The organism is Arsenophonus endosymbiont of Aleurodicus floccissimus (assembly GCF_900343025.1).
Lineage (GTDB): Bacteria > Pseudomonadota > Gammaproteobacteria > Enterobacterales > Enterobacteriaceae > Arsenophonus.
Genome location: NZ_OUND01000007.1, coordinates 1 through 48,873, shown reverse-complemented (window position 1 = coordinate 48,873; position 48,873 = coordinate 1). Strand labels below are relative to the sequence as shown.

74 protein-coding genes and 14 pseudogenes are annotated in these 48,873 nt (G+C 41.0%); 71 read left to right on the top strand and 17 right to left on the bottom strand.

The window, feature by feature from the left end; translation table 11 throughout:
- The first annotated feature begins 344 nt into the window (after positions 1–344).
- The 10 genes from ARADI_RS16220 (at position 345) to ARADI_RS16175 (ending at position 3,714) form a co-directional block, all read left to right on the top strand.
- Complete coding sequence (locus ARADI_RS16220; protein ID WP_182853327.1) at positions 345–554, top strand: hypothetical protein; 210 nt, start codon at positions 345–347, stop codon at positions 552–554.
- Complete coding sequence (locus ARADI_RS16215) at positions 521–994, top strand: TrbI/VirB10 family protein (RefSeq protein WP_182853311.1); 474 nt, start codon at positions 521–523, stop codon at positions 992–994. The genes ARADI_RS16220 and ARADI_RS16215 overlap by 34 nt, the downstream gene beginning before the upstream one ends.
- Positions 954–1,271: a hypothetical protein gene (locus ARADI_RS16210; protein ID WP_119712648.1), complete on the top strand. Its 318-nt coding sequence runs from the start codon at positions 954–956 to the stop codon at positions 1,269–1,271. Before ARADI_RS16215 ends, ARADI_RS16210 begins: the two co-directional genes overlap by 41 nt.
- Entirely contained in the window at positions 1,268–1,489 is a 222-nt protein-coding gene (locus tag ARADI_RS16205; protein ID WP_119712647.1) for a hypothetical protein, read from the top strand. The genes ARADI_RS16210 and ARADI_RS16205 overlap by 4 nt, the downstream gene beginning before the upstream one ends.
- Before the next feature lie 212 nt (positions 1,490–1,701).
- Positions 1,702–2,013 (top strand): hypothetical protein, encoded by a 312-nt coding sequence (locus ARADI_RS16200; RefSeq protein ID WP_119712646.1) that lies wholly within the window; start codon positions 1,702–1,704, stop codon positions 2,011–2,013.
- A complete protein-coding gene (locus ARADI_RS16195; protein WP_147392437.1) occupies positions 2,007–2,333 on the top strand; it encodes a hypothetical protein in 327 nt (108 codons plus the stop codon). The genes ARADI_RS16200 and ARADI_RS16195 overlap by 7 nt, the downstream gene beginning before the upstream one ends.
- 31 nt (positions 2,334–2,364) lie before the next feature.
- Positions 2,365–2,538 carry a TraV family lipoprotein gene (locus ARADI_RS21415; RefSeq protein ID WP_369407061.1) on the top strand — a complete coding sequence of 58 codons (174 nt, stop codon included), beginning with the start codon at positions 2,365–2,367 and terminating at the stop codon, positions 2,536–2,538.
- Positions 2,538–3,173, top strand: coding sequence for a TraC family protein (locus tag ARADI_RS16185; protein WP_119712699.1), 636 nt, complete (start codon positions 2,538–2,540; stop codon positions 3,171–3,173). Before ARADI_RS21415 ends, ARADI_RS16185 begins: the two co-directional genes overlap by 1 nt.
- A complete protein-coding gene (locus ARADI_RS16180; protein WP_119712698.1) occupies positions 3,166–3,417 on the top strand; it encodes a hypothetical protein in 252 nt (83 codons plus the stop codon). The genes ARADI_RS16185 and ARADI_RS16180 overlap by 8 nt, the downstream gene beginning before the upstream one ends.
- A gap of 6 nt (positions 3,418–3,423) precedes the next feature.
- Positions 3,424–3,714 (top strand): TraC family protein, encoded by a 291-nt coding sequence (locus tag ARADI_RS16175; RefSeq protein WP_500782805.1) that lies wholly within the window; start codon positions 3,424–3,426, stop codon positions 3,712–3,714.
- Positions 3,715–3,738: 24 nt separating this feature from the next.
- Here ARADI_RS16175 and ARADI_RS16170 read toward each other — a convergent pair whose 3' ends face one another.
- On the bottom strand, positions 3,739–3,930 hold the full coding sequence (locus ARADI_RS16170) for a hypothetical protein (protein ID WP_147392436.1): 192 nt from the start codon (positions 3,928–3,930) through the stop codon (positions 3,739–3,741).
- Between ARADI_RS16170 and ARADI_RS16165 the strand changes: the two genes are divergently transcribed.
- The 36 genes and pseudogenes from ARADI_RS16165 (at position 3,907) to ARADI_RS15995 (ending at position 24,027) form a co-directional block, all read left to right on the top strand.
- Complete coding sequence (locus ARADI_RS16165; protein ID WP_147392435.1) at positions 3,907–4,248, top strand: TraG/VirB4 family ATPase; 342 nt, start codon at positions 3,907–3,909, stop codon at positions 4,246–4,248. The genes ARADI_RS16170 and ARADI_RS16165 overlap by 24 nt on opposite strands.
- Positions 4,241–4,534 (top strand): hypothetical protein, encoded by a 294-nt coding sequence (locus tag ARADI_RS16160; RefSeq protein WP_119712640.1) that lies wholly within the window; start codon positions 4,241–4,243, stop codon positions 4,532–4,534. The genes ARADI_RS16165 and ARADI_RS16160 overlap by 8 nt, the downstream gene beginning before the upstream one ends.
- A 91-nt stretch (positions 4,535–4,625) precedes the next feature.
- Positions 4,626–4,805: a hypothetical protein gene (locus ARADI_RS16155; RefSeq protein WP_119712697.1), complete on the top strand. Its 180-nt coding sequence runs from the start codon at positions 4,626–4,628 to the stop codon at positions 4,803–4,805.
- A 54-nt stretch (positions 4,806–4,859) separates the two neighbouring features.
- Positions 4,860–5,111 carry a hypothetical protein gene (locus ARADI_RS16150; protein WP_119712696.1) on the top strand — a complete coding sequence of 84 codons (252 nt, stop codon included), beginning with the start codon at positions 4,860–4,862 and terminating at the stop codon, positions 5,109–5,111.
- A 227-nt stretch (positions 5,112–5,338) separates the two neighbouring features.
- Entirely contained in the window at positions 5,339–5,518 is a 180-nt protein-coding gene (locus ARADI_RS16145) for a hypothetical protein (protein WP_119712695.1), read from the top strand.
- Positions 5,519–5,568: 50 nt separating this feature from the next.
- Entirely contained in the window at positions 5,569–6,222 is a 654-nt protein-coding gene (locus tag ARADI_RS16140) for a hypothetical protein (RefSeq protein WP_147392443.1), read from the top strand.
- Positions 6,223–6,226: 4 nt separating this feature from the next.
- Positions 6,227–6,553: a TrbI F-type domain-containing protein gene (locus tag ARADI_RS16135; RefSeq protein ID WP_119712693.1), complete on the top strand. Its 327-nt coding sequence runs from the start codon at positions 6,227–6,229 to the stop codon at positions 6,551–6,553.
- Positions 6,546–7,169 carry a type-F conjugative transfer system protein TraW gene (gene traW / locus ARADI_RS16130; protein WP_119712692.1) on the top strand — a complete coding sequence of 208 codons (624 nt, stop codon included), beginning with the start codon at positions 6,546–6,548 and terminating at the stop codon, positions 7,167–7,169. The genes ARADI_RS16135 and traW overlap by 8 nt, the downstream gene beginning before the upstream one ends.
- A gap of 110 nt (positions 7,170–7,279) precedes the next feature.
- Positions 7,280–7,471: a hypothetical protein gene (locus tag ARADI_RS16125; protein WP_119712691.1), complete on the top strand. Its 192-nt coding sequence runs from the start codon at positions 7,280–7,282 to the stop codon at positions 7,469–7,471.
- A gap of 49 nt (positions 7,472–7,520) precedes the next feature.
- Positions 7,521–8,216 carry a thioredoxin domain-containing protein gene (locus ARADI_RS16120; RefSeq protein ID WP_119712690.1) on the top strand — a complete coding sequence of 232 codons (696 nt, stop codon included), beginning with the start codon at positions 7,521–7,523 and terminating at the stop codon, positions 8,214–8,216.
- Positions 8,217–8,224: 8 nt separating this feature from the next.
- Positions 8,225–9,226, top strand: a pseudogene (gene traU, locus ARADI_RS16115) (conjugal transfer pilus assembly protein TraU).
- Positions 9,227–9,236: 10 nt separating this feature from the next.
- Positions 9,237–9,659: a TrbC family F-type conjugative pilus assembly protein gene (locus tag ARADI_RS16110; RefSeq protein ID WP_119712689.1), complete on the top strand. Its 423-nt coding sequence runs from the start codon at positions 9,237–9,239 to the stop codon at positions 9,657–9,659.
- Positions 9,660–10,205: 546 nt separating this feature from the next.
- Positions 10,206–10,577 (top strand): hypothetical protein, encoded by a 372-nt coding sequence (locus ARADI_RS16105; protein WP_147392442.1) that lies wholly within the window; start codon positions 10,206–10,208, stop codon positions 10,575–10,577.
- A gap of 45 nt (positions 10,578–10,622) precedes the next feature.
- Positions 10,623–11,126 (top strand): annotated as a pseudogene (gene traN / locus ARADI_RS19135) (conjugal transfer protein TraN); the annotation flags it as partial.
- A 171-nt stretch (positions 11,127–11,297) separates the two neighbouring features.
- On the top strand, positions 11,298–11,441 hold the full coding sequence (locus ARADI_RS19130) for a hypothetical protein (protein WP_238149558.1): 144 nt from the start codon (positions 11,298–11,300) through the stop codon (positions 11,439–11,441).
- A gap of 230 nt (positions 11,442–11,671) precedes the next feature.
- Positions 11,672–11,929, top strand: a complete 258-nt coding sequence (locus ARADI_RS16095) for a hypothetical protein (RefSeq protein ID WP_182853326.1) — start codon at positions 11,672–11,674, stop codon at positions 11,927–11,929.
- Entirely contained in the window at positions 11,904–12,401 is a 498-nt protein-coding gene (locus ARADI_RS16090) for a conjugal transfer protein TraG N-terminal domain-containing protein (protein ID WP_238149557.1), read from the top strand. Before ARADI_RS16095 ends, ARADI_RS16090 begins: the two co-directional genes overlap by 26 nt.
- Positions 12,402–12,539: 138 nt before the next feature.
- Positions 12,540–12,836, top strand: coding sequence for a hypothetical protein (locus ARADI_RS16085; protein WP_119712685.1), 297 nt, complete (start codon positions 12,540–12,542; stop codon positions 12,834–12,836).
- 16 nt (positions 12,837–12,852) lie between these two features.
- Positions 12,853–13,029 carry a hypothetical protein gene (locus ARADI_RS16080; protein WP_182853325.1) on the top strand — a complete coding sequence of 59 codons (177 nt, stop codon included), beginning with the start codon at positions 12,853–12,855 and terminating at the stop codon, positions 13,027–13,029.
- Positions 13,030–13,032: 3 nt separating this feature from the next.
- Positions 13,033–13,320 carry a hypothetical protein gene (locus ARADI_RS16075; protein WP_119712684.1) on the top strand — a complete coding sequence of 96 codons (288 nt, stop codon included), beginning with the start codon at positions 13,033–13,035 and terminating at the stop codon, positions 13,318–13,320.
- A gap of 147 nt (positions 13,321–13,467) precedes the next feature.
- Positions 13,468–13,734, top strand: coding sequence for a hypothetical protein (locus tag ARADI_RS16070; protein WP_119712683.1), 267 nt, complete (start codon positions 13,468–13,470; stop codon positions 13,732–13,734).
- Positions 13,731–14,411, top strand: a complete 681-nt coding sequence (locus ARADI_RS16065; protein ID WP_119712682.1) for a hypothetical protein — start codon at positions 13,731–13,733, stop codon at positions 14,409–14,411. Before ARADI_RS16070 ends, ARADI_RS16065 begins: the two co-directional genes overlap by 4 nt.
- A gap of 90 nt (positions 14,412–14,501) precedes the next feature.
- Positions 14,502–15,242: a complement resistance protein TraT gene (gene traT / locus ARADI_RS16060; protein ID WP_119712681.1), complete on the top strand. Its 741-nt coding sequence runs from the start codon at positions 14,502–14,504 to the stop codon at positions 15,240–15,242.
- A gap of 82 nt (positions 15,243–15,324) precedes the next feature.
- Positions 15,325–15,468, top strand: a complete 144-nt coding sequence (locus ARADI_RS16055; protein ID WP_182853324.1) for a hypothetical protein — start codon at positions 15,325–15,327, stop codon at positions 15,466–15,468.
- A 15-nt stretch (positions 15,469–15,483) separates the two neighbouring features.
- Positions 15,484–15,633, top strand: coding sequence for a hypothetical protein (locus ARADI_RS16050; RefSeq protein ID WP_182853323.1), 150 nt, complete (start codon positions 15,484–15,486; stop codon positions 15,631–15,633).
- Positions 15,634–16,722 (top strand): annotated as a pseudogene (locus tag ARADI_RS19125) (type IV secretion system DNA-binding domain-containing protein).
- A 95-nt stretch (positions 16,723–16,817) separates the two neighbouring features.
- On the top strand, positions 16,818–17,186 hold the full coding sequence (locus tag ARADI_RS20145) for a type IV secretion system DNA-binding domain-containing protein (RefSeq protein WP_182853322.1): 369 nt from the start codon (positions 16,818–16,820) through the stop codon (positions 17,184–17,186).
- 24 nt (positions 17,187–17,210) lie between these two features.
- The gene (locus ARADI_RS16030; protein ID WP_119712677.1) at positions 17,211–17,444 is read left to right on the top strand and encodes a hypothetical protein; all 234 of its coding nucleotides are present in this window, start codon (positions 17,211–17,213) and stop codon (positions 17,442–17,444) included.
- Between the two features lie 319 nt (positions 17,445–17,763).
- Positions 17,764–19,467, top strand: coding sequence for a MobF family relaxase (gene mobF / locus ARADI_RS16025; RefSeq protein WP_119712676.1), 1,704 nt, complete (start codon positions 17,764–17,766; stop codon positions 19,465–19,467).
- A gap of 141 nt (positions 19,468–19,608) precedes the next feature.
- Positions 19,609–19,842 (top strand): annotated as a pseudogene (locus ARADI_RS19120) (hypothetical protein); the annotation flags it as partial.
- 129 nt (positions 19,843–19,971) lie between these two features.
- Entirely contained in the window at positions 19,972–21,462 is a 1,491-nt protein-coding gene (locus ARADI_RS16020; protein WP_369407063.1) for an AAA family ATPase, read from the top strand.
- A gap of 26 nt (positions 21,463–21,488) precedes the next feature.
- Entirely contained in the window at positions 21,489–21,692 is a 204-nt protein-coding gene (locus ARADI_RS16015) for a hypothetical protein (protein WP_119712674.1), read from the top strand.
- 110 nt (positions 21,693–21,802) lie between these two features.
- Positions 21,803–22,405, top strand: coding sequence for a conjugative transfer relaxase/helicase TraI domain-containing protein (locus ARADI_RS16010; protein ID WP_119712673.1), 603 nt, complete (start codon positions 21,803–21,805; stop codon positions 22,403–22,405).
- On the top strand, positions 22,402–22,662 hold the full coding sequence (locus ARADI_RS16005) for a hypothetical protein (protein ID WP_119712672.1): 261 nt from the start codon (positions 22,402–22,404) through the stop codon (positions 22,660–22,662). The genes ARADI_RS16010 and ARADI_RS16005 overlap by 4 nt, the downstream gene beginning before the upstream one ends.
- Before the next feature lie 89 nt (positions 22,663–22,751).
- Positions 22,752–23,414, top strand: a complete 663-nt coding sequence (locus ARADI_RS16000; protein WP_119712671.1) for a DUF2076 domain-containing protein — start codon at positions 22,752–22,754, stop codon at positions 23,412–23,414.
- A gap of 124 nt (positions 23,415–23,538) precedes the next feature.
- A complete protein-coding gene (locus ARADI_RS15995; protein WP_119712670.1) occupies positions 23,539–24,027 on the top strand; it encodes an Hsp20 family protein in 489 nt (162 codons plus the stop codon).
- Positions 24,028–24,075: 48 nt separating this feature from the next.
- Here ARADI_RS15995 and ARADI_RS22185 read toward each other — a convergent pair.
- Positions 24,076–24,400: pseudogene (locus ARADI_RS22185) on the bottom strand (relaxosome protein TraM).
- Positions 24,401–25,579: 1,179 nt separating this feature from the next.
- Between ARADI_RS22185 and ARADI_RS15980 the strand changes: the two are divergent.
- Complete coding sequence (locus tag ARADI_RS15980) at positions 25,580–25,855, top strand: DUF4282 domain-containing protein (protein WP_119712669.1); 276 nt, start codon at positions 25,580–25,582, stop codon at positions 25,853–25,855.
- Positions 25,856–25,898: 43 nt separating this feature from the next.
- Here the strand turns inward: ARADI_RS15980 and ARADI_RS15975 are convergent.
- Positions 25,899–26,607, bottom strand: a pseudogene (locus tag ARADI_RS15975) (DNA methyltransferase).
- On the opposite strand from ARADI_RS15975, the gene ARADI_RS15970 reads away from it, so the two are divergent.
- Positions 26,590–26,742 (top strand): hypothetical protein, encoded by a 153-nt coding sequence (locus ARADI_RS15970; protein WP_182853320.1) that lies wholly within the window; start codon positions 26,590–26,592, stop codon positions 26,740–26,742. The pseudogene ARADI_RS15975 and the gene ARADI_RS15970 overlap by 18 nt on opposite strands.
- Before the next feature lie 161 nt (positions 26,743–26,903).
- Here ARADI_RS15970 and ARADI_RS15965 read toward each other — a convergent pair whose 3' ends face one another.
- From ARADI_RS15965 to ARADI_RS15950, 5 genes and pseudogenes are all read right to left on the bottom strand, one after another.
- Positions 26,904–27,149, bottom strand: coding sequence for a hypothetical protein (locus tag ARADI_RS15965; protein WP_119712668.1), 246 nt, complete (start codon positions 27,147–27,149; stop codon positions 26,904–26,906).
- 100 nt (positions 27,150–27,249) lie between these two features.
- A complete protein-coding gene (locus ARADI_RS20135) occupies positions 27,250–27,831 on the bottom strand; it encodes an Rpn family recombination-promoting nuclease/putative transposase (protein WP_255420762.1) in 582 nt (193 codons plus the stop codon).
- A pseudogene (locus ARADI_RS20130) lies at positions 27,779–28,204 on the bottom strand (Rpn family recombination-promoting nuclease/putative transposase). Before ARADI_RS20130 ends, ARADI_RS20135 begins: the two are co-directional and overlap by 53 nt.
- Before the next feature lie 225 nt (positions 28,205–28,429).
- Positions 28,430–28,609 carry a hypothetical protein gene (locus ARADI_RS15955; protein WP_147392441.1) on the bottom strand — a complete coding sequence of 60 codons (180 nt, stop codon included), beginning with the start codon at positions 28,607–28,609 and terminating at the stop codon, positions 28,430–28,432.
- 166 nt (positions 28,610–28,775) lie between these two features.
- Positions 28,776–29,090, bottom strand: a complete 315-nt coding sequence (locus ARADI_RS15950) for a hypothetical protein (protein WP_119712666.1) — start codon at positions 29,088–29,090, stop codon at positions 28,776–28,778.
- Between the two features lie 418 nt (positions 29,091–29,508).
- On the opposite strand from ARADI_RS15950, the pseudogene ARADI_RS21410 reads away from it, so the two are divergent.
- A pseudogene (locus ARADI_RS21410) lies at positions 29,509–29,625 on the top strand (transposase family protein); the annotation flags it as partial.
- A gap of 99 nt (positions 29,626–29,724) precedes the next feature.
- On the opposite strand, the pseudogene ARADI_RS15940 reads toward ARADI_RS21410, so the two are convergent.
- The 3 genes and pseudogenes from ARADI_RS15940 to ARADI_RS15930 form a co-directional block, all read right to left on the bottom strand.
- Positions 29,725–29,997: pseudogene (locus ARADI_RS15940) on the bottom strand (UvrD-helicase domain-containing protein); the annotation flags it as partial.
- A gap of 24 nt (positions 29,998–30,021) precedes the next feature.
- Positions 30,022–30,210 carry a hypothetical protein gene (locus ARADI_RS15935; protein ID WP_147392440.1) on the bottom strand — a complete coding sequence of 63 codons (189 nt, stop codon included), beginning with the start codon at positions 30,208–30,210 and terminating at the stop codon, positions 30,022–30,024.
- Positions 30,211–31,202: 992 nt separating this feature from the next.
- Positions 31,203–31,448, bottom strand: a complete 246-nt coding sequence (locus ARADI_RS15930; protein ID WP_119712663.1) for an HU family DNA-binding protein — start codon at positions 31,446–31,448, stop codon at positions 31,203–31,205.
- 1,082 nt (positions 31,449–32,530) lie between these two features.
- Between ARADI_RS15930 and trfA the strand changes: the two genes are divergently transcribed.
- The 3 genes from trfA (at position 32,531) to ARADI_RS15915 (ending at position 34,508) form a co-directional block, all read left to right on the top strand.
- Positions 32,531–33,388, top strand: a complete 858-nt coding sequence (gene trfA / locus ARADI_RS15925) for a plasmid replication initiator TrfA (protein ID WP_119712662.1) — start codon at positions 32,531–32,533, stop codon at positions 33,386–33,388.
- 206 nt (positions 33,389–33,594) lie between these two features.
- Positions 33,595–34,215, top strand: a complete 621-nt coding sequence (locus ARADI_RS15920; protein WP_182853318.1) for a helix-turn-helix transcriptional regulator — start codon at positions 33,595–33,597, stop codon at positions 34,213–34,215.
- A complete protein-coding gene (locus ARADI_RS15915; RefSeq protein ID WP_119712660.1) occupies positions 34,212–34,508 on the top strand; it encodes a hypothetical protein in 297 nt (98 codons plus the stop codon). The genes ARADI_RS15920 and ARADI_RS15915 overlap by 4 nt, the downstream gene beginning before the upstream one ends.
- On the opposite strand, the pseudogene ARADI_RS15910 reads toward ARADI_RS15915, so the two are convergent.
- From ARADI_RS15910 to ARADI_RS15900, 3 genes and pseudogenes are all read right to left on the bottom strand, one after another.
- Positions 34,461–35,757 (bottom strand): annotated as a pseudogene (locus ARADI_RS15910) (cytosine permease). The gene ARADI_RS15915 and the pseudogene ARADI_RS15910 overlap by 48 nt on opposite strands.
- Before the next feature lie 331 nt (positions 35,758–36,088).
- Positions 36,089–36,523 carry a hypothetical protein gene (locus ARADI_RS19115; RefSeq protein ID WP_238149556.1) on the bottom strand — a complete coding sequence of 145 codons (435 nt, stop codon included), beginning with the start codon at positions 36,521–36,523 and terminating at the stop codon, positions 36,089–36,091.
- A 3-nt stretch (positions 36,524–36,526) separates the two neighbouring features.
- Positions 36,527–36,939, bottom strand: a pseudogene (locus ARADI_RS15900) (GNAT family N-acetyltransferase).
- 254 nt (positions 36,940–37,193) lie between these two features.
- Here ARADI_RS15900 and istA point away from each other — a divergent pair.
- A pseudogene (gene istA / locus ARADI_RS15895) lies at positions 37,194–38,698 on the top strand (IS21 family transposase).
- Between the two features lie 50 nt (positions 38,699–38,748).
- The gene (gene istB, locus ARADI_RS15890) at positions 38,749–39,453 is read left to right on the top strand and encodes an IS21-like element helper ATPase IstB (protein WP_119712659.1); all 705 of its coding nucleotides are present in this window, start codon (positions 38,749–38,751) and stop codon (positions 39,451–39,453) included.
- Here the strand turns inward: istB and tnpC are convergent.
- Together tnpC and tnpB are read right to left on the bottom strand one after the other, a co-directional pair.
- A pseudogene (tnpC, locus tag ARADI_RS21980) lies at positions 39,450–41,038 on the bottom strand (IS66 family transposase). The gene istB and the pseudogene tnpC sit on opposite strands and share 4 nt — an antisense overlap.
- A gap of 147 nt (positions 41,039–41,185) precedes the next feature.
- The gene (gene tnpB / locus ARADI_RS15870) at positions 41,186–41,503 is read right to left on the bottom strand and encodes an IS66 family insertion sequence element accessory protein TnpB (protein ID WP_147392439.1); all 318 of its coding nucleotides are present in this window, start codon (positions 41,501–41,503) and stop codon (positions 41,186–41,188) included.
- Between tnpB and ARADI_RS15865 the strand changes: the two genes are divergently transcribed.
- The 15 genes and pseudogenes from ARADI_RS15865 to ARADI_RS15790 all read left to right on the top strand — a co-directional run bounded on the left by ARADI_RS15865 (position 41,503) and on the right by ARADI_RS15790 (position 47,999).
- Positions 41,503–41,721, top strand: a complete 219-nt coding sequence (locus ARADI_RS15865) for a hypothetical protein (protein WP_119712655.1) — start codon at positions 41,503–41,505, stop codon at positions 41,719–41,721. The two genes, tnpB and ARADI_RS15865, sit on opposite strands and share 1 nt — an antisense overlap.
- Before the next feature lie 571 nt (positions 41,722–42,292).
- Complete coding sequence (locus ARADI_RS15855; protein ID WP_119712654.1) at positions 42,293–42,634, top strand: hypothetical protein; 342 nt, start codon at positions 42,293–42,295, stop codon at positions 42,632–42,634.
- Positions 42,634–42,813, top strand: coding sequence for a type IV conjugative transfer system protein TraL (locus tag ARADI_RS15850; protein WP_119712653.1), 180 nt, complete (start codon positions 42,634–42,636; stop codon positions 42,811–42,813). Before ARADI_RS15855 ends, ARADI_RS15850 begins: the two co-directional genes overlap by 1 nt.
- A 114-nt stretch (positions 42,814–42,927) precedes the next feature.
- Positions 42,928–43,080, top strand: coding sequence for a hypothetical protein (locus ARADI_RS15845; RefSeq protein WP_182853315.1), 153 nt, complete (start codon positions 42,928–42,930; stop codon positions 43,078–43,080).
- Positions 43,046–43,510, top strand: a complete 465-nt coding sequence (locus ARADI_RS15840) for a TraE/TraK family type IV conjugative transfer system protein (RefSeq protein WP_147392438.1) — start codon at positions 43,046–43,048, stop codon at positions 43,508–43,510. Before ARADI_RS15845 ends, ARADI_RS15840 begins: the two co-directional genes overlap by 35 nt.
- A 46-nt stretch (positions 43,511–43,556) precedes the next feature.
- Positions 43,557–43,883 (top strand): TraK domain-containing protein, encoded by a 327-nt coding sequence (locus tag ARADI_RS21975; RefSeq protein WP_439647142.1) that lies wholly within the window; start codon positions 43,557–43,559, stop codon positions 43,881–43,883.
- A 36-nt stretch (positions 43,884–43,919) separates the two neighbouring features.
- Positions 43,920–44,234: a hypothetical protein gene (locus ARADI_RS21970; protein WP_439647144.1), complete on the top strand. Its 315-nt coding sequence runs from the start codon at positions 43,920–43,922 to the stop codon at positions 44,232–44,234.
- The gene (locus tag ARADI_RS15825; RefSeq protein WP_182853312.1) at positions 44,231–44,386 is read left to right on the top strand and encodes a hypothetical protein; all 156 of its coding nucleotides are present in this window, start codon (positions 44,231–44,233) and stop codon (positions 44,384–44,386) included. Before ARADI_RS21970 ends, ARADI_RS15825 begins: the two co-directional genes overlap by 4 nt.
- Before the next feature lie 369 nt (positions 44,387–44,755).
- On the top strand, positions 44,756–45,280 hold the full coding sequence (locus tag ARADI_RS15820; protein WP_119712649.1) for a TrbI/VirB10 family protein: 525 nt from the start codon (positions 44,756–44,758) through the stop codon (positions 45,278–45,280).
- Positions 45,240–45,557: a hypothetical protein gene (locus ARADI_RS15815; protein ID WP_119712648.1), complete on the top strand. Its 318-nt coding sequence runs from the start codon at positions 45,240–45,242 to the stop codon at positions 45,555–45,557. Before ARADI_RS15820 ends, ARADI_RS15815 begins: the two co-directional genes overlap by 41 nt.
- Positions 45,554–45,775 (top strand): hypothetical protein, encoded by a 222-nt coding sequence (locus tag ARADI_RS15810; RefSeq protein ID WP_119712647.1) that lies wholly within the window; start codon positions 45,554–45,556, stop codon positions 45,773–45,775. Before ARADI_RS15815 ends, ARADI_RS15810 begins: the two co-directional genes overlap by 4 nt.
- A gap of 212 nt (positions 45,776–45,987) precedes the next feature.
- Positions 45,988–46,299, top strand: coding sequence for a hypothetical protein (locus ARADI_RS15805; RefSeq protein WP_119712646.1), 312 nt, complete (start codon positions 45,988–45,990; stop codon positions 46,297–46,299).
- Positions 46,293–46,619 (top strand): hypothetical protein, encoded by a 327-nt coding sequence (locus tag ARADI_RS15800; protein ID WP_147392437.1) that lies wholly within the window; start codon positions 46,293–46,295, stop codon positions 46,617–46,619. The genes ARADI_RS15805 and ARADI_RS15800 overlap by 7 nt, the downstream gene beginning before the upstream one ends.
- Positions 46,620–46,650: 31 nt before the next feature.
- Positions 46,651–46,824: a TraV family lipoprotein gene (locus tag ARADI_RS21400; protein ID WP_369407061.1), complete on the top strand. Its 174-nt coding sequence runs from the start codon at positions 46,651–46,653 to the stop codon at positions 46,822–46,824.
- Positions 46,824–47,999, top strand: a pseudogene (locus ARADI_RS15790) (TraC family protein). The gene ARADI_RS21400 and the pseudogene ARADI_RS15790 overlap by 1 nt, the downstream one beginning before the upstream one ends.
- Positions 48,000–48,023: 24 nt before the next feature.
- Here the strand turns inward: ARADI_RS15790 and ARADI_RS15780 are convergent.
- Positions 48,024–48,215 carry a hypothetical protein gene (locus tag ARADI_RS15780; protein WP_147392436.1) on the bottom strand — a complete coding sequence of 64 codons (192 nt, stop codon included), beginning with the start codon at positions 48,213–48,215 and terminating at the stop codon, positions 48,024–48,026.
- On the opposite strand from ARADI_RS15780, the gene ARADI_RS15775 reads away from it, so the two are divergent.
- Positions 48,192–48,533, top strand: coding sequence for a TraG/VirB4 family ATPase (locus ARADI_RS15775; protein ID WP_147392435.1), 342 nt, complete (start codon positions 48,192–48,194; stop codon positions 48,531–48,533). The genes ARADI_RS15780 and ARADI_RS15775 overlap by 24 nt on opposite strands.
- Complete coding sequence (locus ARADI_RS15770; protein ID WP_119712640.1) at positions 48,526–48,819, top strand: hypothetical protein; 294 nt, start codon at positions 48,526–48,528, stop codon at positions 48,817–48,819. Before ARADI_RS15775 ends, ARADI_RS15770 begins: the two co-directional genes overlap by 8 nt.
- Positions 48,820–48,873: the final 54 nt, after the last annotated feature.

The window sequence follows — 48,873 nt, the reverse complement described above, 5'->3', positions numbered from 1 at the left end:
CTGGGTGTGGTGGCGATTTTTACGCTACTTTGGTGGATAAACAGGCAAGCCTCAAGGGTTGAACTAACCGCTGCTGACCCGCACTGCGCAATCAGGTAACTCTACCACTCAGGAGCCGGATTTAACCGGTGCAATTACCAATAATACCTTTGATAACAAGGTGCAAGGTAATGTAGTCACGGATGCGCAGCTAAGCGAAAAAGCGAATCGGCAGACAATGGACGTACTGCTAAAAGAAATTCCAGGGTATCAAGCGCGATTTTGATGCGATTAAAAACGAAAATAGCCAGTTAAAGGCCAATGTCGGTCAACTTCAAGCTGAAATTCAGAATAATAAAAAAGCGATGGAGGGGGAGAGCAGTCCAACACCAGGAGCAAGTCAAGTGAATCATCCCCCTCAAATCGCTATCCTGCCATCAAAAGGTCAGTTGGAAAGTACCCGCTTTACTTCTCCAAAAAAAGAAAACAATGCTTCATCGGGCTTTTATGTACCCCCCCGGGGACGTTTTCAACCGCCATTGTGCTGGAAGGGACGGATGCCAATGCGTCTGTAAAAGGCGAAACCAAAAAAGTCGCCATGCAGTTTAAATTAACCGAACTTGCTCATCTGCCGGGCAACCAAAAGCTCGACAGGTTAACACACTGCTTTGTCACTGCATCGGCCTGGGGAGAAATTTCCAGCGAACGGGCAGAAGTGAGGTTAGAGCGCCTGTCGTGTGTCATTAACAACAAACATATTGACCAGGTGGTTGAAGGGCATGTGGGCTTTTATGGCAAAAACGGCATTAAAGGCATACCGGTGATGCGAAATGGTGCCATGCTCGGGCTGGCCTTTAGCGCAGGCGCATTAGGGGGTTTTGGTAACGCCTTCTCGCAAATTGGCAATACCACCGTTGGCATGGGCGCAACCCATCAGGCCCCTACCCAGGAAATCGCCAGACAGGCGCTCGGTAGTGGGGCGTCGACCGCAGCCAATAAACTGGCATTACATTGAACGTGCCGAGCAATATCATCCGGTTACCCAGATTGGGGCAGACAATCGCGTCGAAGTCGTTTTTCAAAAAGGGTTTAAGGCGGAATTTATTGAAGACCTGGCAGCGAAAAAGGCCGGTGAACTACCCATCCAAATGGTTAAAAACGTCAGCAACAGCGTAAAAACCAACCTTCCGCCGGAGTTGCTCAATCAGTTAGGCAGTGCAACTTCAATGGATTTATCCGATTTTATCACACCAACAAAACCACTGTCAAATAACGGCAGTGCGAAACCATGAACACGTTAGCCATAAAAATCATCGTCGCCATTAATCATGGCGTTGAACACACGTTACAACTGATTAAAAACGGCTTTTTTTACTTACCGGTTATCTTTTTCTGGTTAACGATTGCCTTCTTTTATGTTGGGTCTTTATCAACGGATGATGGCTTTAAATTTAGAGATGAAAGCTATCGATTGAAAGATAAGCGGCGCTTAGGAGCAATAACCGAATAAAGCAGTGGATCAATTTTAATTGATCGTATTTAGATAAAAAGTGGATCAGTTTTCGGTGATCGTTGACATTTACGACTTATCATCCGTCTTTTCTGTCGAAATTAACCCAGGTGAAACCAGTCAAAGAGGAATAAATCCATGAATACGTTAGCGTAGAGACCCATCATTAAACGCCCACCCCTTAATGTGGTGAGAACAAAAAGCGTCGCCTTTTGCCAGTTGAGCCGAATGCGTCAATCGTTAAAAAAACCGCCCTGCATGGCTTGCAACTGATAATGAATGTCAGCCTTTATTTCTCCGTGACGTTTGTCTGGCTCACGCTTGCTTTTGCATTAAGCGGAAATTTGTCAATAAGTTATCCGTTTGAACCGGAAGCAATATACTTAACTATTGATAAAGCCATTGACCTGTTCACTCCCGTTTTTCGTCTGTCACTCGCCATCACACTGATGCTTTGTATGTTGCGACTGGCTCTCGGGATTTTTCAAAAAAAACCTAACAAGAAGACGTCAACATCATGTTGAGGTATCGCGTATGGCTTATCAGTAGCGTAATATTGCTCTCCGGTTGCGCGGGGATAAATAGTGAGGTTGAATTTGGTAAACCGGCCAAAGATTCCGGTTACTGGATGAGTGAGGCGGATGCGATGACCGATACCGCCAGCCACTCAACGGCGCAATATAAAGGGGAGGTCGTCAAGTCCGCTACAGGATTGAATCTATCGGCTTACCGCTTTATTCAGTTAAGCAATTTGGAACCCGCGGTGACGGTGTTAACCGAGCGACCGCAGAATAGAAACAACCCATTACCATTACCGGCTAAAAATCTGTCTTACGCTGGTTAACGAATCAATCAACTACGCCTTCCAATATGGCGTGTCTTGCAAGCCCTTTGTCTGGGGTGAAATCAGTGCGCCATCACGGCAAGTGGAGCGCATTACGCGCGCCTGGATTGCACCTTATGTGTCACCGGATGAGGTCGTCCATGCCGGTGAAGTGGTTTATTTCCTGACGACACCGGCTAGCTGGGCAAATGTGGAGAAGGTGTGATGCTAAAACACGTCAATCCACTGAAAATCATTGAACTGGTGGCCAATGCTTTAATAGAAAAAGACACCACCCGTGAAACGATGAAAAAGCTCGAGTCGATGGATTATCCGCATTTACACGACTTATTACCCTATCGGGATTATGACAGCGACCATCAACTTTTCATTCACCAGCACTCACAGGGATTTTTACTGGAAGCGCAGCCCTTAATAGGCGAAAATGAAAAGCTGGTCGAATCATTAGAAGAACTGGTTAAGAACAATTTACCGCGCGATATTCTGCTGCAGGTGATTTTGCTGTCCAGTCAAACGGTGTATGAGAAATTAACCACCGGATTGCGTGATTTTAGCTGGCAAGGCAATCGTGCCGATGAATGCAATCAAATTACGCAGGGTTTTTATCTGGATGCTGCGCGTAATCAGTTTGCTAATCCGCAAAATCTGCCGTTGACGCTGAGAGATTATCATCTGTATTTTGCCTTCTGCCAGCCATGCAAGCGAGTCACTGAAAGTGAAATCATTAAAGTGCGTGAAATTCGGCGTAATCTATTAAGTGCGCTCAATGCGTCCGATATCCACGCTGACAATGCGTCAATCACCCGCTTTTTTTTTGCAGATGATGCGGAAAATGATTAACCAGGATACGGAAAGATTAAAACCGTATTCATCAGAGTGGATAGAAGACAAAGACATTAATCAGCAGATTGTGCAGAACAACACCCGCTACTGGTTTAAGTCTGGGTATGTGGAAATCACTGGCCGAAATGAAGAAGACAAACCGTTTTCCACCCGTGCCATTCATTTTAATCTCGACAGTAATCCCAGAGAGCACTATCTCTGGCAAAAAGGCAACATCATTTCTAATTTACTCAATCCGTAAAACGGCATCCGTTGCCCATTTGTGATGAGCTTTATTATTCAAACCGAAGACCAGTCGCGTAGTCAGGCTGACGCCAATAAGCAGTTTCTGGATTTAGAACGTAAAGTCGCCTCCTCTTACGCCAAATATATCGCATCAACCAAACGCCAGCACGCGGAATGGAAACACTTGCGCGAAGGCTTGCTGTTCACCGCGACGTCATTGTCCGGTTATTACTTCGGCGTCACCCTCTTTTGTTGTGATGATGAAGAAGTGGCTAAAGAAGCTGAGCGCACCAAAAAAGTGTTTGCCATGTAGGGGCTTAATATGGTGAGAGCAGATTTAATGCAGATGCGGAACTTCTTGGGTCACCTGCCCTTTGCGGTAGGCGATAACTCGAAGCTCTGGAAAGACTTTTAAAAAATCGGTGTGATTCAGCGGGCGGAATCTTTTCAGGCGGTCAATCTCATGCCAATTATCGCCGATAACAAACTCAGTCAGGTAGGGATTGTGTTCCCGAGTTACCGCCATCAACTGGCGTTTCTGGATATTTTTGATGGCAGTTTGCCAAATACTAATTTCAACTGGTTTGCATCCGGTACCGCAGGGGCGGGGAAATCGGTGCTGGCACAAACGATTGCCAGACAGGTGCTAGACAGTGACGGGTATTTGTCCATCTTTGATATAGGCGATAGTTACAAAACCTTTTGCCAGAGTGTCGGTGGCACTTACATTAACGGGGAAACCTTGCGCTTTAATCCGTTTACCAATATCACCGATATCACCTTGAGCGCTGAGCGCATTCGTGACCAGTTGTGCATTCTGGCCAGTCCCAAATGGATTGATGGATGAAGTGCATGAATCGTTGATACTGGACGCTATCACCGAATCCTGGCCTGACAAAAAACAAGATATGCGCATTGATGATGTCATTAATTATCTAAAAAAACATCGCGGTAAAATTAAGGCCGCTAGCCGTATCACCGGTCGCATTGATGAAATTCTGGTATTGTTGAATAAATATACTACCAAAGGAATATACGGCAAATACTTTAACAGCAGTGATCCAACCTTAAAGTCTGATATGCGCTTTGTGGTCACTGAGCTGGGTGGCTTAAAAGCGAATCGTGTTTGTTAATGGTGGTGTTATTTACGCTCATGCTCTGGTCAGAAAACCTGATGTACAACATGCCGCGTAGCTTACGCAAGATGAACATCATTGATGAAGGTTGGAAACTGCTGGATGCCGAAAGCCACAAAGTCAGGGCTTTATTGAGGAAGGTTACTGTACCGCCCGTAAACATAATGGTTCATTTGGTACCTTAACCCAAGGTATCCATGATAAAAACCTGAGTACCGCGTCACTAGCATGTTATGACAATAGCAGCTTTAAATTCACCATGATGTAAGACGTAAAAGCGTTTACCACCTTCCATAAAGAAGAGCCTGCGATTTTTAACGAGATGGAGTGGGCGTTAATTCAAAAATTCCCCCCTGCCAGTCTTGCCGGATTTAGTGCCGTGCATTTAAGCGTTGGCGGTTATAGCAGCTTTCATCGATTGATGCTCGACCCGTTAAGCAATGAACTGTTTTCCTCCCGCGGTGATGACTTTACCTATCGGGAAAAACGCCTGAAAGAAGGCGCGAACATCAATGACATTATTTTTGAAATGGCGCAACAGAAAGACCCTGCGTTATTGGCTAAATTGAAGTAGGTGAAACTGTGAGAGGGGAGGAGGGGGGATTGGACATCATAATCATCACTGCGTTGATAATCATTGCATTGTTGTGTGTGTTTCTCAAGTCACATCCGCAGTCAAGGTAGCGATGGATAATTTACAGGATACTAATCGTTGCGCTCACCACTGAATTTTTCATGATTTCAACAAGTATTCGGGATATTACCCAAACATGCCATGGGATAGGGCTTTAGGAAACAACTGTGGGGTTCTATGCCGGAACCGCCGAAATTTTCGTGACGCATAATTTTGGCGTTCGGCGGCCTGTACGTATGACCGCCGTTAACCTGACAGCAGCTAAGCCCGCCATTCAAGTACGAAAAATAGCTGGCCGCAACGTCTCATATAACGGGACGAATAAATTCTCATTGATGGCACCATAATCGTACACGTCAGCACATTGAAATATGATCAAAAAGCCGCCTGATTCCTGATGCCGGAAATTTCGGCGGTTCCGGCGTACAACCCCAACTGTAATCACCTTAACCGATTAATTTTTTTGGAGAACCCAAAAATGAAAAGAATAATCTCATTACTCACAGGATTAACGAAAACGCATGCAATAAGTAAAGCGATCAACTTCACTTTCGCTTCGTTTTTCATTCTGTTGGTGTCTTGTTTTTATACCCTTGGGGTAGGGGCAGGCGGGATATCGTTCAACGCCGTCACCCAACTAATAAAACAAAACCCTAACCTTGAAATCCTGGCGCTTTTTTGGGGGATGACCCAGACACTCTGGATTTTAGGGATTTTTTGTTTGGGTTTGGCAATCGTTGAGTATTTCAGCCAAAAAACAACCCAACCTCGATGGGTCAACGCAGTGTTAAAGCCAAACACCTATTTAAAGTGGATGGTAGAAATGCTGTATTGGTCAGCAATAATTTTGCTGATGGTGGGATTCACTGCTCACAATCTCGGACTGGATGTCAGTCAAATTCAGCTGTTCGCCGTTAACGCGAATCTGCCGGCGCCGCTGATATTTTTTCTTTCTTTAGGTCATGCGGCATTAGTGTCTTCAGGTTTGCTTGCCCTATTAGGCGTAATGGATAACTTGCCTGCACTGAAAAAGCCCGTCAAAAAGGCCTAGTCGCATGAAAACGACTTCCATCATAAAATTTATTGCGAGTAGCCTGTTAATTGCGCTGCTGTTTATTTCCGCACAATACTGGCTTTTTCCGCCGCCAAACATTGTCACTTTTGATATGAAGAAGACCACTGATCGCTTTTTGGTACAGGTTAGTAAACTGGACTTAATGGAGGCGCAAAAAGACCAACTCATTGCAAAATACAACAACACTCTGAAGGCTGTTTTAGAAAAAGAAGCTAAAGGTAACACGTTAATATTGGTGAGCGGGGCAGTGGATAAAACAGCTGATATCCAGCAACAAATTGTAGAGGCGATGAAAAATCATGAATAAGTGGCTGCCTTGTGTCGGAATTTTGATGAGTTTTAGTGCGGTCAGTCTAGCCTCTGAAATCGGCACGTTTGGTGATGTATGGGGGATAGCCGAACAAAATCTCCTTACCGTGATAGAGAAGCAGGTTGAAAGTGCCTTTTTAGGCAATGAGGAGAAAATTCACTATGAATGGCGTGAACGGGGAACAAAAAATGCCGAACGACCTGAGCCTGTTCACCGACTCACCAAAGCGTTAAAAAATACCACCCGGACGTTTGATCCCAGTTTCACCGTCACTAAAGATATTCGTGACCACAATGGCATCGTCTTTGCGCGCAAAGGACAGAAGGTAAGCCCCTTTGATATCACGCCGTTTAATGAAACGCTTTATTTTATTGATGGCGATGATGAAAAGCAGCTTGTCTGGGCCGCTGCGCAAAAAACCACGACCGCCATCCATAAAATCATTTTGGTGAACGAGAATATAAAAACAACGGCGGAGACCTTAAATCAGCGGATCTACTTTGACCAGGGTGGCGTTTTAGTTAACCGGTTTGGCATTGAGAAATTACCCAGCGTGGTCGATAAAATGCCAAATGAATCATTATTACGCATAACTGAGGTGGCGGTAAAATGAGTTAGTTTGAAGATTTAGACGTTAATCCCGAAAAACCCGATCATCACCGTATTTATCTTTATCCTCACAGCGGGACGCTTGAGCAGAAAATATGGAAAGAGCTGAGAGTGATGATGAATGTCGGTATTCCTGATATGCGTATTTGTTTATGCCATTACCCAGACCCAGAAATTGAACATTTTGACGTTTTAATTGAATTCAGTCATCAAGTAGCCTCTGAATTTTCGCCTGACGACGAAGTTTACGTCTTTAATGAAACAAAACTGATGCCGACATTGGTGATGAATTATTTAATCGGCTGATGAGCTTAAGAAAAGGCACCGAAATCAGAATACAAAAACAGGAGATTTTATGAAAAGCCGTATCACAGTGGGTTTATTATTGAGCGCATTACTGTTGCCGGCTGCGGTATTAGCCGAAATAACACATTGTACGCCAAAATATACCGAGGGCGACACGATTATTGCATTAGGTTGTAAAGTGCTGATCGCGGAAGAGATCCAAAAAAGCGCCATTGAAGATATCAGTACGAATTATGGTGGCATGCATCCGGTCATTAATGCAAAAGGAAGCGTCACGCTTGTCGCGGTTTACGATTATGCGTGTGCCGACTGTAAAAAAATGGCACCGAAGTTGTTAACGCTGGCAAAAAACCACCCCGATATTCGCGTGATATTTCGAAATACACAAGGTGAATTACCGAATGCCCAATTAGCGTCTCAGGCTGAAATAAAAGTCTGGATATTGCAGGGAGAGAAGGCATTTATGCACTATTTTAGCCAGCTGTTTAAGGGGCAATCCGTAAAAGAAGCAATGTTTGGCGTAGGGACTGCGTTTGCTGGCACGAAAGATGAGCTTTTGGGTTGGGATGTCACCAGCGACAAGATAGCCAGGCAAACCAAATACTTTTTGGAAGTGTTAAATATAAAAACCACACTCGCTTTCATTGTCACTGCCACTAAAAATCCAGACGTGAACAACACCGCGATGTTAACCGGTGTGGTCGATGAAAAAACGGTATTAGCCGCCGTCCAAAAAGCGAAGTGAGGCGCATAATGAAAACGCGACGCTTGCACTTATTGCTCGCTTTTTTGCTGCTTAACCCGATGCTAGCAAAAGCATCATTGTGTGAGGGTCGTTGGGTCAATCCTATTACCGATATCTGCTAGCGCTATCTGTTTCCAATCAGCCTTGGTGATATTAGTTTAAATAGCAGTAGCCTGCCGGATACGCGCAATCCTTCCTCGCCGATTCAGCTATGTCCTGCGTCACCGCCGTTATTTCAGCGCCCAGGGATTGCGATAGGTTTCTGGGAGCCGTTTGCCATGACCGGTGTTACCCGCGCGCCGATTGTACATGGTCAATATGGGTCAATATAGGCGGTTTCACCATTCCGATTGGGCAGATTAGCATAGGAAAAGGCACCAAAGTCGCCAATGAAAACCCAGGCTGGATGTACTACGTTCACTGGTATAAATATCCCTTGATTAGCTGGCTCAATATCTTGACCACCATTGGCTGTATGCAAGGCGGTGAATATGACATTGGCTATCTCTCTGAGCTTGACCCGATGTAGATGGACGACAATCTGGCGCTTTTTACCAATCCAGAGGCGCTACTTTTTGGCAACGGCATTGCCTATTTAGCCTGTGCCGCCGATGCGATTGCCAGTGAAGCCCGCTTACCACTGGATGCGCTCTTTTGGTGCGCTGGTTCACATGGCTCAATGTATCCATTCACAGGGACGATTTATTCCGAAAGCAGTGGCATTAATAGTGCGTTATTACTCACCGAGCGCATGAATTTTAAATTACATCGCCAGGGCATGATTTGGGGCACGATAGGGGAAAATAAAGCCGTATGTCAGGAATACCCGACCGTGATTATACCAAAAAGCCGTTATCGCTATCAGATGGTCAATCCGGTGCCGGATGCTAGTCAGTGTCATCCCACCAGTCGCAGTGTGATTAGCTGGCAAACCGGTAAAGAAATGCCCAATACCAAAAAAAAACTACGGCTATCTGGTGTGGAAAAAACGCAACTGTGTGCTGCTTTAGGAGAATAACGATGCCAAAAATCGCATTATTTTCACTTTTGATATTAATCACTTCAATCGCCACACAGGCAGAGGAAGGGATACCGTTAGAAGGTATTACACAAGAAACTGCCTATTTTTTATCCTCCAGCATCCCCGAAAAAACGTTAGTGCCACTATTAAAATCGGCACAGGCAAAAGGAATTACGGTATATTTTAATGGCCTGATTGACAACAGTATGGAAAAAACCGCACGCTACTTACTCAATCTGATTGAAAAATATCAGGTAGCAGGCATCCGGGTTGATCCGCTGCGCTTTGACTATTATGGTATTATCCAGGCGCCTGCGCTGGTTAAACGTTGTGGTAAGGATTTTGATATCGTGTATGGCTCAATGGCGCTGGATGAAGGATTAACGCAGATTAATCGTCATGGAGCGTGCCGCAATGAATAAACACTGACCGTGCCGCTCTTTATGTTTGCGATATCGGCTTTTACCAACGATATGGATAGTGCCCGCGAAAGAAGGTTATGACCTTGCCGAATAAACACAAAAGCAAGCAGAGTCTACCCTTAAGGATTTTTAGCCACAAAAGGAACTAACCAATTTTACCGCTAACCCGAATGAGGCCGATTTTTATCAAGATTCATCGAAAATAGGTAATGCTGCCAATCAGTCCCTTAATGAAAGTGAATTAGGCAAACTCGCCCGTGAAACCTATATCAACAATCCCAAGGATAAAATCGACTGGCAATCGAATATGGTGAAAAACAGCCAGACGATATAGGAAAATGCAGAAGGCATCACCGCAGTCAGCACAGTAAAAAAATTAGCCAGTCAAGCTTTAAAGGGCATGTTTGCGAGCGGGGAAAAACCATTGTCAGTACCTGTGCCAATACGGCCAGCGTTGAATGGACAAGTGAAACGCAAAGCAGAACTATCCCACGGGAATATCAATTGCAAAATTTACCGTTCCATAAGGAAGGGAGTCGGATTGTGGTGGTTATCACGCCGGATAGTGAGGGGACGATAGAAAAAGTAACTTATGCTCACCCAGGTTGCCATCGTTGCTATGGCGGTGTGGAAGTTTCAGGGCTTGGTGGTGATTTCTTTTATTGGATCGGCTCAAGACAGACGCTGAGTGGAGAACTGAATATAACTGACCGAAAATTTAGTCAAAGTCGACCCATCCGATTCTCACACAACGATCGAGACAGTGCGAAAAGATATCGCTTTAATAGCCCCGCCAAATTAACGTTGCACTTTACCGTAAAAGTCAATGAAGCAATCTGGCATCCAAAAGTCGTTTGGACAGCGAACTGCCTCGTGGATAAAGCGAATGCCGTCAAAGCCAAAGCCTGGTGCAGTTAAAAAGGAGAAACTCGTTATGTCGTTAAAGATGGTAAACGTTATCCTGTCACACTCCCTTACTGGCAACAATCCGAACAGTGGGTCGTCTCTGAAAACGATGATAATACTTGTGGTCGTTGGGAAAAAGACCCCAATTGCAGTGAAGGGTCGCGCCAGTGTTTGCAGAAAATCGGCAATTTATGCGTTAAAGAATCGGTGAAGTTCCAGTGTCAGCAAACCACTCATGGAGAAGGTTTTCTTTGTGGCGGTAAATTCTACTGCTCAGACGGCAAATGTGCCGCTATTGCCGCCGGTAAAAACAATGATTTTGGTGAAGCGGTATCGCAATTAACCGCACTAGCCAAAGCCGGTAAAGACATCGGTGTGGATGGCCAAAATATCAGTACGTTTACCGGTAAACCGATGGCGTGCCGTAAAACGGCGATTGGCTTTAGTAATTGTTGTAAAAGTACAGGTTGGGGGCAAGATATTGGCCTTGCCAGTTGTGACAGTGAAGAAAAAGCCATTGGTAAAGCCAAAGAGAAAGGCTTGGTGGTCGATGTGGGTTGAATTTTGCGCCGAAGACGTGTTAGGGGTGTGCTTGCGAAAAAACACAGCTATTGTATGTTTGATAGTAGTAAGCTCGCGCAGATTGTCTAATCACAAGGTCGGGGTGGTCAGCTTGGTGTAAGATTTGGTAGTGCGAAGCATCCTGATTGTCGCGGACTGACGATTGATGAGTTGCAACGGGTAAGATTTGATACGCTCGATTTCACTAAGTTTTATGATGAGCTTAATAGCAAAACAACATTACCGGATAGCAAAAAGCTCACTGAGAAAATCAGCCAGCAGATTAAGAATGAATTACAGGGGCGGCAACCATGAAGCACCTTTTGTTAAGTAGCTTGCTGTTATCGGCGGTAGTTACAGCAAAGCCCGACGATGGCTATCACTATTCCCCTGCGGTCGGCTGGCACTGGTATAACGAGCCTGAACCACAGTAGGAATCGCTGGAAGCTCAGTCATCACGGCAAAAACCGCCCTCAGCGGTGGAAACCATGCAAAAAATCAAAGCGCTGCTTAATCTAGATACCACTGGAACCGGCAGAACGCTGATGTTTTATGCGTGTAAACTCTTTCCAGGACGACACGATGCCTCGGTGGTATTACCGCATATGCTGGAAGGGAGCTATAACTACTTCGTGAAAGCAAGCCAATCTGCAGCCGATATCTTAAAACAGAACATCATGATAGCGGGCTTAAGAAAAGGTTTTAACGCCTATGCCGCGGCCATGAATGACCCTGCAGGGGTTAAATCTCATTACCACGGAACAATCGCTAGCCAAAATGCGTTTATCCCATCAGGCCAGTGAAACATTACTACAACTCAATATGGTGTTGATGCTGTTGTGTATTTCGCTCTTCCCGATTATGGCATTAGCGCTTTTTGTAAGAAAAATAACGTACAAGGTGATAATTAATTATCTGAACATCATGGGTAATCTAATGTTATGGCCGGTGATGTTTGCCATATTTAATCACATTTATAATTTTATGATGGCCATGACCTTTAGTGGGGAAAATGTCGCCTTCTCGAATCTGGACAGATTGACTCAAACAGGGAGTACCACCGCAGGGATCGCGGGCTGGATGATGATGTCGATTCCGTTTTTGAGTTTTAAACTCTTCACCTCACTGGGTCAACAGATTGCCAGTGCCGGCTCCTATCTAGGTAATGCCCTGGCAGGGGAAACGACCGCCGATGCATCAGCGGTAGCCAGTGGCAATTACAACATGGCCAATATATGCAGGTCGAGAATATCAATGGCTTTAAGACCGATTTAAACCGCAGTTACAAAGCCGGACTCTCCAGCCAGCAAATCGATAACGGGGCGATGATTAGTACCACCCAAAGTGGTCAGCATATTGTCGATACCACTCCATCCATCTCGAAACTGCCGTTTAATCTGGACAACCAGTTCGATGCTCGATACCAGCTTTAGCAAAGCGTTAAGGAGTCAATACCAAGAAAGTGAAAGTTACCATCAGGGCTTAAAAAGCTCAATTCAGGACACCTACAATATCTCAACGGCGCTAAGTAACCAGTTTAACAAACAAGGGTCATTTGAAAGTGGGTTAACAGGTGAACAACATCAGGCAATAGAAGATATTCAGCGACAATCACAACAGGCGAGATCTTCATTATCATCAAATAGCAGTACAGCGAGAGAAGATAGAACTTCAACGGATAGTACCGATGTTGCCGGTTTTGGATTTTGAACAAAAGGGAGCCTGAGTGTTAGCAAGGGATCATCAAACGCAAAAGCGAGTGCGGGAATTAGATGCCAACGCAAGGTACAATCATGAATGGCGAGACACTAATACAGACTCCGCTTCAAAAAGCAATAAAACCAGCGATGATATACAAACAGCGAAAGAGTTTTCATCAAGTCAGTCAGCGACAGTAATCTGAAATATGACCGATAATGATGTTAGCAGGATCTCCAATGCAGAAACGCGATCTTTAGTCAGAGATTTAAGAGCATCGCTCCAAAATACTAGCGAAAACTTTGCCGGATTCACTGCTAGCCAAACTAAAGAGCAGCGCATATCGGAGCAAGCCAATGTAACCGAAACGGAACGCCTAAGCGCTTCCCATCGCCTGGAGCAGGATTTTACCCAGTTTGCTTATTCGCGTTTAGGTGAAGCCGAGGCAAGTCATGTGTTAACGGATTCTGGGTGGCGCAATGTGAAGCGCTGTTAAGCGAGTTTAGTGATCGGATAGCCGATGATATTCGGTATAATCACTTTGTCAATCAAACGGTAGTAGCCAGTCATTACCAAGGTAAGCAGGTACCTTCATGATGCCAGCCAATATAATCCAACTGGTTTTAATCAAAATGCGGCACAAGTGGAAAAACAAGCTAATAAAGGCCAGATTCGGCAACACCAGACCATTGTTAACCCTGAAACAAGTGAAAGCAATAAAGTTAGTCTACTTGAATCCGCCGAAGCCAATACCAGCGAATACGCGAAAACAATACAGGCAGAAAAAACCGATTTTGGGCACAACGTCGAACCCACTCAGGAGAAAATAATCGCCAATGAGAAGGCGATAAATAAGGAAAAATCCGCTAATCTTAAAAGGTACGAGGATAAAGGAGGAAAATTACAATGAGATTTATTGCATTTATCATCACAATAATCATCCTCGAAACACTGTTTTTGTTTTACTTTAAGCAAACCTCATCGATGATCGCCATGAGCGTCATTAACCTGGGTGCTTTATTTTGTTTTTTTTTAAAAAATTGGCGTGAAAGTGAGAAAGTATTCAAATACCCTCTGTTAGGTGGCTTTTTTATCGGAAATATTTTAATTCTTTCAAGAGAATTTTTAGAGATATCGCCAAAAAATGATGGATATGTGTTTTCCAAAGTTATCTATGGTGGGATAATACTATCCGCAATCATTTCATTATTTATTGCTGGAGCAATTCTTTTTTCTTACGCCCCTCAAGATTGGCAACGAAATGGATATTCACATCATTCCTCCCATCAGTTTTCTCCCGTTAATAATCAAAATTTAAATGATGATAGTTCTGAAACTTATTATACGTATTCTGATGACGATAGTTTCAGCAGCAGAATAGAAACAAATCCGGCAACAGGATTATTAAGTTGTGGGGGAATAGACTCAGCTGGAAATATGTATAGCACAAGTAGCCATGAATTTTCATCTTTTTCGTCATCCTTTGATGACACATATAGCAGTTCTTCTAGTTTTGACAATGATTTCAGCACGACAAGTGGATTTGATCATAATAACCATTTCTCAGGGAGTCATCGTGATATTTAGCCCTCAAAAATAACCATTTTTTATCACCTTTTACTTGAACAGAATGCTGTTCAAGTAATCCCTTATACCTTTAACATGGAGTTTTAAAAAATGACACACCCTTTCAAGCGTTTATTGCTGGTTAGCTTAATATCGACATCTGTGGCTATAACAGGCTGTAGTGCAGTCAGTACGGCAGTAAAAAAACGCAACCTTGAAGTAAAAACCCAAATGAGCGAAACCATCTGGTTAGATCCGGCTTTACAGAAAACCGTTTACCTACAAATCAAAAATACATCCGATAAAGAGATGTCAGATTTAGCCAGTTTAATTCGAAAAGCGGTTGAGGCCAAAGGCTATACCGTGGTGAATAATCCTAATGCCGCCTACTACTGGATACAGGCCAATGTTTTAAAAGCCGATAAGATGGATTTAAGAGATACCCAACGATTTTTATCGCAAGGTTATGAAGGCGCTGACATCGGCGCAGTGGTGGGCGCAACTGCCATGGCTTATAACGTCGATTCTACCGGCGGCGCATTAGGCGTGGGATTAGCCGCAGGTCTGATTGGCGCAGCCGCTGATGCAATGGTGGAAGATGTGAATTACACCATGATCACCGATTTGCAGATTAGCGCATTAAGCAAAAACAATAATTTGACCGTAAATGATACCGCACGCCTGAAACAAGGTACCTCCGGTTCTCAATTGCAGACCAGCACCAAAACCACCAACCGCCATAAATACCAGACGCGGATTGTGTCCAATGCCAACAAAGTCAACCTGAAATTTGAAGAAGCAAAACCGGAACTGGAAAACCAGTTAGCCAAAAGTATCGCCAATATTCTTTAATTTCTCTCAAAATAATAAGTCCAGTTAACTTAATGCTTTTTCGATAACTAATTGGGCTTCCTATTGCTAGGGAAAAGTAATCATGAGTCTTGATGCCAGAAACATGACCCAGGGCGGTCAGATAATTAAATACATGGTGGCGATGTTTATGCAGATAGCCAATATCGTGGCGTTCTGGGTAATTATTGCCACGGTGTTGGTCTTTTTTGCCACCATCACCTGGTAGATCCCCGTCGAGAAGATGATACACAGGTTAGCTTACTGGGCAATGGATACACTGTTGATACCGCTACAGGAGGCGATTGGTACTATTGAAGGCGGAACCTTCACCTTTCACTGGTTAAACCACAGAACCAATCAGGTTATTGAATTTGAAAAAACCGCCCGATAAGTGCGCCTCGACCGGTATTTTATTCATTGCTATGTCTTATTGAAAGAAGCGGCTTTTTGGGCATGGGGGGTCGCCTCCTTTACCTTTGTTGGTCTGATTGTTGCGGTGTTTTGGTGGTTAGGTAAAAAAGGCGCCCAGCAGCGGAAAAATGAGATTATCGGCGGTCGCTATCTGGCAGGGTCAGTAAAAGAGATTAACCGATTCTTAAAAGCCAAAGGTAAGCTCTCATCGCTTAAAATTGGCGATTTACACCTAGTTGAAAACAACGAACAACAAAATATTGGACTGCATGGCATCATGGGAACAGGGAAAAGCACCGTCATTAATGACCTGTTAACGCAGGTAAGAAAACAGCGGAAAAGAGCTATTATCTATGATAAAGGCAATAACTTTATCCCGCTTTTTTATCGCTAAGGGAAAGATATTATCTGAAATCTAATGGATGCGCGTTGCCAGAACTGGGATTTATAGCGTGAGTGCCAAGACCGCTCCGATTTTGAAACCTTTATGCTGCCGTTATTCCCCGATGTCAAAAGCGGTGACCCATTCTGGCTGATGTCCGCTCGTCTTTTGTTTGTCGCCACCGCAGAGCATATGCGCTCACATCCTGACCGCTCGATTAAAAAATTATTACAGCGGTTATTGTCCATTTCTTTGGCTGAATTGTATGATTTTGTGCAGGGCACCGATGCCGCTAATCCGGTCGATGGCAGTATAGAAAAAACCGAGATGAACATTCGTACCGTGTTAAGTGCTTATGTCAAAGCCTTGCGCTACTGTCAGGGATTGGGAAAAGAAGGTAAGCCGCCTTTCTCCATTCGGGAATGGGTGCAAAATGCCGATGAAGATACCTGGATTTTCATCTCCAGTGATGGTCGCTTACATACTGCCTTAAAGCCGTTAATCAGCACCTGGCTCAATATCTCCATGCAATCGGTACTGGCGTTAACACCGAGTAGAGAAAGTCGTATCTGGACAGTGTTAGATGAGTTGCCAAGTCTTCATAAGCTGCCGGTCATTAGCGATTATCTCTTCGAGGCACGTAAATTTGGTGGGGCAACCCTCATCGGTATTCAAAACTTCTCGTAACTGGAAGCGAACTATGGCGATCATGACGCTCGCAATATCTGGGATTTGGCGAATACCAGCCTCTATTTCCATGCCCCCAGTGGCAGTGTGTCGGAGTGGGTACAAAAGAACTGGGCGAAACCCGTTTACTGAAATTTCGTGACCAGTATAGCTATGGGGTGGATACTATTCGTGATGGCGTGAACTTTTCCAAAGAAGATACCCGTGAAAAAATTGTCAGCTTCTCTGATATTCAGAATCTGGATGATTTGGAGTGCTTTGTCTCGCTCCGCGGGAATGTGCTGATTGTCAAACTCACGCTAGAACATAGGCAATATGAAACGATTGCCGCAGGGAAAATTGAGCACGATGTGTCAGCGGTTTTTGATAATCAGATTGAGCAGGAACTGAATAAATCGGGGATTGAAAATAAGCTCGATAAGCTGGTAACAGGTCGGCGCAATCAATCAGATAAAAGCAATTAAAACCAGACCAACAACCCTCAAACGATGGAAATAACACCTCCTGAACCTTTTCATTATGTTGAACCGGTTAATTATTATGGCACCGCAGAAACCGGCAAACCGGTATTAGAAGCAGAAGAGAATAACTTGGATAACCCAACACAGGAGACAAACAATAACCTAAAACATGAAAAAAGTGTCACCAATCATGCAAAAATGATCCACTTTGCCAATTTAAGCGACACCATCCTCAAAAAAATGTTCAGAGGAACCTACTAAAATCCAACATGAAAGATGACTCAAAGTACACTCATATTGAACCTGCCACATCAGTAATATCCTTCAACCAAAAACCGGCTTAGCAGTGGGCTGACGCGGTTTTATGCGCCATGTCAGTAATATGAGGTTCGCTTCACTCACGTATCGGCGAAATGAAACATATGAGAACTTTATAAGTATTTTTTTCACCTTCCATGCCTACGGCACAAAAACCATAAAGAGAATTGTGTGGATCAACTTTGATTGATCGTATTTAGCTAAAAACTGGATCAGTTTTCAGTGATCGTTGACAAAAAACACAGAAAAGGATATTTAGCTTATGCTGTTGGTCAAAAATCTCACCAGTCGGGGCGCTTCCGCCAGTGCCCACTATTATGAGGAAAAGGATAACTATTACTTTGTCGGTGAAGAAAGGACGCAATGGTTTGGTAAAGGCGCTGAACGATTAGGATTAACCGGCACGGTGGATAGAAATACCTTTGAACAGATGCTGGAAGGGAAATTACCGGATGGCTCGCAGTTAACCTGTAATAAAATGGGGAAAAATCAGCATCGACCAGACTATGATTTAACCTTTTCCGCGCCCAAAAGTGTCTCGGTATTAGCCCTGGTTGAAGGTAATACTGCGGTGCTTGATGTACATAAAAAGGCGGTGGCATCAGCCCTCGAAGAGATTGAAAATATAAGCTCAACCCGCACAATAACAAAAGGGATCACGCAAACGGAAATGACCGGCAATACAATTGCTGCCCTTTTCCTTCATCGCTCTAACCGGAATCTCGACCCTAATTTACATACCCATGTCTTATTAATCAATGTTACCTGGTCAGATAAGAAAGGCTGGAAAATACTGTCATCGGATAAAATCAACCGCAATGGATTTAACGAAATTATCCGCGATTTACAGATTACCTTTGGGTCTATTTATCGACAGCACCTAAAAGAAAGTTTGCAAAAGCAGGGATTTTCTTTTGTTTCAACAGGGAAAAATGGCTTATGGGAAATAGAAGGCGTGCCAACCGAACCTTTTTCCTTCAGGCGCAAAGAGGTTGTCGAGGCGTTAGGCGAAACCGCTTCCGCCAAACAAAAGAGTGCCGCCGTGTTAGCCACCCGTAAGGCCAAAACCTTTACCAATGTTGAGACACTCCATAAAGAATGGCAAGCGGTGCTCGCAAAAACCGATTATTCAGCGGATAACGTGAAAAAAGCAGAAACCGTCAACCCATCTGCGCCTGTAGTTAACCTTAAAGAGGTCATTTCACAATCCATTAAGGTACTATCAGATAAAACCACCCGATTTTCCTATGATGCATTATTAACCCATGTCATTAATCGCATCCCTTGCCAGCCGAAAGTATTGGAAACCTTAAGAAAAGAAATTAACCAGGCGATTAAACAAGGGAATCTCGTACCATTTAATTCAGAAAGCACGCTGTTAACCACAGAGAACCATCTTAAGCAGGAAAATACGGTCAGCACGTTAATTCATCAGTTGCGGTACAGTAAACATGAGTTGACAACAACACAAGAAAGCGCATTAGCCAAAAATATCACGCTAAACAATGTCCGGTTTAATCTGGTTAATCTTAAAAGCGGGTTTACCCATGAAATTCAGGTTATCGAGGAAATTCATTCCCTTACCAAAGAAAATAAGTTAAACACCGTGATTATTACACCGAATAAAAAAATTAGTGATAAATTACAAGAGTATGCCAATAAGAAAGTAAAAACCATCAGCATTGATGACTATTTAAATGACACCCAGAAAAATAACAATAAACGGCAATTAATCGGGATTTACCAGTCTAAACATCTCCCCCTTAATAAAGTTGCGGCATTACTTAGTCGTTTATATGCCGAGGGCGACACGATTATTGCATTAGATAGCGCTAGCCGTAAAAATAAGGGACTGACCGGTGAAATAGCCCGCGCACTCGGCGCCGAACCGATTAACGAGTTTGAATCGAATGCCGACAAACATCTTTATTTTATCCCTGACCAGGACAAAACGAGCAGAATATAGACCGTCGCTAATCATTTTGCTAACTTTTATGCTTTAAATAAGAATGTCATCATTCAGGCAGGAAATAACCCAACAAAAGAAGCGATAACAGCCAAAACCCGTGATATTTTAATCGAAAAAGGATTACTGTCTGAAAATAAAATGGTAGTGGCCACCAAAGAATCGATATTTTTAGATGCAGCTAACCGTAATCAGCGTAATACCTATAACATCGGCATGATACTTGAGCGCACCACAGAAAATGAACGGTAGCAGTATCAGATAACACGCATTAGCAAACAAAATAATAAACTCCTGTTACAAGACCAATTCGGCAACACCTCTGCGCTTTCAATTAATAAAATAGATAACCATTACCGTCTCTTTAAGGTGCAAGAGATAGAACTGCGAGAAGGTGATAGAGTCAAATCAACCAGTGTGTTTGGCCAAAATATCCAGGCGGGCAAAACCTTTACCATTACCGAGCTAAAAAAAGGCAATTTTTTATTTGCCGATAAAATCATTATGGAAGATGAGCACGGTAAAAAAGCGTCATTCACCCCAAAAGCCGATAGTAAACTGGAATACCACTATTATGAAGCGTTTGGAAATAGTCTTGATAAAACGCAAACAGTGATTGCGGTGTTTAACGAAAAAGAAGTGAATAATTCGACTATCAACCAGATAAGACGCAGCGGGAAGAATATTATTGACATCACTGGTTTGGATAGCGAAAGTATCCAAAAAAAGTTACAGCAAAGTGAAATTAGCACCACCGTGCTATCGGATATCCAGCAAGGTGATGAATCCTTCATAAAAGCCGCCAGTGTCGCAAAACATAATGTCACCCCTGATATCCAAAAACAGCTAAACATCGTGATTGACCGGCGGACAAAATCAAGTATGGTTTTTAATAGTCTGGATGTGATTACCGATGCAGCAAAATCCAGTAATTTTACGTTTAATGATTGCATAAGTGCTTTTAAACAACGCCTAAAAAAAGGCGAAGTGAAATGCTCGGATGAAACAACGCACGAGCTTTATGGGCGCTTTATTCGCAAAGAAGATTTTGATAACGAGGTGAAAATCCTCACGCAGATTTTACAGGGCAAAAACAGTCAATTGCCGTTAATACAAAATAAAGAAAAACTGCATTTTACCGGATTAACCCAAGGCCAACAAAAAGCCGCCGAACTCGTCTTAACCTCAAAAGACCAGACTATAATGATACAAGGCTATACGGGTGTTGGTAAAACCACCCAGTTTAAAACGGTAGCACAAGCACTTAACGATAATCGACCCGATGTGAATATCGTCTGGCTCGCACCCACCCATAAAGCCGTCAATAAATTACAGGCAGCGGGAATAAAATCACAAACCATTACCAGTTTCCTGATGGAAAAGCACCAGAACAATCTCAAAACATCGTATAAAAATACCTTGTTTGTGATTGATGAAAGCTCGATGATTGGCAATAAGACCCTGGCAGAATTACTGGTTAACATCACGGATAATGGAGGGAGAGTCGTCCTCTCAGGCGATACAAAACAGCTAAAAGCCTTCGAACGAGGCGCTCCTTTTGCCCTCGCCTGGCAACGAAGTGCCGCCGATAAAGTGGTGATGGATGAAATCGTCAGACAAATCTCCGAATTAAAACCCGCCATTGAAGCAATCATTGCTGGAAACACACAAAAATCACTGGATATTATTTATCAGGTTTCCCCTGACTGGGTAGCAAGGAATAATGGTGCTTTTATCTCCGAAAGCGCAATCATGAAGGGGGATTCATCAGGTAAACCACAGGAAAACGACAATCAAATGATAAAAATGGTGATTGATGACTATGTGGGTAGAACGAAAGAAGCGCGTGATAACACGGTGATTATCACCCCGTTAAATGCCGATCGAAATCAGTTAAATAAAAACATTCATGCGGTGATGCAAAGTCAACAGATGCTGGGTAAATCAGCCCGTATTCCTGTTTTACAACGCATCAACCATCAGGAAGCGGTTTAAAAGATAGCCAGTTTTGGCAAAACCAGTTGGGGCACATCGCAAAAATCAATCAATACTATTTTGAGATAACGGAGATTTCAAAAGAAGGCATTGTGAGCCTGGTAAATCGGGAAAATAATCAGGAGAAATATTTGTCACCGCTTGAAGTTAATCCTGCCTTCGTCGCGCTCTTTGAAGACAAAACCATTGAAGTCTCAGAAGGTGAAAATCCGCCTCACCACAACCGATAAAGACCGCAATATTACCAATAACGACAGGGGCATAATAAAGCGGATTGAGGACGATAAGCTCTATATTAAGTTAAACGGCAAGCTCATCACGTATCAACCATAGAAAGAATATGCCGACAGACATCTGGATTACACCTACGCCATCACAAGTTATGCTTCACAAGGCGCTTCATCCCTATGTCATCGTCTATGAGGGGGCGCGTACCCTCGCTGCAATGGATAATACCTATGTGGAATTATCCCGAGCAAAAGCCCACGTTCAGCTTTATTTGCGGGATGGGGATGCCTGGATGAAAAACCTTACAAAAAATTCAGGCGACAGAGTAACCGCGCATGACATCCTGAATAAACAGGAAGATCAACTGGCTAGAAATAAAATCAGAATTTGGGATAACAGCAAAGAAATTAGCAATACCAAATTAGCGCAAAAAATCGACCCGACACTACTTGAAATAGCCAGATTTTCCCATCATAACCACCCAGAATTATTATTGCGCGTCATTAACGAACACGGAATTCAACGAGGAAATTTTCACATTCAGGCTGACGTTTATACAGGAAAAACAGACATCGAAGAAGCCACTTACAAAGGTGCATCAGATGGTATCTATATTGTTTTAAACAAAGGCAATGATGAGAATAGCATCAATCTTTATTCGTTGTCACAATTTGATGAAGCCTTAAAAAAGGTACCAAAGACCATTCGATTGTGATTGAACTCGATAATACCAATATCCCTATAAATGAAGTCACTGAAAGTTTACCGCAAGATAGAGAAATAAAAAAAATTAATGAGAAGCAGGACATAACACTAGAATCGGCACTACTGCATGATGATCAGAAAATACCCGATCTTCAACTCGCAGAAGAATCTCCGACACGGGAAAAGGAAAATGAGGAAATTAATATCTCATATCATCATGAAGAAGAACAAAAACAAAAAATCAAAGAAAAAGAGTATGGAGATTAAAATGATGGCGCCGAATAATAGAAAATCACATTGAGTAATCATAATAAATTCAATAAAATAATTGCTCTTCAACCAAGAGGAAGCATAATATGCAAGCCGAAGAAAAACAGCTTATCGAAGATTTATTTCAACGCTTGAAGCAAGCAGAGACACCCTTTAATTCTCTCGATTCAGAGGCGAATAGTTTGATTCAAACTTTGATTAAGCAACAACCCGAATCCCCTTATTTTATGGCGCAATCTATTATCATCCAAGAAGCGGCACTAAAAAGGCTTACCCAACAAATCAAACAATTACAAAATGAAGTCATTCAACTAAAAAAGAAGGGAGCGGAAATACAGTTAAGGAAAGGCGGTTTTCTGAGCGGCTTGATAGAAAAAATCAATCCTAGTCAACCCGTTACACCCGTAACAGAAAAACCACAACAGCAAACGCCTCAATATCAACAACCAACTAACATTTCAGGTGGTAGTAGTGGTTTTTTATCTGGGGCGCTAAAAACAGCAGCAGGAGTAGCCGGTGGTGTAATGATAGGTAATATATTAACTAACATGTTTAATCATTCAACACCCAATGAAATTATAAATATTATTCAAGATCCGCCTGATTCAGCCAGTAACAATCATTCAACGATGAATGATAATTTCCAGCCTACCAATTTTGACACATTTAATCAAAATACAAGATTGACTAATAACGATTATTCGAATGATGACTATTCCGACGATATCAGTGATGATGATTTTATTTAAATGACAATATGTAATTATTTAATCTAAGACTATTTTTTCAAAAAAAAATTATTAGGCACTTGAAAATAAAGAAACGAGTTCTTATTTAAAAAATAAAGTTAATAAGCACAAAAAGGAGGACAATATGACTTATCGTTCTTTTTCTCTTATTCCTATGCTCAGTGATAACCTGTTATCGGATAGATTTTCTCAAATGGATAAATTATTCAGCCGAATAACTGGTGAAAAACCTTTGTCAGATATTCCGGCTTACAATTTACAGAAAAAAGATAAAGAAAATCTAGAACTGACAGTAACGGTTCCTGGTTATAAGCAACACGAGTTAGATATATCGGTACTGAATAATAAGCTGACCATCAGCGGAAAATGTGAAACGGAGAAAGAAGAAGAGAGTAATGATAGCAAAACTGAGAAATGGCTACATAAAGGTATTGAGAAAAAAGGCTTTTCGATGAGTTTCGACCTTGACCATCGAATAAAAATACAACATGCCAACCTAGTCGATGGATTACTAACATTGATCTTTAATTACGAAATACCGGAAGAACAAAAACCACAAAAAATCGCTATTGGTCAAAAGTCTCAACCAGAAGTAATTGAGCACAAAAAATAACTTTATTAAGCCCCTAATTTCAGGGGCTTTTAAATAAAAAACGTTATTTTATTTTTGTCTGAAAAAATGACTAACTTTATAATCAACTTCATTTATTTTTTCTTTCACAGTTTGATAACCAAACGCTTTAATCATATTGTCGTCAATATCCTGAGGACGCTTATGCGCAAACTCAAACATGGAGTCTAACTTTAATTCTGATTTAAGAACAGCATCAGCGATTAAAGCGAGCTTTTCATCTAAACTGATATCCTTATTGTCAACTTGTTCATTTTTTTAAAACTCTGACACCTATTTTTAGTATTTCCAATGCAACTGCCGTCCGGTTTGCAGTAGATTTATTTTCACCATTTTTTAATTTTTCATCGACCATTTCATCGAAAAAATCGATAATGCTAAAAGGAATTTTCAACAGAACAGGATGATTTTTTTTTGCCTTTCATTTCAAGCCTCAAAAAAAATGAATTAAATTCACACGTAATCTTGCATTATATAATTAAGTTATAGCCACTTTAATATTAAGTAATAACTATTTATTGTTATATTGTTTGCTCTATATCAAACTTTAAAACTATTTTAATTAAAAACTTTATAGAAATTTAATATAAACTTTATTTTAATATTTTTTATTAAATAATAATAGTTTATTAAAAAATAGTTTTGACTTATCATTTTTATTGATTATTAAATAAGCTATTATTATATAACTAACTGAAATTTAAATATAAATTAGACAAAATTTATTTTGCGTCTAGTGTGTAAGTTATTGGTAAAAAAAGCGGATTTAGGGAGGTAATACTGATAGTCTTTATTGGAATATTTTAAAAAAATCCTTTTGCTTTATAGGGGTGACAATATGCCGAATTGTTATGTTTTTTAAATAAAGATATGAGTGATGAAAATTAAAAATTTAATGTGGCTGTTTTGCCTTATTATCTCAAAATTATCATTTGCCGATTATTTTGATAGAGCAAGAAGCTATTATCAAATAGACCAGGATTATTTAAGAGAGATTGCCAAATAAGAGTTAAACTTTAATACTCATGCAAAAAACAAAAATAAAGATGGCTCATTTGATTTAGGGGTGATGCAAATTAATAGCAAAACCTTTAACACAATTAAAAAAGAATATCCTACATTATTTTAAAATCACTTAATTAATTATCCTTGTTTAAATATTCATATTGGTGCCATGATTTTAAGTCGTAATTTTGCTAGCTACGGCAAAAATTGGCTAGTCGTAAGGATGTATAGCTAGGCGGCTTAATTTTGATTACAAAATATATGTTTTTATCCAATATAAATTGACTGATATAGAGTAATTATTTGTAATTATTTTAAAGTAGTCCAGCTATATAAAAAGCTGGAATGAAAAATACCAATACATCAATTAAAAATCGTTACTACTATGCCAAAAAAATTTATCAACATTATCAGAAAATAAAATCTGGAAAAATGAGTGAGAATAAAATTTACGGGTCGCTGGAATAAACAAAGTCTTAAGAATACAATGCATTAACCAACTCAGATAAATAAAAAAGAGGAAATAACTATGTTAAAATCTTTATTAAATTTAGATAAAATGATAACCCCTAAGATTATAATAATTTTTTATTGGCTTGGTATAATCGCTGTTTTATTTTCTGGAATTACTGCTATTTTTGCTGGTAGTCATTTAGGTGGTTTTTTTTCAGGTTTTATGGGTGGATTAAACACAATTGTTATTGGTCTTATTGGTGTGCGGGTTTTTTGTGAATTAATTATTTTATTATTTAACATTTACGCCAAACTTAAAGAAATAGCTGAAAACACAAAAATAAAACTATAACATAATTCATTTAACGATTAATTACGCCAAATGACTGCGGATTTTAAAAGAAATAAACAGCAAAAAGATAAATAATAAAAAAGGCGGATATACTGCCCTTTATTTTCTCTTTAAGCAATCTTACAAGCACGCAAAGCGGCAATACGTTGTTGACCGTATGATATTCAGCAAGAAGCTCAATACCAATATAACGCCGTTCTGAAAGCGCAGCCGCAATACAGGTAGACCCAGAACCAACAAACGGATCGAGTACAATAGCGTTAGGCTGCGTAAAACACTCGATGAGCGGTAGTAAACTACTAACGGGCTTTTGAGTTGTATGATAAATATTGCCTGTATATTACTATGACTGTACGTCTTTCATTGGCTTGACTGGCATCACTGGACGGCCTTTCGCCAGCAGATAAGCATTTTTGTGGCTGTGCCCAAAAAACCCAGTTTTTGACGCATAACGTTTTTTGAAAACTAAATGACCAACAATCCGGAAGCCGGATTTTTTCCGCGTATTAACAAGTTTATCAACTCGATTCCAGCCGTAAAAACTAACCATTAGACTATTTGGTTTCAATACACGGAACATTTGTTGATAGGCTGGTAATAACCATTTGTCATTTTTATTATTAGCAATTGAGCGCCTCGAGCGATCGTTATAGTCGACTAAATAAGGTGGGGTCGGTCAGTATAAAATCAATTGCATTATCAGTAAAATTTGACGTAATTTTAAGGCTGTCACCTTGTATAAATCGGGACATTGTGGTGTCTCCTATTTAGTGGGACAGCAGGAGGTGACCGCGTGTCACTTTTCCCTTACTGACAGATACCGCGAAAGCCACTTGAAGGCTTGCCGTTCCCTAAAAATGGGTGTATGGCAAGCTGGCGTTGGTTAGTAAGGGAATCCTTTAAAATTCAAATTAATGCGATTGATAAATTTGATTTTTAGGCGGAATTCAATCTATTTAAGCTATACGTTTTTTTCGCTGTGCTTCTAACATCCGGTAGGAAAACACAAGTGGAGCCGACATTAGCCGGAGACATCCTCCACTTCTTGCTACATGTCTTGTTGTATACCAGTTTTTATTGGTCTCAACTGATGTTCAGGAAACAGCTCTGGCCAAAAGTTACTGATTTTGGAAATCGCTTCCTCTAACGGCAATCGCTTTTTAGGCGGTATGGGTGGTTTTGGAATTTCAATTTTCACTTCCTGTTTAGGTTTTTCAACCGTCTTCCTGGACTGATGTTTTACTACCTTTTGGGGTTTCGGTTTTTTTACCTGTTTTTTGGGCGCAGGATTCATCCAGACCTTTTTACGATAAACTGAGTTACTTTGGGGGCTACTCTTCCTGTGAAGCCTTTCCAGGGCGATTGAGGCTTAATTTCTGGCGTTCTGTCATCGTTTAATCTTTAAACAGGTTGCTCATTTCCGTATCAGTGAGACCCGTTGATAGTTTCATTATGTCTTTTTCTACGCTTTTCTCAAGAAGTTGGCGAGCTATCTTCATCGAAGCCTGTTTTTTGCCTTCAAGTTTCCCTTCTTGAACGCCATCATTTTTGCCTAATTGATAGCCTTCCAGTTTTCCTTTTTGTAATCCTTCTTGTCTTAATGCTTGAGCAATAGTCATAAGTGTTCTTTCGTGTTTTTCTGATTGTTTGTCTATCTCAGTAATAAATTCCATGGGTTTTTGTGCGTTACTTTCCTGAATGAGATAGTTAAACATAGTGATAACCTGATTATCGGTATAATAATTATACGACAACAGCGTGACAATTTCATGCATAAGCTCCGTCATATCATGTCGGCGAATGTGCTTTTGTATCAAAGTTAACAAAACCATTCGCCTATGCTGTATAATCTGATCGTCTTCTAGTGTTGTCACATCTGCTAATTTAAACGGTTGCGTATAGATACTCTCGGCTAGTTCTCTGTCATTGAAAGCAGTCAAGCCAATTCGTGCTATAGGGGTGAGGGCTTTGTTCATCACAATAAAATAATATTGGAAATACCAAAGGTAATTGCTTGTGTCTGTCTTCCAGATGTTTCTGCATGGCAGACATGCTATAGCGCATCAATCGCCAAGTCGTGAGCTTATCAGGCGCGTATTATGCTTCAATTAAAACATAAATATATCCGCTATCTTTTTTTGTGTTGACGGAATAGAGAATATCATTCCGGTAATTTTTCATATCACTATCGATAAAAGAGCTAGATTCTACTTTCAGACTATCTAAGTCACATAATACCTTAATCTCATCGGGTAGTCATATATCAAAAAAATCTTGGGCAGTTTCTTTTTCACTTAAAAACTGCTTGAATACACTGTCGTGTGGCGTTGGGGTGAATTTTTTACTCATCCGATGTCTTCAATGATGGTTAGTGTAAGTTTGAATTATGGCAAACAAACCCACTATATTAAATATGCTATTTATTCATTACTTATCAGGTATCATAATCCACCCATATAAAAACGCACTCTATCTTCTCAGGTGCGTTTATTTTTTGCTATTGGTAACCTATATGACTAATCACAAGAAAACCGCTCAAAATCGATTACAGGCGTTTTTATAGGCATTCTTTAGTTAACCCTGTGCCGTTTTTTCATTCTCAGCACTTTTGGCTAAAATATTTATCAATAATTTATTGATGATAAGTGTCTTATTCGCTTTTGTCGCTGAAACATACAGCAAATTGACTTCATTTCTAAAGGCTGTTTTGTCCATTTCAGGGTCAAAAAGATTATTCGGAAAGTCATTGTTCATTTCAACAATGTCCTGTCCCACTCAAGTCCCTTTGCTCTGTGGGCAGTGGTAACCGTAACGGGTGTTTCATCTTCACTGTCTACCATTCGTTTGCGTAAAACATCCACTTTTTTTTGGTAACGTGGTAAATTTCGCGATGATTTTGATAGATTGCAACATTTCCTGGTCACCCACTGGCTTTCGCCATACGCTTATAATTCGAATAATCGTGATATTCTGTGTAAAGCCGTTGGTTACTCATCTTCTTTCGTTTACCGAGTGAAAACCAGTGAAGGTTAATTAATTCATCGATATGATAAGCCTCTATCCCATTAATCCAGTAGATAGTCGCTTTTTTACTACTCGCTTCCAATGCGATTCTAATCACACTGGCAACCGTTCGGCTGAGTATGGCTCGGTGAGGAAAACCTTGCTTAGGCATATCGATGAGGATGTCATCTTTTTCACCTCTGCTAACCACCTGATGCGTTTCACCATTCATTAAACTAGTTGCTGAGTAGAGACTTGTATTTTTTGTCACGCTATAGACGATAAAAAGAGGTTTAACCTAGAAAATAGCGGTTTGAAATGATCAACAAAAAGGGATTTTTACGAGATAATTGTTTATGTAAAGCAATTATTGGATTATAAGTCGAAGAATTGAAAAATTTAGCCGCTGAATTTTCAGCTTGTTATTTGATTTATCGGAAAAAGAATCGAAAAGCTCACGAGCGGAAGATGGGTGCAGGGTAGAAAGGATTTATCCTCATGAGCAGAAATGGGCGCCTTCACGATAAACGCTTACTCGATAAAGTCGATATAATTCGCCATATTCCCCCTAAGGTAACCATCTAGGCCGATATCGGCTTTCAAGGTATAGATAAACAGCATCTTAATACAAAAATCCCCAAAAAAAAGGAACTCAAAAAAGACCTTTATCGCCTGAACAAAAACAAGAAAATAAAATAATCTCGGGCATCCGTATTACGGTTGAACACCCCATCGCAGGTATGAAGCGTTTCGGTTGTATGACCTAAATTTTACGGAATCGTAGACCCTTTATTGATGATATCTTTTTACTCTTTAGTGCTAGTCTTTGGAATTTCCATCTTAGAATAGCCTAAAATTTACTTCAATCACCAAAATATCCTTATTTCACTATTGAGAAACACACTTATTGCCAGTAATGCATTAGCCATACCCTCAATACAGGCATCAAAGCGAAAGCTATGGGTTAACCAGAGGCGGTCAGCATCACCAATCGAAGGCGAATTTAATGCATCTACCGCGCCTTGAAAGCGATAAATCTGTTGATGAGCGTCACCCGTTATCACTAACTTCGTGGTTTGATGAAAAATAATATCATAGGTAACCGGATTAGCGTTTTGCGCTTCATCAAACAAAATAACGTCAAAACAAGTGGAAAGGTTTGGTTAGGAGAGTTGGTACAGCTTCAAATACATATCATGAATAACGGGGAAATCATCAGCAAGGTCAATCATTCGATGCCAAAGATATTCACTTTGTCTAATGACATCATTAGCGGTAAATGATTTTTTAACTTTATCCATCAATATTGAGGGACGGTGGCGTAATATAACCTGATTATCTACGCTGCACATAAAGCTCTTTAAGATATCCTAAATTGCTTTTACGTATAACTAGTCATCACTCTGAGTAGTATTGGCGATAACAAAAAGACGCAGAGAATTGGTTAATCGATTAGCATAATTTTTATCAAAGCTAGGCCAGTTGATGAGAGGTTTTACAAAGCATATTAGCGGGAAATTTCTCGGCCGCTTCTTCTCTCATTGAGCGATTGAATGCCATGCAGAGCATCCGGAGTTTGGGATGCTTTTCGGTTTCCGGCAAAAGTATTAACCACAAGCTTCTCGCCCTGCAGTCAATGACTGCTTGTTGTTCTGGTGTTAGATTTATTAAAATTTTCTCCTGCATAACTCAATTCTATAAGTTTACCAGAGAATTAAATAAACAGTTTTGTAGATAAAACTTCAGGCGGGCCGAAACTCATAAAGCCTGTAAAGTTAATTGGTAAAATATAATCATTTGGATAGTTTGCTTGTGGAATATGGGGTTGAAAATATTTAATGAAGGTTTATGATTGAGTTGTCATGAGTCGATATTTGATTATTAGAAATAAAAAAATTTCCATCAACATTATTAGCCAACTTTAAAAGTTGGCTTTATTTTTTTAGAAAAAAATATTCCTATTTCTTTAATTTTCTAAAATCGTTCATTTTCTCGGACACTCATAAAACGAACGAAGCAGCTATGTTACAAATCTATAGCCTGTAAGTACCGACATCAAAGAAACGCGCTGTATCACATTTTAAGCGCCTAAAATCAAAAATATATATCTGTGGTTACTTATATCTATAAAACGCCTTACAATGAGTTAAAGGTGTCTTAAAATCGATTTATGCTGCCTACCTCAAGTGAAAAATTCACTATCAGCCTCTAAAATGGATTTCGGGATTGATGATGTTAATTTTTCGTTAAATTATTTTCAATAATTCTTAAAGGTGAGTTGTATGAAAATAGGCAAATTCAGTTTCATACAACTATTTTAATTCGTACATGCTTTTCAGTCATGTTATTTGACGGCTTCTTTCAAACTTTTACCCGCTTTAAAACTCGGTACGTTTGCAGCAGGAATCCGTATAACCTTGTCTGTTTGTGGATTATGCCTTTCTCTGGTTGCTATTTTCTTAACTTGAAAGCTACCAAAGCCAACGAGTTGTATATCATCTCCAGCCTTTAAGCTTTCTGTCATTATTTTGATGAATTCGTTAAGGGTTTTCTCTGAATCTTTTTTGGTTAAGTCAGCTTTTTCAGTGATTTAATTTGATTAATGAGTTCTATTTTTTTCATGTTGCGTCTGAATTAATAGATAAGTTAACCCTAGTGATGCTAGTTGTAGTGTCTCAGTAGTGGAATGTTTCAGAGTTAATTAACTCAAAAAAATCTTTTTAATTAAAATCCCACCGCTCGACGCAAGTCTGTGACCGGGCGGAGTGAGTGAGCAGACGAGGAAGCGGAATACTATTTTTAGTCAAGAAGAAATACGGTCACTCAGTAGTAACATATTTTTTGGAACTGAGGTTTTGTTAGAAGAAGAGTTATCCACAGGGGTAAGACGATTAAAAAAGATTATATTTTTATTAAAAAAGATTAGCTGGTTTTTGTGGTAATTTTTTTTTTTTTTTTTTCTTTTATTTTCAATACATTACAAATATACCCTGTTTTTTATTTTAACTTTAAAATCAATAAGTTATAAATATAGTACGTCAAGCTATTACCCTTCCTATTTATTTTACTGAATAAATATAACTTATTGTATTTACTTATTTTATATGTCATTAAACTACTTTTTAGTATAGCTATTTTCTACTTTTTATCTTAATTTGCCGTAGTTCGGTGGGTGATATGCCGTAGTTCGGTGGGTGATATGCCGTAGTTCGGTGGGTGATATGCCGTAGTTCGGTGGGTGATATGCCGTAGTTCGGTGGGTGATATGCCGTAGTTTTATCTCATTTAAAAAAATTAATTTTGAAAAAAAAATGAAAATTTAATATAAATTTAAATAATTGAAATTTTTGAAATCAAAACAGGGTGAAAGTGGAAAAACCTTTAGGACAAAAAACTAAATTATTAGATCAGCATCGGGAAGAACTTTTCTCTATGAGAATTAAAGGATACTCATATCGTCAGATAGTAGAATTCTTAGCCAGGAAAGATATTATCGTATCATTAAATACTGTTAGGAATTATTTATTAAATTGAGCTTCATTCCCTCTACCTACCACAGAAAAGGGACTGAATAACTAAACGATGGAGACAATTATATGTCTACGATTCCCATTTTAAAGCAGTTAGCTAATTTTATTCAACTTCTCATTTTTTCTATTGAGTGGTTAGGCTGTGAATAATTCATTAATAGAACGAGTTAAATCTCTTCGACAAAGATCGCTAGAACGAAATAAACTAAAAAATAGTGAGCTAGATAAAATAAAAACAATCAATGAGTTAGACGAAAAAGACAAACTTGATCCTAATGTGGTTTATTTACCAATTAGTAAAAAATCGACTATCCCAACTCCTAATACTGTACTGCGTAGTGCATTATTTGGAGTTGTTGGAAAAGGTAAGAGAATTTTAGAAAAAGGGGTTTTGAAGGCAACCGTTAATGGCTATTCAATAAAATATTCAGGGGAACAATTAGATCAGTCTGATCTTGATGTTTGGTTGGAATGTATTAGACGTAGCCAAAGTTGTCAACTTGGAACAATAGTGCGATTTGCAGCAAATGATTTTTTAAGATCAATTGATAGAAAAACAGGAAAAAGTCAGCATGAATGGCTGAAAACTTCATTAAAAAGAATGCGATTTACAGATATTGAAATATCTGATGGACGATTTATGTATTGCGGTAGTCTACTACACGAGTATTATCAAGATAAAATAAAAGGTGATAATTGTTTGATAATAAATGATAAAATCATTAATTGTTTTGAAAATTCTAGTTGGACAGCAATTAATCATGCTTTAAGATTAGCATTGAGGGGAAAACAACTAACACAATGGCTATATGGGTTTTACAGTAGTCATTTTAAACCGTTTCCAATAAAAATAGAAACATTGAAGCTCATTTCAGGAAGTAACTCAGAAACTAAAGAGTTTCGACGGATGATAAGAAAGTCTCTTGCTGAATTATCTTCTGTTACAGGATGGTCTTATAAAATTGATGAAAAAGATAAAGTGATTGTGAATAAAAAATAACACTCTATGTCAGTGTTCTCGCACTGACATAGAGCTAATCCAAAACCTAGCTAAACTAGGAATCAGACTATGCGAAATAGTACGCATATTGCACGCATAATGAAAGCGTGCGGCATATCAATCGAGCAGCTTTTGAGCTTTGCTAACACATCAAGATACCTTACAACCCGTCAGCGTGAATACCTTCGGAGTATCGGATGTGTAGCATGAAATCCGAAATGCATGAATTTTGTCGACGCGCAACTGTTTCTTGTGGTTTCGCGGATAGTGAAGGGGAAATTCATAATAATGCCACCATGACGGAGTTACTGGCGTTAAATAAAGATGCGTTTGAAATTGCGAATTTATTGGAAAAAATCCGCACTGAAAAATCCCTGTTTTATGTCATAAGCAATTTGGCGTTTGATTACAAAACACCACGGAAACTTTGGCAAATTCATTTTATCCCACTGTTGAGTCAGGAAAATGGCTACTTAGGCACTTTCTTCCATGCTCATGAGTTCCTGGTTTTGTCACCGCTGGATTATGTCGATGGCATACAGCCTTATGCAGTTAGCACAGAAAAACCAAACAAGCTGTTCACTGATAAAGAGTGGCAAGTATTGTTCTTCACGATGCACCGCTTTAGCAGCAAAGAAATTGCTAGACGGTTAGATGTTTTTCCCTCAACGGTTGAATCGCACTTGAAGACTATCTACGGAAAAGTTAACGTCCATTCAGCTTGTCAGCTAAGGATATTTGGCAAATCAAAAGGCTTTGAGCGCTATATTCCGGCTGAATTTATTCATAAGGGACGTGGATTCGTAGAAATGGGAGGGATCGCATGAGTGTTTTTTATTTTAACAAACTGAAACAATTTTCTCAGTTGTTTCCTGAATTTACGCAAACTCAACAAGAAAATGTTTTTCTCTTTGCAATTGGTATTCCTATTTCAAATATAGCCGATGTCCGTCATGTCTATATTCGAAGTGTCCAAGCTTCTTTGATTGAAGCTCAGCATCGTTTGGAATTAGGCTCGATTAGCTCGTTGAGAGCAGTGGCACAAATGCGACTATTTCTCCCATTATTGAGATTAGCTTTTTATTTTTGTAATGAAAAAAGCGATTTTGATGAAGTTTAGAAAACCATAAATAACACTGGCAGTAAGCAAGGAATTAACAGTAGGAACGCCTGTTTTTATTATTAATCCAATGTAGCTTGCTGTTATACAGGCAAAAAGTGCATACCAACCTATATAAATGGCGTGTCTTTATTTTCGGGGATTTTTTCATATTGTTGTGTTTCTTTGAGAATATTGCTGTGAGTTTTAACAATAAAATAATCAGTTAGCATCACGCCGACTATAGGGGGAAAGACAACACCAAGCAGCATTAAAAAATCCACAAATCTTTCCAAAATCCCTAAAACAGAAAGCGTTGTTCCAATGATACATATCGTTAAGGTGATTAACGTGTAATTGACTTTTTTGCCCGTTAGCACAGAAATTGAATTGGCAATACTCAATGATAATGAGTAAAGATTAATATCATTGACACGTAGAAAAGATAACAATCAGCAATCCAATCCCTCCAGCCGTTTCGGTCATAATAGTGACAACATCTGCGGTATTTAATGCCCTGGCTAATAATATAGCAAGGCCATTAACCAGAAATTCACCCAGAATAATGGATACCATCGTCATAAGAAACACTTGCCGACTGTTTTTGGAATATCGACTCATATCGGGTTTAATAAGACTTGCTACAATACAACCGTCCATAATTAATGTAATGGCGGAAGAGAATGTCATTGGTTCACCAGTAGGAATTGAATTAATTAATTCAATGGTATTGTGATTATAAAAAATTCTCACAGAAATGAAGACAATAACGATGATAAAGAAAGGGACGGCAATCCACGCCGTAAATTGTAAAGCTTTAAAGCCAAAAGCAACCAGGACGGTCAAAAATAATCCAGAAAATGCCGCTGACCATTCAAACCTTAACTTATCGCCTAATGCAAAATTAAGTCCTTTCGCAAAGACGGCATTTTGCACGCCAAACTAGCCTATCAAACTAATGGCTATCACCAAACTAACGAGGATTGAACCTATTTGTCCGAAACCACACCATCTGGCGAGGAGACTACTGGATAATCTCTCTTTCATACCCGCAAAGCCTAATCCAAAAAGTTACCACCCCGAAAATAATACTGCTGATAAAAATGGCTAGAAAGGCATCAACTATAGTCATTGAATGACCTAATACTGCGCCTAGCATGAACTGATCTAAAGCGGTTAACATGCCTGCATGCACTAAGATGACACTAAGAAATGATAAACGTATATTGGTGGGAACACGACTTGTTGGATAGTTATCGATTAGATTCATATAATAAGTTTACCTTGTTATAAATATCTGTTAAATAAGTATGTTTATCATGCTAAGAACTGTTTTATTTTGTGATAAAGTGAACTCCTTTACATAAAAATGAATCAGGGACATAGTTATAAAAGCCTATGTGACTGTAATACCTTTTAAATTGATAAAGGGAATGCACATCTGTTTTTTTTGAAGATGATTTTCAACCGACTCTCGACAGTACGGGGTGCAATATTTAATATATTGGCAATTTCTTTTTAAGATAAATTTTGGATCACAAGAAAAATAACATTTAATTCTTTTTTATTGAATGGGGTGTTTTTTGTTTCTGTTGTTGTGACTACCGTCGGATTTTTTTATTTATGTTAATTAATGGATTGATATAAATAAGTTCTTTTGCATTCCATAAAATACCTAATGATTCTCTTTGAGAATTTAAAAGCGGAATTTTCTCGCTAATATAAGGGGTTAAATATTTATTGCCATTCCAATAATGAGTTTGTATTACTCTGACACTTCGATTGGTATTTGCGGTTAAATTATCATGTTGAACAAAGTCTTCCGCCAATTCACTCCACTGCGTAGGAAATTCACTATCCTTTTTTCCTTCAAAAGAGAAGTGTTGAGGAGTATTTGTGAATTTTAGGGCAGCTCTGTTCATGTAGATATGGTGTGAATTTTTATCCTTACCCCACGGTTCGTTGAGATGTTCTATCATCATAATCGAATGAGCAATAATATTATTGTTGTTATCAATATAGGCATTATTGTTCATAGCTCAGCTCCCTAATTGCTTAGATAAATAATATCGGGTGTGACGATGAGCGAACTGGGACAGGTGACCATATTCTTCGTATCCTAGTTTTTTATAAAAATTAACGGCTTGAAAATCGAAAGTATCAACATAAGCCATGTGACATTTTCTTTTTATCGCTTCATCTTCTGCTATCTGCATTAATTTTTTGCCAATATTCTTTTTCCTGTAATTTTCAGCTATCCATAAGTATTGGATGTCAAGACCTCCCACCATGTTCTAGCAATTAATCCACCCTGAATCTGATTGTTATCTTGAAAAATCACTCTTAGAGGATGAATATCAACAGGCGTAAATTGGGAATTATGTTTCCATAGGTTATTGATTATGGCGTTTTCTTCTTTATCATTTTCGGTATCACTCAGTATAAACTCCATATTAATATCATCCTGTTTGCTATTGATTAATGCGTAAAATATATCTTCATAATTTAGTTTTTTTTATAAAAAAATCACAAATATTACCCCTTCATCGCCTTAGCTGTATATTACCATGCATGCAGATCACCCAATAACATTGATGGAGCTCACTTTTGGCCCATTTTGTTATTCGGTGATCTCCATCAATGTTATTCCAATTATCACAGGTGTGTTGAACTGTATTCTTTGCCATATGAGGGTGGAGAATACCTATGCCAACAGTACCTATTTCAATGAGAAAACTAAAAGAAATACTTAGACTTAAATATGGAGCCAAGCTCAGTCATCGCCAGATAGCTCGTAGCTTATCGATATCGCCATCTGCTGTATCACGATATGCTAATCGGGCAGCTCAACTGGGGATAAAACAATGGCCTTTACCCACAGAAGGGGATTCATCTTCCTTACGAAAGGCATTTAGCCAGACTAAAGTGAAGATGAAAAAACATTCTTTACCTGATTGGGCAGAAGTACATAAAAAATTACGTAACAAAATAGTGACATTACAACTACTCTGGGAGGAATATGCAGAACAATACCCAGGGAGTTTTTATAGTTACAACCATTATTGTCGTTTTTATCGTGAATGGTCAAAAACCACAAACCTATCAATAAGGCAAGTTCATAAAGCCGGTGAAAAACTCTTTGTTGATTATTGTGGTCCCACTATCAATATCATTAATCCCAATACTGGCGAAACTAGAACAGTACAGCTCTTTGTTGCTGTTCTTGGTGCATCAAACTACACATGGGCAGAAGCAACGTGGTCTCAGCATCTTGAAGACTGGGTAATGAGCCATGTTCGCTGTTTCCAATCGCTTGGGGGTGTACCTGAGATTGTGGTGCCTGATAACTTGAAAAGTGCAACTTTACGAGCCTGCAAATATGATCCTGACATCAACCCAACTTACCAACAAATGCTTGAGCATTACAATGTTGCCGTCATACCAGCCCGTCCTCGTAAGCCAAAAGATAAACCTAAGGCTGAAGTCGGCGTGCAGCTTGTCGAACGTTGGATTATGGCACGACTTCGTCACGAACACTTCTATAGTCTTGCTTCACTCAATAAGCACATCCAGGTTTTATTGAAAAGGCTAAATACCAAAAAGATGCAAAAAATGAGTTACTCTCGAGCAGAGCTCTTTGTTCAGTTAGACGCCCCTGTGCTAAAACCATTACCGAAAGCTCATTACAGCTTCACACTGTTAAAAAAAGTTAGAGTTCATAAAGATTATCATGTTCAAATTGATAACCATTATTATTCGGTTCCATATACGCTTCTCGGAGTACAATTAGAAGCTCGAGTTTCCGGCGAATTAGTCAGATTATTTAATAAAAAGCAGGAAGTTGCACTCCATCCCCGCTGCAGAACTTGTGGCTACAGCACTCGAACAGAACATATGCCTGAAGCCTATAGACAGCATGCAACCTGGACACCTGAACGTTTTCTTGAGTGGGCCGCTAGTTTGGGTAATGATGTCCATGACTATATTCTTCAGATACTGAACTCTCGACTTCATCCAGAATAAAGTTATCGGTTTTTCCTTGGGCTTCTAAACCTTCACAAAAAATACAGCAATGCAGGCTTAATGCCTCTTGTGCCAGGGCGTTAAAAACTCAAGTATGGCGATTAGCCGGAATAAAATCAATCTTAGAAAAATAACTGTATAAAAATACAGTTATAGATACAAAACCCGACCTTTTCTCAACACTCTAGCATGAGAATGTTCGCGGAAGCAAATACTATCACTAATCAGGGAAATTATAATGAATCATCTTTATGAGCAACTCACTGTTCTGAAATTGAAAGTATTGCGGGATGCCCTGAGAAATCAGAATGCTCAACCCAATACTTATCAAGAACTCGGATTCGAAGAGCGCCTATCATTGTTAATCGCAGAAGAATTGACTAATCGTGAGAATAAAAAAGCAGAACGGTTAATTAAACAGGCAAAATTTAGACTCAATGCAGAACTCTTAGAATTAGATTATCGTAGTAGCAGAGGGATAGAAAAAACGTTAATCCGTTCACTTAGTCAGGGAAGCTGGTTAAGTTTGAAACAGAATCTATTACTTACAGGCGCGACAGGAAATGGGAAAACCTATCTGGCGTGTGCACTGGGACATAATGCCTGTAGACAGGGATATAAAGTGTATTACTTCCGATTAAAATCCCTAATGGAGCTTTGTTATCAAGGTCATGCAGACGGCAGATATGGTAAGTTGCTAACAAAGCTAAATCACACGGTTCTGCTTTTGCTAGATGATTGGGGGCTTGAACCTTTTTTATCAGAGCAACGAAGCGATCTACTGGAAATTATTGACCTAATGTATCAAAAAGGTTCAATTATTGTGGTAAGCCAATTACCGATAGAAAATTGGTATAAAATGATAGGTGATTCAACCCATGCAGATGCAATCTTAGATCGTAAGCGTCATTGGAACCACACAGTGCGCCTCTGCGTGGTTTAAGGTAAGGTGATTTTCCAGGGTGGTAGTGCGTTCCAGTCGATATCCTCATCTGGGGATTTTAGCGCCGTCAGCAGCGCCAAAAGATAATCCGTACGGATTAAGTCCATTGATGCGTGCACTTTCCATCAGGCTGTACAATAGCACGCTGGCATGGGCACCCGATTCCGTATTGGCAAACAGCCAATTTTTTCTACCAATTACAAAAGGCTTTATCGCCTGTTCGGCGCGGTGGTTGTCGATACTCAAACGACCATCCTCCAGATAGTGCATCAGCTTTGGCCATTGTTTTTGACAATAACCAATGGCTTTACCTAGATAGTCTTTCGGTAGCACCTTCGTCTTTGATAACCAGGCTTCAAACTCCTCCATCAATGGACGCGCTTCGCTCTGTCGCCGTCGGTAAATCTCTTCAGGAGAAAGCCCTTGACACGTTTTTTCTATCCGGTACAGTTTCTGAATTAACCCTAAGGCCCAAATGGCTTTGCCTACTTTGGTATTCGGCTGGGCTCGCCGAGCCTCTTCAAATTTACGGCGCGCATGCGCCATGCAGCCAAGAGTTGAGCTTCCGTGCCATGATAACCCGCGTAGCCATCAACTTGCAGATACCCCGTATAGTTTACCAGGAATTCGCTCGGGCAACGCCCGCTGCGCGAGTCCTGGTAGTCGTAGATAACCAGGTGCGGTGTTTATCTTCCACATTTCGCACATCACCACCGGTGCCATACAGCCATATATAACTTTGACTATTTTCCTGGCTCAATACGTTAAGCGGGGTCTTATCAGCGAAAATGACCGGCTGCGCCAGCAACGCCCTGTGCATTAGCACACGTAGAGGCTTTAGCCGTTCAGCGACTTTCAGCAGCCACTGGCTCTGCGTCTGACGGCTCAATGGGATATCAAGCCCAGCAAACAACGTTTCCTGCCGGTATAGTGGCAATGCAAACTGAAATTTGTTGATGATAATTTGCGCTACTAACGAGGGTGTGGCGTAACTCTTAGGGATAAGTGCCGGCGGCGGAGTGGCTACCTTTACACTACCTTCTGTGCCATGTTGCTCACAGTATCGACAGCCGTATTTTTCATGGATATAACGGGTAACCTGCACGTGAGCGGGTATAAACTCAAGCTCTTCACGCACTTCTCCACCCATCACGTGCATCGGCTGATGGCAGCAATCACACGCGTGCTCCCTGGACGGTAGGTGAACAATAATTTCCCTACGCGGCAGATGGGGTGGGAGTAGTCGTGTGGGTGGCGTTTTTTCGCAGGCAAAGGAACAGTTGCATCCGGGACGGCATCGTCCGTAATACTATCATTCCCGTCAGATAATTGGGTTTCACAGGCTTTGTCATCGCTGGGCGCCGCGTCGGGTCGATGCGCCTCAACTTCAGCTTCGTTAAAAACCTCACCCTACGGGGAAAGAGGCTCGGCGCTGCGCCCAAAGCGTTTTCGGCGGCAAAGATTCAACTCTTCCCAGCAGAATTTGGTATTTTTCCTGCCAATAAAGATTTTCGCGCTGAAAATCAACGATAATCTGTTTTAGCAAATTGATATCGTTGGGTAAGTTATCTATCGAGATATTCATGAGGTGACTTTACCATGCCGCGGCAAAATCCTCCGCAAAATTTAACTGGCTATCCTGCAGTTGAGTGGTTGGTGCAGGCGCATTTTAGCCAGGTCGACACCAGCGAGCAACCAGTACCACTGTTCTTCGGTCAATTGTAAGGTTTTTTTAACTGGCAGCAGGCCAACGGAAAAAATCTTGCTCCAGGCGTTTGTACCAGAGACAGAAACCGGTTTTATCCCAGTAAAGGGCTTTTACCTTGTCATGATGTCGGTTGCAGAAGACTAACAGGGCCTCATCGAAAGGGGAATGTGCCATATCCTGCTCGATAATCAGCAACTGGCCGTTGATACTTTTACGAAAGTTGACATAACCTGAATAGAGGTAAATGGCCAGCACTTCGACAAACATCTTCATGGTGCCATCTCGCGAATGAAGGTTGCCAGCCAACCCGGAGAAATTCCGGTTGTCAGCCGTAACGTACAATGAGACAGCTACAGGGTGATAATCAGATGCGTTTGTGCCTTCTCTATCGTGGAAATTTTAGTCGTCAACTTTTCATCCCAGGAGGTCATAATAGCATTTGGCGCCATGGCGTGAATAAAATGCGTGGGCTGTTCTTTCACAGGATAAAGCCGCTTTTTTGCATTGCAGAATGCGCTGCGGGTAATCGTATTCTGACGACAATACTGAGCTGGATTTAATCCAGAACATTACTTAGCTTCAATGATGGCTCGCCATTCATCATCTGTACGGTAAACTCCCATCTGATATTTCTCCTCAATTTTTAGAGATGAACATGATGGCAAATTAGGAGAAGTAAAAAAATGTGCGGATTTAACGACGCTTACCTTAGATCGGCTAGTTCATGGCAGCGTCAAACTAGAGCTAAAAGGAGAATCAATGCGAAAAATACAAACGCTATTGACTGATGGAGATCAGTGAAGTTAATTTAAAAATGGTTCTGTGATAATGACACAAAGCGATCTCCATCGATGTTAATAAGTGATCTTTTTCATGGTAATACGCATTAGCACAAATTTAAAAAATTTCCACGTAATTTTTAGCACTTTTAATCCCGAAATTTAGGGTATACCTTAAAGTAAATAAATTTTTCACTTTTAAAAAATCTAAAAGGAGAAATTAATTAACAATAAGATTAACCACTGTTAATTTTTAATTGCCTAAATTCCAACTGTTACTAAGGGTTAGTACGGCACAACAACGCTGAATTTTTTATTCAATTTAATCATTAACCGTTTTAAGGAGACTTAAATGAACGGCAAGGTCACTTTACGCCTAAAAAACCCTTTCACTGCGGGTGCGGTAGCCATCATGAAGGTTTTAAAGCAACAGAAATCGTTATTAACGATGATGTTTTTGGGAATGCTAATGCTATTTCCTGCCATGCGGGTTTATGCCGATCCACCAACAACGGGGGGATTTATTCAGTGGCGGCGAGGAGGTGGTGAAAAGCACCTTTGGCAAAGGCTCAACCGTTATCTGGTGGAAATCCTGGCGGCGATTTTTGCTTACGTAAAAACTAAAAATCTGGCGGTGTTTGGTGGAATTGCCGCGGTGATTGTGTTTGTTAACGTGGTCTTCGGGTTGATTTAATGGATGCCGCTTCTCGTTATCAGTTCCCGACCACACTGACGCATCAGCGCCGTTTTTGTGGGCTGCCGATGGATGAGGTGGTGGTTTATTTGCCGTTAATTATCTGCACGATTTTCGTCAATATGTGGATAATTTGCCCCCGAATTAGCTGTGGCTTTTGTTGGGCTTCGCAGACTTAAGTAGGGCAAAGGGTCAAGTTATCTGTTGGGGCTGGAGTACTGGTGTCTACTAACTTTCATTATGCGTTTTTTTATCATCGAATTACCAGAAAGTTTTAAACGGTACTGGATAGCGTGAGGCGCGCGCATGGATTATTAACTGCGAAAATCATCACAAAAGCAATTAGCTATCGGGGTTGTGACCTGTTTGGTGATAACCATTTTAAGTGTGTGGATTTGTTATCGACTACTGATGCAGAACAGGGAGTTGACTTCTCTGCTTATTAATAATCATCAAACGATTATTATGCCGATGGTTGAACACGAAGGCTTTGCCTTTCACGGCACCCACGGTGACGCCCGTTACCTTCGTCTGATGGCCTTAAGTCTGCTTAATCTGCGTCTGAATGTCTCCGCGCAAACCATCAAAGACAGTCATGATTTGTTGCTGGCCTACAGTGATGCGCATTTACGCGAAAAATTAATCGAAGTGTTAGCCGAAGAGCGTCAGCGGATGGCTATCAATGAAGCCAGCTCTACCTTTTATCTGAAGGAAGTCAAGGTGAGCCCTGATAGCGGTATGGTGGATATTACCGGCGAATTGCATTTCTTCTACGGCATTAAAGCGGTGGAGCTGGTCGACAAGCATTATCGCTTACGACTTGAGACCCGCGACGGGGCATTGAAACTAACGGATTTTGTGGAGTTATCGGTATGAACAAGCTGCTTTTTTACTTAAGTTTAACGTTGCTTTCCGCTGCGGTATGGGCAGAAAACCTGACCGTTACCCCTCACCGTTACCCCTCCATAGTGTGGTGCGACTAACCGTGAGTAATCGTGAACCCAATGTGATTGCGGTGATGAACGACCGGATAGTGGAAGCCAATAGCGCCGCCGGCAAACTTGCCGATAAAAAAGCCACTGATAGCGGGGCATTGATTTTCGCCACCGAGGAAACCGTGCCGTTTTCGCTCTACATCGAAACCGAAAAGGGGTTTGGTTTTACGGTTAATGAGAACCCCGTTAAAAAATCCCAGGGTATTAATGTCAGTGTGATGAATGCTGAAGCAAAAGCTGATGCGGTTGCGTAAGAGTGGGAAAAGACCAGCAATTTTTACAGTCAGTTTATTACCCGTACCTTCACAGCGGCGATGAACGACAACATTCCCACCGGTTTTGTTAAAAATGGTCGCGTAAACGTCAACTGGTCAGCGTCAGCATTAGCCAATTTTCGTTTTCGGGACAGTGTGAGCTTTAAGGGTAATAGCATAAGGCTACTGCAAGTCAATATCGAGAACAAAACGACCCAGCCCATTCGGTTGGATGAGCGGGCTTTCTGGGTACCGCAAGCCATGGCCATTGCGTTTAATCCGACTGTTAACACCTTACGACCCCATGAGCAGGTCACACTGTTTCTTCTGATTAAGGAGAAACTGGAATGAATATCAATTATTTTATCAGCAAAAATCAAAAGGTGGTATTTAGTGCAATTGACCTGGGTGTGGTGGCGATTTTTACGCTACTTTGGTGGATAAACAGGCAAGCCTCAAGGGTTGAACTAACCGCTGCTGACCCGCACTGCGCAATCAGGTAACTCTACCACTCAGGAGCCGGATTTAACCGGTGCAATTACCAATAATACCTTTGATAACAAGGTGCAAGGTAATGTAGTCACGGATGCGCAGCTAAGCGAAAAAGCGAATCGGCAGACAATGGACGTACTGCTAAAAGAAATTCCAGGGTATCAAGCGCGATTTTGATGCGATTAAAAACGAAAATAGCCAGTTAAAGGCCAATGTCGGTCAACTTCAAGCTGAAATTCAGAATAATAAAAAAGCGATGGAGGGGGAGAGCAGTCCAACACCAGGAGCAAGTCAAGTGAATCATCCCCCTCAAATCGCTATCCTGCCATCAAAAGGTCAGTTGGAAAGTACCCGCTTTACTTCTCCAAAAAAAGAAAACAATGCTTCATCGGGCTTTTATGTCCCCCCCGGGGACGTTTTCAACCGCCATTGTGCTGGAAGGGACGGATGCCAATGCGTCTGTAAAAGGCGAAACCAAAAAAGTCGCCATGCAGTTTAAATTAACCGAACTTGCTCATCTGCCGGGCAACCAAAAGCTCGACAGGTTAACACACTGCTTTGTCACTGCATCGGCCTGGGGAGAAATTTCCAGCGAACGGGCAGAAGTGAGGTTAGAGCGCCTGTCGTGTGTCATTAACAACAAACATATTGACCAGGTGGTTGAAGGGCATGTGGGCTTTTATGGCAAAAACGGCATTAAAGGCATACCGGTGATGCGAAATGGTGCCATGCTCGGGCTGGCCTTTAGCGCAGGCGCATTAGGGGGTTTTGGTAACGCCTTCTCGCAAATTGGCAATACCACCGTTGGCATGGGCGCAACCCATCAGGCCCCTACCCAGGAAATCGCCAGACAGGCGCTCGGTAGTGGGGCGTCGACCGCAGCCAATAAACTGGCATTACATTGAACGTGCCGAGCAATATCATCCGGTTACCCAGATTGGGGCAGACAATCGCGTCGAAGTCGTTTTTCAAAAAGGGTTTAAGGCGGAATTTATTGAAGACCTGGCAGCGAAAAAGGCCGGTGAACTACCCATCCAAATGGTTAAAAACGTCAGCAACAGCGTAAAAACCAACCTTCCGCCGGAGTTGCTCAATCAGTTAGGCAGTGCAACTTCAATGGATTTATCCGATTTTATCACACCAACAAAACCACTGTCAAATAACGGCAGTGCGAAACCATGAACACGTTAGCCATAAAAATCATCGTCGCCATTAATCATGGCGTTGAACACACGTTACAACTGATTAAAAACGGCTTTTTTTACTTACCGGTTATCTTTTTCTGGTTAACGATTGCCTTCTTTTATGTTGGGTCTTTATCAACGGATGATGGCTTTAAATTTAGAGATGAAAGCTATCGATTGAAAGATAAGCGGCGCTTAGGAGCAATAACCGAATAAAGCAGTGGATCAATTTTAATTGATCGTATTTAGATAAAAAGTGGATCAGTTTTCGGTGATCGTTGACATTTACGACTTATCATCCGTCTTTTCTGTCGAAATTAACCCAGGTGAAACCAGTCAAAGAGGAATAAATCCATGAATACGTTAGCGTAGAGACCCATCATTAAACGCCCACCCCTTAATGTGGTGAGAACAAAAAGCGTCGCCTTTTGCCAGTTGAGCCGAATGCGTCAATCGTTAAAAAAACCGCCCTGCATGGCTTGCAACTGATAATGAATGTCAGCCTTTATTTCTCCGTGACGTTTGTCTGGCTCACGCTTGCTTTTGCATTAAGCGGAAATTTGTCAATAAGTTATCCGTTTGAACCGGAAGCAATATACTTAACTATTGATAAAGCCATTGACCTGTTCACTCCCGTTTTTCGTCTGTCACTCGCCATCACACTGATGCTTTGTATGTTGCGACTGGCTCTCGGGATTTTTCAAAAAAAACCTAACAAGAAGACGTCAACATCATGTTGAGGTATCGCGTATGGCTTATCAGTAGCGTAATATTGCTCTCCGGTTGCGCGGGGATAAATAGTGAGGTTGAATTTGGTAAACCGGCCAAAGATTCCGGTTACTGGATGAGTGAGGCGGATGCGATGACCGATACCGCCAGCCACTCAACGGCGCAATATAAAGGGGAGGTCGTCAAGTCCGCTACAGGATTGAATCTATCGGCTTACCGCTTTATTCAGTTAAGCAATTTGGAACCCGCGGTGACGGTGTTAACCGAGCGACCGCAGAATAGAAACAACCCATTACCATTACCGGCTAAAAATCTGTCTTACGCTGGTTAACGAATCAATCAACTACGCCTTCCAATATGGCGTGTCTTGCAAGCCCTTTGTCTGGGGTGAAATCAGTGCGCCATCACGGCAAGTGGAGCGCATTACGCGCGCCTGGATTGCACCTTATGTGTCACCGGATGAGGTCGTCCATGCCGGTGAAGTGGTTTATTTCCTGACGACACCGGCTAGCTGGGCAAATGTGGAGAAGGTGTGATGCTAAAACACGTCAATCCACTGAAAATCATTGAACTGGTGGCCAATGCTTTAATAGAAAAAGACACCACCCGTGAAACGATGAAAAAGCTCGAGTCGATGGATTATCCGCATTTACACGACTTATTACCCTATCGGGATTATGACAGCGACCATCAACTTTTCATTCACCAGCACTCACAGGGATTTTTACTGGAAGCGCAGCCCTTAATAGGCGAAAATGAAAAGCTGGTCGAATCATTAGAAGAACTGGTTAAGAACAATTTACCGCGCGATATTCTGCTGCAGGTGATTTTGCTGTCCAGTCAAACGGTGTATGAGAAATTAACCACCGGATTGCGTGATTTTAGCTGGCAAGGCAATCGTGCCGATGAATGCAATCAAATTACGCAGGGTTTTTATCTGGATGCTGCGCGTAATCAGTTTGCTAATCCGCAAAATCTGCCGTTGACGCTGAGAGATTATCATCTGTATTTTGCCTTCTGCCAGCCATGCAAGCGAGTCACTGAAAGTGAAATCATTAAAGTGCGTGAAATTCGGCGTAATCTATTAAGTGCGCTCAATGCGTCCGATATCCACGCTGACAATGCGTCAATCACCCGTTTTTTTTTGCAGATGATGCGGAAAATGATTAACCAGGATACGGAAAGATTAAAACCGTATTCATCAGAGTGGATAGAAGACAAAGACATTAATCAGCAGATTGTGCAGAACAACACCCGCTACTGGTTTAAGTCTGGGTATGTGGAAATCACTGGCCGAAATGAAGAAGACAAACCGTTTTCCACCCGTGCCATTCATTTTAATCTCGACAGTAATCCCAGAGAGCACTATCTCTGGCAAAAAGGCAACATCATTTCTAATTTACTCAATCCGTAAAACGGCATCCGTTGCCCATTTGTGATGAGCTTTATTATTCAAACCGAAGACCAGTCGCGTAGTCAGGCTGACGCCAATAAGCAGTTTCTGGATTTAGAACGTAAAGTCGCCTCCTCTTACGCCAAATATATCGCATCAACCAAACGCCAGCACGCGGAATGGAAACACTTGCGCGAAGGCTTGCTGTTCACCGCGACGTCATTGTCCGGTTATTACTTCGGCGTCACCCTCTTTTGTTGTGATGATGAAGAAGTGGCTAAAGAAGCTGAGCGCACCAAAAAAGTGTTTGCCATGTAGGGGCTTAATATGGTGAGAGCAGATTTAATGCAGATGCGGAACTTCTTGGGTCACCTGCCCTTTGCGGTAGGCGATAACTCGAAGCTCTGGAAAGACTTTTAAAAAATCGGTGTGATTCAGCGGGCGGAATCTTTTCAGGCGGTCAATCTCATGCCAATTATCGCCGATAACAAACTCAGTCAGGTAGGGATTGTGTTCCCGAGTTACCGCCATCAACTGGCGTTTCTGGATATTTTTGATGGCAGTTTGCCAAATACTAATTTCAACTGGTTTGCATCCGGTACCGCAGGGGCGGGGAAATCGGTGCTGGCACAAACGATTGCCAGACAGGTGCTAGACAGTGACGGGTATTTGTCCATCTTTGATATAGGCGATAGTTACAAAACCTTTTGCCAGAGTGTCGGTGGCACTTACATTAACGGGGAAACCTTGCGCTTTAATCCGTTTACCAATATCACCGATATCACCTTGAGCGCTGAGCGCATTCGTGACCAGTTGTGCATTCTGGCCAGTCCCAAATGGATTGATGGATGAAGTGCATGAATCGTTGATACTGGACGCTATCACCGAATCCTGGCCTGACAAAAAACAAGATATGCGCATTGATGATGTCATTAATTATCTAAAAAAACATCGCGGTAAAATTAAGGCCGCTAGCCGTATCACCGGTCGCATTGATGAAATTCTGGTATTGTTGAATAAATATACTACCAAAGGAATATACGGCAAATACTTTAACAGCAGTGATCCAACCTTAAAGTCTGATATGCGCTTTGTGGTCACCGAACTTGGGGGCTTAAAAGCGAATCGTGTTTGTTAATGGTGGTGTTATTTAATTGGCAATACCACCGTTGGCATGGGCGCAACCCATCAG

Bases quoted from the DNA above. Each gene is read 5' to 3' on its own strand.
- ARADI_RS16220 (WP_182853327.1), top strand. From the start codon at position 345: ATGGAGGGGGAGAGCAGTCCAACACCAGGAGCAAGTCAAGTGAATCAT.
- ARADI_RS16205 (WP_119712647.1), top strand. From the start codon at position 1,268: ATGAACACGTTAGCCATAAAAATCATCGTCGCCATTAATCATGGCGTT.
- ARADI_RS16195 (WP_147392437.1), top strand. From the start codon at position 2,007: ATGTTGAGGTATCGCGTATGGCTTATCAGTAGCGTAATATTGCTCTCC.
- ARADI_RS16185 (WP_119712699.1), top strand. From the start codon at position 2,538: ATGCTAAAACACGTCAATCCACTGAAAATCATTGAACTGGTGGCCAAT.
- ARADI_RS16180 (WP_119712698.1), top strand. From the start codon at position 3,166: ATGATTAACCAGGATACGGAAAGATTAAAACCGTATTCATCAGAGTGG.
- ARADI_RS16160 (WP_119712640.1), top strand. From the start codon at position 4,241: ATGGATGAAGTGCATGAATCGTTGATACTGGACGCTATCACCGAATCC.
- ARADI_RS16150 (WP_119712696.1), top strand. From the start codon at position 4,860: ATGGAGTGGGCGTTAATTCAAAAATTCCCCCCTGCCAGTCTTGCCGGA.
- ARADI_RS16140 (WP_147392443.1), top strand. From the start codon at position 5,569: ATGCCGGAAATTTCGGCGGTTCCGGCGTACAACCCCAACTGTAATCAC.
- ARADI_RS16135 (WP_119712693.1), top strand. From the start codon at position 6,227: ATGAAAACGACTTCCATCATAAAATTTATTGCGAGTAGCCTGTTAATT.
- traW (WP_119712692.1), top strand. From the start codon at position 6,546: ATGAATAAGTGGCTGCCTTGTGTCGGAATTTTGATGAGTTTTAGTGCG.
- ARADI_RS16125 (WP_119712691.1), top strand. From the start codon at position 7,280: ATGATGAATGTCGGTATTCCTGATATGCGTATTTGTTTATGCCATTAC.
- ARADI_RS16120 (WP_119712690.1), top strand. From the start codon at position 7,521: ATGAAAAGCCGTATCACAGTGGGTTTATTATTGAGCGCATTACTGTTG.
- ARADI_RS16110 (WP_119712689.1), top strand. From the start codon at position 9,237: ATGCCAAAAATCGCATTATTTTCACTTTTGATATTAATCACTTCAATC.
- ARADI_RS16095 (WP_182853326.1), top strand. From the start codon at position 11,672: ATGTTTTATGCGTGTAAACTCTTTCCAGGACGACACGATGCCTCGGTG.
- ARADI_RS16090 (WP_238149557.1), top strand. From the start codon at position 11,904: ATGCGTTTATCCCATCAGGCCAGTGAAACATTACTACAACTCAATATG.
- ARADI_RS16085 (WP_119712685.1), top strand. From the start codon at position 12,540: ATGCTCGATACCAGCTTTAGCAAAGCGTTAAGGAGTCAATACCAAGAA.
- ARADI_RS16075 (WP_119712684.1), top strand. From the start codon at position 13,033: ATGACCGATAATGATGTTAGCAGGATCTCCAATGCAGAAACGCGATCT.
- ARADI_RS16065 (WP_119712682.1), top strand. From the start codon at position 13,731: ATGAGATTTATTGCATTTATCATCACAATAATCATCCTCGAAACACTG.
- traT (WP_119712681.1), top strand. From the start codon at position 14,502: ATGACACACCCTTTCAAGCGTTTATTGCTGGTTAGCTTAATATCGACA.
- ARADI_RS16055 (WP_182853324.1), top strand. From the start codon at position 15,325: ATGAGTCTTGATGCCAGAAACATGACCCAGGGCGGTCAGATAATTAAA.
- ARADI_RS16050 (WP_182853323.1), top strand. From the start codon at position 15,484: ATGATACACAGGTTAGCTTACTGGGCAATGGATACACTGTTGATACCG.
- ARADI_RS16030 (WP_119712677.1), top strand. From the start codon at position 17,211: ATGGAAATAACACCTCCTGAACCTTTTCATTATGTTGAACCGGTTAAT.
- mobF (WP_119712676.1), top strand. From the start codon at position 17,764: ATGCTGTTGGTCAAAAATCTCACCAGTCGGGGCGCTTCCGCCAGTGCC.
- ARADI_RS16020 (WP_369407063.1), top strand. From the start codon at position 19,972: ATGGAAGATGAGCACGGTAAAAAAGCGTCATTCACCCCAAAAGCCGAT.
- ARADI_RS16010 (WP_119712673.1), top strand. From the start codon at position 21,803: ATGCCGACAGACATCTGGATTACACCTACGCCATCACAAGTTATGCTT.
- ARADI_RS16000 (WP_119712671.1), top strand. From the start codon at position 22,752: ATGCAAGCCGAAGAAAAACAGCTTATCGAAGATTTATTTCAACGCTTG.
- ARADI_RS15995 (WP_119712670.1), top strand. From the start codon at position 23,539: ATGACTTATCGTTCTTTTTCTCTTATTCCTATGCTCAGTGATAACCTG.
- ARADI_RS15980 (WP_119712669.1), top strand. From the start codon at position 25,580: ATGTTAAAATCTTTATTAAATTTAGATAAAATGATAACCCCTAAGATT.
- ARADI_RS15965 (WP_119712668.1), bottom strand. From the start codon at position 27,149: ATGAATCCTGCGCCCAAAAAACAGGTAAAAAAACCGAAACCCCAAAAG.
- ARADI_RS20135 (WP_255420762.1), bottom strand. From the start codon at position 27,831: ATGAACAAAGCCCTCACCCCTATAGCACGAATTGGCTTGACTGCTTTC.
- ARADI_RS15955 (WP_147392441.1), bottom strand. From the start codon at position 28,609: ATGAACAATGACTTTCCGAATAATCTTTTTGACCCTGAAATGGACAAA.
- ARADI_RS15950 (WP_119712666.1), bottom strand. From the start codon at position 29,090: ATGAATGGTGAAACGCATCAGGTGGTTAGCAGAGGTGAAAAAGATGAC.
- ARADI_RS15935 (WP_147392440.1), bottom strand. From the start codon at position 30,210: ATGTGCAGCGTAGATAATCAGGTTATATTACGCCACCGTCCCTCAATA.
- ARADI_RS15920 (WP_182853318.1), top strand. From the start codon at position 33,595: ATGAAATCCGAAATGCATGAATTTTGTCGACGCGCAACTGTTTCTTGT.
- ARADI_RS15915 (WP_119712660.1), top strand. From the start codon at position 34,212: ATGAGTGTTTTTTATTTTAACAAACTGAAACAATTTTCTCAGTTGTTT.
- ARADI_RS19115 (WP_238149556.1), bottom strand. From the start codon at position 36,523: ATGAACAATAATGCCTATATTGATAACAACAATAATATTATTGCTCAT.
- istB (WP_119712659.1), top strand. From the start codon at position 38,749: ATGAATCATCTTTATGAGCAACTCACTGTTCTGAAATTGAAAGTATTG.
- ARADI_RS15865 (WP_119712655.1), top strand. From the start codon at position 41,503: ATGAGACAGCTACAGGGTGATAATCAGATGCGTTTGTGCCTTCTCTAT.
- ARADI_RS15855 (WP_119712654.1), top strand. From the start codon at position 42,293: ATGAACGGCAAGGTCACTTTACGCCTAAAAAACCCTTTCACTGCGGGT.
- ARADI_RS15850 (WP_119712653.1), top strand. From the start codon at position 42,634: ATGGATGCCGCTTCTCGTTATCAGTTCCCGACCACACTGACGCATCAG.
- ARADI_RS15840 (WP_147392438.1), top strand. From the start codon at position 43,046: ATGCAGAACAGGGAGTTGACTTCTCTGCTTATTAATAATCATCAAACG.
- ARADI_RS21975 (WP_439647142.1), top strand. From the start codon at position 43,557: ATGGGCAGAAAACCTGACCGTTACCCCTCACCGTTACCCCTCCATAGT.
- ARADI_RS15825 (WP_182853312.1), top strand. From the start codon at position 44,231: ATGAATATCAATTATTTTATCAGCAAAAATCAAAAGGTGGTATTTAGT.
- ARADI_RS15820 (WP_119712649.1), top strand. From the start codon at position 44,756: ATGCTTCATCGGGCTTTTATGTCCCCCCCGGGGACGTTTTCAACCGCC.
- ARADI_RS15810 (WP_119712647.1), top strand. From the start codon at position 45,554: ATGAACACGTTAGCCATAAAAATCATCGTCGCCATTAATCATGGCGTT.
- ARADI_RS15800 (WP_147392437.1), top strand. From the start codon at position 46,293: ATGTTGAGGTATCGCGTATGGCTTATCAGTAGCGTAATATTGCTCTCC.
- ARADI_RS15770 (WP_119712640.1), top strand. From the start codon at position 48,526: ATGGATGAAGTGCATGAATCGTTGATACTGGACGCTATCACCGAATCC.